The organism is Pseudarthrobacter sp. MDT1-22, assembly GCF_054511035.1.
Genome location: NZ_JBTNDK010000004.1, coordinates 111,941 through 169,611, shown reverse-complemented (window position 1 = coordinate 169,611; position 57,671 = coordinate 111,941). Strand labels below are relative to the sequence as shown.

45 protein-coding genes and 2 pseudogenes (1 of these 47 cut by a window edge) are annotated in these 57,671 nt (G+C 66.7%); 21 read left to right on the top strand and 26 right to left on the bottom strand.

From position 1 onward, the window contains the following. Window positions 1-271 precede the first annotated feature (271 nt). Both ACX80M_RS05425 and sufU read left to right on the top strand, forming a co-directional pair. The gene (locus ACX80M_RS05425) at window positions 272-1,597 is read left to right on the top strand and encodes a SufS family cysteine desulfurase (RefSeq protein ID WP_459309196.1); all 1,326 of its coding nucleotides are present in this window, start codon (window positions 272-274) and stop codon (window positions 1,595-1,597) included. 24 nt (window positions 1,598-1,621) lie between these two features. Continuing rightward, the gene (sufU, locus tag ACX80M_RS05420) at window positions 1,622-2,071 is read left to right on the top strand and encodes a Fe-S cluster assembly sulfur transfer protein SufU (protein WP_252566303.1); all 450 of its coding nucleotides are present in this window, start codon (window positions 1,622-1,624) and stop codon (window positions 2,069-2,071) included. A 44-nt stretch (window positions 2,072-2,115) separates the two neighbouring features. Here sufU and nhaA read toward each other — a convergent pair whose 3' ends face one another. The 4 genes from nhaA to ACX80M_RS05400 all read right to left on the bottom strand — a co-directional run bounded on the left by nhaA (window position 2,116) and on the right by ACX80M_RS05400 (window position 5,825). Further along, window positions 2,116-3,429: a Na+/H+ antiporter NhaA gene (nhaA, locus tag ACX80M_RS05415; protein WP_252607831.1), complete on the bottom strand. Its 1,314-nt coding sequence runs from the start codon at window positions 3,427-3,429 to the stop codon at window positions 2,116-2,118. Window positions 3,430-3,500: 71 nt separating this feature from the next. Then, window positions 3,501-3,722 carry an SCO4848 family membrane protein gene (locus ACX80M_RS05410; protein WP_459309193.1) on the bottom strand — a complete coding sequence of 74 codons (222 nt, stop codon included), beginning with the start codon at window positions 3,720-3,722 and terminating at the stop codon, window positions 3,501-3,503. Between the two features lie 3 nt (window positions 3,723-3,725). After that, window positions 3,726-4,223, bottom strand: coding sequence for a DUF2505 domain-containing protein (locus ACX80M_RS05405; RefSeq protein ID WP_056348089.1), 498 nt, complete (start codon window positions 4,221-4,223; stop codon window positions 3,726-3,728). Window positions 4,224-4,271: 48 nt separating this feature from the next. Further along, on the bottom strand, window positions 4,272-5,825 hold the full coding sequence (locus ACX80M_RS05400; protein ID WP_252613703.1) for an SDR family oxidoreductase: 1,554 nt from the start codon (window positions 5,823-5,825) through the stop codon (window positions 4,272-4,274). Between the two features lie 193 nt (window positions 5,826-6,018). Between ACX80M_RS05400 and mfd the strand changes: the two genes are divergently transcribed. Together mfd and ACX80M_RS05390 are read left to right on the top strand one after the other, a co-directional pair. Beyond that, the gene (gene mfd, locus ACX80M_RS05395; protein WP_459309190.1) at window positions 6,019-9,699 is read left to right on the top strand and encodes a transcription-repair coupling factor; all 3,681 of its coding nucleotides are present in this window, start codon (window positions 6,019-6,021) and stop codon (window positions 9,697-9,699) included. Between the two features lie 6 nt (window positions 9,700-9,705). After that, window positions 9,706-10,527 (top strand): metal-dependent hydrolase, encoded by an 822-nt coding sequence (locus ACX80M_RS05390; protein WP_252601077.1) that lies wholly within the window; start codon window positions 9,706-9,708, stop codon window positions 10,525-10,527. A gap of 103 nt (window positions 10,528-10,630) precedes the next feature. On the opposite strand, the gene ACX80M_RS05385 is transcribed toward ACX80M_RS05390, so the two are convergent. From ACX80M_RS05385 to nirB, 6 genes are all read right to left on the bottom strand, one after another. Continuing rightward, window positions 10,631-10,876 (bottom strand): SoxR reducing system RseC family protein, encoded by a 246-nt coding sequence (locus ACX80M_RS05385; protein WP_252601080.1) that lies wholly within the window; start codon window positions 10,874-10,876, stop codon window positions 10,631-10,633. A gap of 52 nt (window positions 10,877-10,928) precedes the next feature. Then, window positions 10,929-11,654 (bottom strand): deoxyribose-phosphate aldolase, encoded by a 726-nt coding sequence (gene deoC / locus ACX80M_RS05380; protein WP_252601082.1) that lies wholly within the window; start codon window positions 11,652-11,654, stop codon window positions 10,929-10,931. 101 nt (window positions 11,655-11,755) lie between these two features. Then, window positions 11,756-12,664: an FAD-dependent oxidoreductase gene (locus ACX80M_RS05375; RefSeq protein WP_252601085.1), complete on the bottom strand. Its 909-nt coding sequence runs from the start codon at window positions 12,662-12,664 to the stop codon at window positions 11,756-11,758. A 204-nt stretch (window positions 12,665-12,868) separates the two neighbouring features. Continuing rightward, entirely contained in the window at window positions 12,869-14,023 is a 1,155-nt protein-coding gene (locus tag ACX80M_RS05370) for a uroporphyrinogen-III synthase (protein ID WP_459309187.1), read from the bottom strand. A 14-nt stretch (window positions 14,024-14,037) separates the two neighbouring features. Next, on the bottom strand, window positions 14,038-15,072 hold the full coding sequence (gene cobA / locus ACX80M_RS05365) for a uroporphyrinogen-III C-methyltransferase (protein ID WP_252607836.1): 1,035 nt from the start codon (window positions 15,070-15,072) through the stop codon (window positions 14,038-14,040). A 2-nt stretch (window positions 15,073-15,074) separates the two neighbouring features. Beyond that, window positions 15,075-17,705: a nitrite reductase large subunit NirB gene (gene nirB / locus ACX80M_RS05360; RefSeq protein ID WP_252607837.1), complete on the bottom strand. Its 2,631-nt coding sequence runs from the start codon at window positions 17,703-17,705 to the stop codon at window positions 15,075-15,077. A gap of 263 nt (window positions 17,706-17,968) precedes the next feature. Here nirB and nirD point away from each other — a divergent pair, with 263 nt between their 5' ends. Next, on the top strand, window positions 17,969-18,331 hold the full coding sequence (nirD, locus tag ACX80M_RS05355; RefSeq protein WP_252601097.1) for a nitrite reductase small subunit NirD: 363 nt from the start codon (window positions 17,969-17,971) through the stop codon (window positions 18,329-18,331). Window positions 18,332-18,338: 7 nt separating this feature from the next. Here nirD and ACX80M_RS05350 read toward each other — a convergent pair whose 3' ends face one another. Beyond that, window positions 18,339-20,108, bottom strand: coding sequence for a phospho-sugar mutase (locus ACX80M_RS05350; RefSeq protein ID WP_252607838.1), 1,770 nt, complete (start codon window positions 20,106-20,108; stop codon window positions 18,339-18,341). 112 nt (window positions 20,109-20,220) lie between these two features. Between ACX80M_RS05350 and ACX80M_RS05345 the strand changes: the two genes are divergently transcribed. Continuing rightward, the gene (locus ACX80M_RS05345) at window positions 20,221-20,706 is read left to right on the top strand and encodes an RrF2 family transcriptional regulator (RefSeq protein WP_252601102.1); all 486 of its coding nucleotides are present in this window, start codon (window positions 20,221-20,223) and stop codon (window positions 20,704-20,706) included. A gap of 77 nt (window positions 20,707-20,783) precedes the next feature. Here the strand turns inward: ACX80M_RS05345 and ACX80M_RS05340 are convergent, their stop codons facing one another. Then, window positions 20,784-21,602 (bottom strand): purine-nucleoside phosphorylase, encoded by an 819-nt coding sequence (locus ACX80M_RS05340; RefSeq protein ID WP_252601105.1) that lies wholly within the window; start codon window positions 21,600-21,602, stop codon window positions 20,784-20,786. Window positions 21,603-21,730: 128 nt separating this feature from the next. Between ACX80M_RS05340 and ACX80M_RS05335 the strand changes: the two genes are divergently transcribed. Both ACX80M_RS05335 and ACX80M_RS05330 read left to right on the top strand, forming a co-directional pair. Beyond that, entirely contained in the window at window positions 21,731-23,146 is a 1,416-nt protein-coding gene (locus ACX80M_RS05335) for an NAD(P)H-quinone dehydrogenase (RefSeq protein ID WP_252601108.1), read from the top strand. A gap of 97 nt (window positions 23,147-23,243) precedes the next feature. Beyond that, entirely contained in the window at window positions 23,244-23,429 is a 186-nt protein-coding gene (locus ACX80M_RS05330; protein WP_056348113.1) for a PspC domain-containing protein, read from the top strand. Between the two features lie 28 nt (window positions 23,430-23,457). On the opposite strand, the gene ACX80M_RS05325 is transcribed toward ACX80M_RS05330, so the two are convergent. The 4 genes from ACX80M_RS05325 to ACX80M_RS05310 all read right to left on the bottom strand — a co-directional run bounded on the left by ACX80M_RS05325 (window position 23,458) and on the right by ACX80M_RS05310 (window position 29,492). After that, window positions 23,458-24,153 carry a hypothetical protein gene (locus ACX80M_RS05325; protein WP_459309182.1) on the bottom strand — a complete coding sequence of 232 codons (696 nt, stop codon included), beginning with the start codon at window positions 24,151-24,153 and terminating at the stop codon, window positions 23,458-23,460. 80 nt (window positions 24,154-24,233) lie between these two features. Continuing rightward, window positions 24,234-25,796: an FAD-dependent oxidoreductase gene (locus ACX80M_RS05320; RefSeq protein ID WP_459309180.1), complete on the bottom strand. Its 1,563-nt coding sequence runs from the start codon at window positions 25,794-25,796 to the stop codon at window positions 24,234-24,236. Continuing rightward, window positions 25,793-28,018: a molybdopterin oxidoreductase family protein gene (locus ACX80M_RS05315; protein WP_459309178.1), complete on the bottom strand. Its 2,226-nt coding sequence runs from the start codon at window positions 28,016-28,018 to the stop codon at window positions 25,793-25,795. Before ACX80M_RS05315 ends, ACX80M_RS05320 begins: the two co-directional genes overlap by 4 nt. A gap of 1 nt (window position 28,019) precedes the next feature. Next, window positions 28,020-29,492 carry an MFS transporter gene (locus ACX80M_RS05310; RefSeq protein ID WP_459309176.1) on the bottom strand — a complete coding sequence of 491 codons (1,473 nt, stop codon included), beginning with the start codon at window positions 29,490-29,492 and terminating at the stop codon, window positions 28,020-28,022. A 272-nt stretch (window positions 29,493-29,764) separates the two neighbouring features. On the opposite strand from ACX80M_RS05310, the gene ACX80M_RS05305 reads away from it, so the two are divergent. After that, complete coding sequence (locus tag ACX80M_RS05305) at window positions 29,765-31,177, top strand: MFS transporter (RefSeq protein WP_252601121.1); 1,413 nt, start codon at window positions 29,765-29,767, stop codon at window positions 31,175-31,177. Window positions 31,178-31,329: 152 nt separating this feature from the next. On the opposite strand, the gene ACX80M_RS05300 is transcribed toward ACX80M_RS05305, so the two are convergent. The 6 genes from ACX80M_RS05300 to ACX80M_RS05275 form a co-directional block, all read right to left on the bottom strand. Next, window positions 31,330-32,061: a glutamine amidotransferase gene (locus ACX80M_RS05300; RefSeq protein WP_252601124.1), complete on the bottom strand. Its 732-nt coding sequence runs from the start codon at window positions 32,059-32,061 to the stop codon at window positions 31,330-31,332. Window positions 32,062-32,162: 101 nt separating this feature from the next. Further along, window positions 32,163-32,603 (bottom strand): YybH family protein, encoded by a 441-nt coding sequence (locus tag ACX80M_RS05295; protein ID WP_058929593.1) that lies wholly within the window; start codon window positions 32,601-32,603, stop codon window positions 32,163-32,165. Between the two features lie 19 nt (window positions 32,604-32,622). Further along, a complete protein-coding gene (locus ACX80M_RS05290; protein ID WP_459309173.1) occupies window positions 32,623-34,437 on the bottom strand; it encodes an acetyl/propionyl/methylcrotonyl-CoA carboxylase subunit alpha in 1,815 nt (604 codons plus the stop codon). A gap of 129 nt (window positions 34,438-34,566) precedes the next feature. Continuing rightward, a complete protein-coding gene (locus tag ACX80M_RS05285; RefSeq protein WP_459309171.1) occupies window positions 34,567-35,253 on the bottom strand; it encodes a Maf family protein in 687 nt (228 codons plus the stop codon). Window positions 35,254-35,262: 9 nt separating this feature from the next. Then, entirely contained in the window at window positions 35,263-37,788 is a 2,526-nt protein-coding gene (locus ACX80M_RS05280; protein ID WP_459309169.1) for an MMPL family transporter, read from the bottom strand. 1 nt (window position 37,789) lies between these two features. After that, complete coding sequence (locus ACX80M_RS05275; RefSeq protein WP_252601132.1) at window positions 37,790-38,479, bottom strand: TetR/AcrR family transcriptional regulator; 690 nt, start codon at window positions 38,477-38,479, stop codon at window positions 37,790-37,792. A 160-nt stretch (window positions 38,480-38,639) separates the two neighbouring features. On the opposite strand from ACX80M_RS05275, the gene ACX80M_RS05270 reads away from it, so the two are divergent. Beyond that, a complete protein-coding gene (locus ACX80M_RS05270) occupies window positions 38,640-39,218 on the top strand; it encodes a hypothetical protein (protein ID WP_252601133.1) in 579 nt (192 codons plus the stop codon). Window positions 39,219-39,314: 96 nt separating this feature from the next. Here ACX80M_RS05270 and ACX80M_RS05265 read toward each other — a convergent pair whose 3' ends face one another. The 4 genes from ACX80M_RS05265 to ACX80M_RS05250 form a co-directional block, all read right to left on the bottom strand. Next, window positions 39,315-40,778, bottom strand: coding sequence for a dicarboxylate/amino acid:cation symporter (locus ACX80M_RS05265; RefSeq protein ID WP_252601135.1), 1,464 nt, complete (start codon window positions 40,776-40,778; stop codon window positions 39,315-39,317). Between the two features lie 274 nt (window positions 40,779-41,052). Beyond that, window positions 41,053-42,738, bottom strand: coding sequence for a DUF885 domain-containing protein (locus ACX80M_RS05260; protein WP_459309166.1), 1,686 nt, complete (start codon window positions 42,736-42,738; stop codon window positions 41,053-41,055). Between the two features lie 9 nt (window positions 42,739-42,747). Next, on the bottom strand, window positions 42,748-43,011 hold the full coding sequence (locus ACX80M_RS05255) for an acyl-CoA carboxylase subunit epsilon (RefSeq protein WP_252566216.1): 264 nt from the start codon (window positions 43,009-43,011) through the stop codon (window positions 42,748-42,750). Further along, window positions 43,008-44,591, bottom strand: a complete 1,584-nt coding sequence (locus ACX80M_RS05250; RefSeq protein ID WP_252601138.1) for an acyl-CoA carboxylase subunit beta — start codon at window positions 44,589-44,591, stop codon at window positions 43,008-43,010. The genes ACX80M_RS05255 and ACX80M_RS05250 overlap by 4 nt, the downstream gene beginning before the upstream one ends. A gap of 235 nt (window positions 44,592-44,826) precedes the next feature. On the opposite strand from ACX80M_RS05250, the gene ACX80M_RS05245 reads away from it, so the two are divergent. The 11 genes and pseudogenes from ACX80M_RS05245 to ligA form a co-directional block, all read left to right on the top strand. Beyond that, window positions 44,827-45,714 (top strand): SDR family oxidoreductase, encoded by an 888-nt coding sequence (locus tag ACX80M_RS05245; RefSeq protein WP_252601140.1) that lies wholly within the window; start codon window positions 44,827-44,829, stop codon window positions 45,712-45,714. 68 nt (window positions 45,715-45,782) lie between these two features. Then, a complete protein-coding gene (locus tag ACX80M_RS05240; protein WP_141139922.1) occupies window positions 45,783-46,691 on the top strand; it encodes a biotin--[acetyl-CoA-carboxylase] ligase in 909 nt (302 codons plus the stop codon). Beyond that, window positions 46,684-47,283 carry a PH domain-containing protein gene (locus ACX80M_RS05235; RefSeq protein ID WP_252601142.1) on the top strand — a complete coding sequence of 200 codons (600 nt, stop codon included), beginning with the start codon at window positions 46,684-46,686 and terminating at the stop codon, window positions 47,281-47,283. Before ACX80M_RS05240 ends, ACX80M_RS05235 begins: the two co-directional genes overlap by 8 nt. Continuing rightward, complete coding sequence (locus ACX80M_RS05230; RefSeq protein WP_252601144.1) at window positions 47,273-48,397, top strand: adenylate/guanylate cyclase domain-containing protein; 1,125 nt, start codon at window positions 47,273-47,275, stop codon at window positions 48,395-48,397. The genes ACX80M_RS05235 and ACX80M_RS05230 overlap by 11 nt, the downstream gene beginning before the upstream one ends. A 275-nt stretch (window positions 48,398-48,672) precedes the next feature. Further along, window positions 48,673-50,669: pseudogene (locus tag ACX80M_RS05225) on the top strand (transglutaminase-like domain-containing protein); the annotation flags it as partial. A 218-nt stretch (window positions 50,670-50,887) separates the two neighbouring features. Then, the gene (locus ACX80M_RS05220; protein WP_459309161.1) at window positions 50,888-52,141 is read left to right on the top strand and encodes an RDD family protein; all 1,254 of its coding nucleotides are present in this window, start codon (window positions 50,888-50,890) and stop codon (window positions 52,139-52,141) included. Next, window positions 52,138-53,040 (top strand): PP2C family protein-serine/threonine phosphatase, encoded by a 903-nt coding sequence (locus ACX80M_RS05215; RefSeq protein ID WP_252599952.1) that lies wholly within the window; start codon window positions 52,138-52,140, stop codon window positions 53,038-53,040. Before ACX80M_RS05220 ends, ACX80M_RS05215 begins: the two co-directional genes overlap by 4 nt. A 1-nt stretch (window position 53,041) precedes the next feature. Then, window positions 53,042-53,527 (top strand): hypothetical protein, encoded by a 486-nt coding sequence (locus tag ACX80M_RS05210; RefSeq protein WP_252599953.1) that lies wholly within the window; start codon window positions 53,042-53,044, stop codon window positions 53,525-53,527. A gap of 520 nt (window positions 53,528-54,047) precedes the next feature. After that, window positions 54,048-54,664, top strand: a pseudogene (locus ACX80M_RS05205) (FtsK/SpoIIIE domain-containing protein); the annotation flags it as partial. A gap of 122 nt (window positions 54,665-54,786) precedes the next feature. Further along, the gene (locus tag ACX80M_RS05200) at window positions 54,787-55,344 is read left to right on the top strand and encodes a hypothetical protein (protein ID WP_459309158.1); all 558 of its coding nucleotides are present in this window, start codon (window positions 54,787-54,789) and stop codon (window positions 55,342-55,344) included. A 146-nt stretch (window positions 55,345-55,490) separates the two neighbouring features. Continuing rightward, window positions 55,491-57,671: the 5' portion of an NAD-dependent DNA ligase LigA gene (gene ligA, locus ACX80M_RS05195; protein WP_459309156.1), read on the top strand. Its footprint extends 150 nt past the window's final position; 2,181 of the gene's 2,331 nt are visible here — the first part of the coding sequence; it begins with the start codon at window positions 55,491-55,493; its stop codon lies off the right edge, out of view.

Below are 57,671 nucleotides of genomic sequence, written 5' to 3'. Positions count from 1 at the left end.
CAGGAAAACACGGAGCCACCAAAACCGCGGACCGGCCAACAGACTTTCAGGCCTCATTTTGAAGCAAACTTCCGGCCCTGGGGCTGGATCGAAGCGGGGCCGGCGACGTCAGAGTCTTCTGAGACCGAGACTCTCCCCCCAGCCGTCGCCGGCCCTCACCTCCGCGGGCTGAAGCCCGGAGCTGCTGTGGCGGTTGCCCATCGGGCCGCCGCCATAGTGGTGTTGTGGGACAATTGAGTGTCAATCCATTGGCATCTCAAGGAGTTTAGCTTTGGCCCTAGTATCAACGCCTGCCACGCTGGAACGCGCAGTGCCGGCCATGGATAACGCCGAAGTCCTCAGGATTCGAAACGACTTCCCCGTACTTGGCCAGCTGGTGAACGGCCAGCCCCTGGTATACCTCGATTCGGGCGCCACCTCGCAAAACCCGCTCAGTGTCATCGAAGCTGAGCAGGAGTTTTACGAACAGCGCAACGCTGCCGTGCACCGCGGGGCCCACTACCTTGCCGTGGAAGCAACAGAGGTGTTCGAAGGTGCCCGCGAGACCATAGCGGAATTCATCGGTGCCGGCTACGCGGAAACGGTGTGGACCTCCAACGCCACCGAAGGCCTGAACCTGCTCAGCTACTCGCTCTCCAACGCCGCGCTGTGGGCGGCGCAGGGGCGCGGCGACGCCCGGCTGAAAGACCTCGCAGTGGGCCCGGGTGACCAGATCGTGGTGACCGAAATGGAGCACCACGCCAACCTGATCCCTTGGCAGGAACTGGCGTTCCGCACAGGCGCCACGCTTCGTTACATCCCCATCGACGACGCCGGTGCCCTGCGGCTGGATATTGCGGCCGAGATCCTGGGAAGCAAAACTAAGGTCCTCGCGTTCACCCACGCCTCCAACGTGTTGGGCACAATTAACCCCGTACAGGAACTGGTTGCGCTGGGGCGGCAGGCCGGAGCCCTGGTGGTCCTGGACGCCTGCCAGTCGGCACCGCACCTGCCGCTGAACGTCAAGGAGCTTGACGTCGACTTCGCCGTGTTCTCCGGCCACAAGATGCTGGCGCCTACCGGAATCGGGGTCCTCTACGGCAAGCAGGACCTCCTGGACGTGCTGCCACCGTTCCTCACAGGCGGTTCCATGATCACCACGGTGACCATGGAACGGGCCGAGTACCTGCCCGCGCCGCAGCGCTTCGAGGCCGGCACCCAGCGCATCTCGCAGGCCGTTGCCCTGGCCGCCGCAGCCAACTACCTCACGGAAACCGGCCTGGACCGGGTGCACCGCTGGGAAGCGGAGCTCGGCCAGCGGATGGTGGCGGGGCTGGAGTCCATTCCCGGCATCCGCGTGCTGGGGCCTGCCGCCGGACAGGAACGGATCGGCCTTGCCGCGTTCCACGTCGACGGCGTGCACGCGCACGACGTCGGGCAGTTCCTGGATTCCAGGGGCATCGCCGTCCGCGTGGGTCACCATTGCGCCCAGCCGCTGCACCGCCTCTTGGGCCTGACCGCAACCACCAGGGCAAGCGCCTACCTGTACAACACCACCGACGACGTCGATGCCTTCCTGGAAGCCGTCGCCGGAGTCCGCTCCTACTTCCGCGTCTAGCGCGATCACCGAAGGTACACCACCATGAGCCTTGACCAGCTGTATCAGCAGATCATCCTTGACCATTCCAAAGCCCGTCACGGCAGCGGACTGGCCGGCATCGCCGCGCCGGCGGGGGCGTCCACGGGCCAGTCCCACCAGCTCAACCCGGTCTGCGGCGACGAAGTCACGCTGCGGGTGGCCGTGGAAGACGGCAAGGTGGCGCAGATTTCCTGGGACGGCGAAGGGTGTTCCATCTCGATGGCATCGGCGTCGGTCCTCAGCGAACTCGCGGAGGGAATGACCGTGGACGAGCTCCACGCCGTCATTGGCAACTTCCGCGAAGTACTCCGCTCGCGCGGGAAGATCCACGCCGATCCCGAGATCCTGGGCGACGCCGCGGCTTTCGAGGGTGTGGCCCGCTACGCCGCGCGCGTTAAATGCGCCATGATTTCCTGGGTGGCCGCCGAGGACGCCCTGAACCAGGCAGCCTAGGCACGCACGGGCCGAAGCCGGGCCGAGGCCCGGCCGCGCCGCTGTCAGCCCCGGTGCTCGAAAACGTCCGGGATGCCGTCGCCGTCAGCATCATGCCGTTCCGCAAGTTCCACTGCGCGGTAATGCCGGTTCCGCAGCCGGAGCACCACGGTGGCGAGCAGGGCAGCAACCAGTGATCCGGTGAGGATGGCCACCTTCGCGTGGTCATCGTAGGCCGAGCCCGCACCGAAGCTCAGCTCGGCGATCAGCAGCGACACCGTGAAGCCCACTCCGGCCAACATCGCAAGGCCGGCAACATCGATCCAGGCCAGACCGTCGTCGAGCTTTGCCCTGGTGGTCTTAGTGATCAGGTAGGTAGTACCGAACACGCCAATCGTTTTGCCGGCCACCAAGGCAGCCACAATTCCCACCGCCACGGGATCCGCCAGGGCCGATCGGAAGCCGTCGAGGCCGCCCACGGCAACTCCGGCGGAAAAGAAGGCGAAGACCGGGACGGCGAAACCTGCCGAAAGCGGGCGGAGCCGGTGTTCCAGGGACTCAGCCATACCGGAACCCGCCTCACCGCGTTTCTGCGACGCCAGCACCGGCACGGCAAAAGCGAGCAGCACACCGGCCACCGTGGCGTGGATACCGGAAGCGTGCACGAGTCCCCAGGTGGCGGCGGCCAGCGGCAGCAACAGGTACCAGCTGCGGACCCTCCTCTGGACCAGCAGGGTAAACAGCCCCAGCGGAACCAGTGCCGCCAACAGGAAGAGCGGCTGCAGTCCGGACGAGTAGAAGAAGGCGATGATGCCGATGGCCAGCAGGTCATCCACTACGGCCAAGGTGAGCAGGAAGGTCCGGAGGGCCGCAGGCAGGTGGGTGTTTATGACGGCCAGCACGGCCAGGGCAAAGGCGATGTCGGTGGCTGTGGGAATGGCCCATCCCCGCAGGCTCTCGGCGTCCTGGCCCAGGTTCACCAGCGTGTAGATCAGGGCCGGAACTGCCACGCCGCCCACGGCCGCGGCCACCGGAACCACCGCCTTGGACACTTTGCGGAGTTCACCGGAGACAAACTCCCGCTTGAGTTCCAGGCCGGCCAGGAAGAAGAAGATGGCCAGGAGACCGTCCGACGCCCAAAGCCCCAGGGAGAGCCGGAGGTGCCAGGGCTCATAGCCGATTTTCAGGTCACGCAGCGCGAAGTAGCCCTCAGCCGCAGGCGAGTTGGCCCAGACGAGGGCCGCGGCTGTGGCCAGCAAAAGGAGGGCACCGCCGGCTGTTTCCAGCCTGAGGATCTCTGAGATCCGCAGGAATTCGGGGTAGCTTGAGCGGCTGAGGACTTTGGCAGCGAAGGCGGGGCGGGAAGGGCGCTTGGCCATGGGTGGCTCCTGGAATTAAGGGGTCGGCAAAACTGTTGCCGACCAGACTTCCCGGCGCACCTGTGTCCAGCCTACCCGAGCAGCCCCATAACCCCGATCACGGCAGTGGCGGCTCCCAGCACCATGGAGATGCTGACCAGCACCACGTGGACGGTGAGGAACTTTGTGGCCTTGCCGGCGGCGTCCCGCGCCCTGGGATCCTTCATCACGCGGCGCAGGAACTGCGGCCAGACCACCAGGGACCAGAGGCCGGCGATAATCAGGACCAAGCCCGCAAACAGGGGGAGCTGCATGGCCTAGTGGCTTTCGAGCCAGGCCTGGGCCTGCTGTGACTGGATGTTCAGGGCCTTGGCCACCATGGGCTCAGCTGCCTCGGCGATCTTGCCGCCCAGGAACGGGACGGAGGAGGTCACGTTGCCTTCGAGTTCAATGCGCGTGCTGCCGCCCTCCGCGACGAGCCGCTGGACCGCGGTCACATCAAGAGGGGCGCCGGCGATCTTCAGCGTGATGTTGCTCTGGCGGGAACCGTCGGCCGCCGGGGCGTCCCAGTTCTCCACCTGCGTCACCGTGAGCTTTTCGCCCACGAACTTACGGGCGATCTCCGGCAGCCGGGTGGTGGGCAGCGTGCGGACCGAGGTGGTGCTGAATACTCCGTCAACGTCTCCGGCCACCTCGAAGGATTCAAGTGTGCCGCCAACGAATTGGCTCGTGTGCCGCTGGAAGTCCTCGTTGATAAAGACGGCAGCGACGCTGTCGACGGCGTGCGGAAGGGTAGTGGTTGCACTCAGTGCCATGGGTCCTCCAGTGATGTGTAGGTCAGAACGCTTTTTGCTCCCCACATCCTACGGGGAGCCTTGCGTGTTGTTGGAACCGGCCTCCGCACTGTCGGCGCCGGCGATTTTCTGCGCCGCCGTGGTGATGTTCCGTGCCATCGCCGGAAAAATGAGGCTATGGAACGGCAGCACGGCAAGCCAGTAGAGCTTTCCGCTGAGGCCCTTGGGGAAGAAAATGGCCCGCTGCCGGTAGCGGCTGCCCGTCCCGTCAGGTTCTACGGACAGTTCAAGCCAAGCACGTCCGGGGGCGCGCATCTCCGCGCGGAGGCGCAACAGTTTTCCGCGCTCAATCCGTTCCACGCGCCACCAGTCCACCACTTCGCCCGAGGCCAGGGTGCCTGGGTGCCTTCGTCCCCGCAGCAGGCCCGCGCCGCCGGTGAGCTTGTCCAGCCAGCCACGTACCCACCATGCCAGCGGCAGGGAATACCAGCCGTTCCGGCCGCCGATTCCTTCGATGATGGTCCACACGTCGGCGGGATCAACTTCGCCGTGGAAGGTCCGTTCATCCACGTAGACCGTGTGGCCTGCCCAGTCCGGATCGCTGGGCAGCGGATCGGCGTCGGCCCCGGCATTTGACCATGTGGTTTCCACCTGGCCGTCACGCTCCTTGCCCAGGGCGAGGGCAACGGCCCGCCGGTACGGGGTCAGGCCGCCCGCCGGCACCGGGATATGGGCGTCGATGTCGTGTTCGCGGGACACGGCATCGTGCTGCAGCGACTCGACGAGCGGGAGCGACATGGACAGCGGGATGGGCGTGGTCAGGGCCACCCACACGCCGGCGAGCCTCGGGGCGGGAATGGGCAGAGCCAGCACCACCCGGTACGGCAGCCCGGCCTCGGCGGCGTATTCCTTCATCATGCCCGCGTAGCTCAGGACCTGCCGGCAGCCGATGTCGAAGGTGCGGTTGACGGGCCCGTCCAAGGATGCGGCGCCCACAAGGTAGTGCAGCACGTCCCGGACGGCGATTGCCTCGATCTTGTTGCGCACCCAGCTCGGGGCCGGCATCAGCGGAAGCGCTTCGGACAGGTGGCGGATCATTTCGAAGGACGCGGACCCGGAACCGATCACCACCCCGGCCTGGAAGACCACCGCGTCCACGGTGCTGTCCAGGAACACCTTTCCCACGGCTTCCCGGGACCGCATGTGAGTGGACAGTTCCACGTTGGCCGGGTGCAGGCCGCCCAGGTAGACGATCCGGCCTACGCCGGCGGCGGCAGCGGCTCTGGCCGCCGTTTCCGCCATGGCCTTTTCCTTGGACTCGAAGCCGGCGCCGGAGGCCATGGAGTGGACGAGGTAGTAGAGCACGTCGACGCCGGCCAGCGCCTGCTCCAGGGCTCCGCCGTCGTCGAGACTGCTCTCGATGACCTCAACCTTGCCCAGCCACGGCACGCCGGCGATCTTTGCCGGTGTCCTGACCAGGACCTTGACGGTGTGCCCGGCCTCCAGCAGCCGGGGGACCAGGCGGCCTCCGATGTAGCCGGTGGCGCCGGTCACCAGGACGGTTCGCGCCGTCCCCGCTGCCACCGTGGGTGGAGTGTCGCTCGGACTATTGCTATCGCTCACTGAAAGCTCCTCAGGCCAGGCGGGCGGAGGCGCGCAACAGGCGCGCTTCCTCAGCAAGCTTAGCAACGGGGTGCCCGGCGGGCCCCGGGGCAGGGGTAGGCTGGGATGACCCGGGATTCGAAGTGAATTTCGGGCTTTCGTGTTGCCTGCGATCCCATGAACCCACAGGCATGAACCCACAGGAGTTTCCGCCATGAGCCCCACTGGCCCGTCCCATCCTGGCCCGTCCAACGGTGGTCCCTCGCTGACCGGACTGCGCCGTGTCCTGGCAGAAGACCAGACGTTCGCGCGGGTCCAGGCGGAGGCGGCCAGGGGTTTTGACGTCCGGGGCCAGGACTACCAGATCAGCGCGCCGGCCGGACTCCGCGCCGTCCTGCTGGCGGAAATGGCAGATGGCCTGGACGCCGGCTCCGACGAAGGAACTCCCGACGGCGGGCTCCCTCCTGTGGTGCTGGCGGTCACCGCGACAGGACGCGAAGCAGAGGATCTGACAGCGGCCCTGCGCGCTTACCTGCCGGCCGATTCAGTGGCCGAGTTCCCCAGTTGGGAAACCCTGCCGCACGAACGGCTCTCGCCCCGCTCGGACACGGTGGGCCGCCGGCTGTCCGTCCTGCGCCGCCTGGCGCACCCGGAAAGTTCGACGGCGGGCCGGCTGCGTGTGGTGGTGGCACCGGTGCGCGCGGTGGTCCAGCCGATCGTCGCCGGGCTGGGTGACCTGGTTCCGGTCACCCTGAAGGTGGGACAGGACATGCCGTTCTCCAGCGTGGTGCGGAGCCTTGCCGATGCCGCCTACGCACGCGTGGACATGGTCACCCGCCGTGGCGAGTTTGCCGTCCGCGGCGGCATCATCGATGTCTTCCCGCCCACCGAGGACCATCCCATCCGTGTGGAGTTCTTCGGCGACGAGGTGGACCAGATGCGCTGGTTCGCGGTGGCCGACCAGCGCTCGCTGTCGGCGCCCGGGGTGCACCACCCCGCCGAGCTCCACGCCCCGCCCTGCCGCGAAATCCTCATCACGCCGTCGGTGATGTCGCGCGCAGCCACCCTGAAGGCGCAGCTTCCCGCGGCCGCGGACATGCTGGAGAAGATCGCCGGCGGCATCGCGGTGGAAGGGATGGAATCCCTGGCCCCGGTGCTGGTGGACGCCATGGTCCCGTTCGTGGAGCAGCTGCCCGCCGGGTCCATCTCGGTGATTATTGAACCGGAAAAGGTCCGCCGGCGCGCACATGATCTTGCGGCCACCAACGAGGAGTTCCTGGAAGCAGCCTGGTCCACGGCCTCGGATGGCGGCACGGCTCCGCTGGACCTCAGTTCGCAGGCGTCAGCAGCGTTGCACTCAGCCAGCTTCCGTTCCCTGGCCGAAACGCGGAGCTTCTCGCTGGAGCACGAGGTGTCCTGGTGGTCCATCACGTCGCTGGCCACTGACGAGGAGCTGCTGCCCGAGATTGACGTCCTGAACCTCCGCGCCCGGGAACCGCGCGGGTACCAGGGTGATGTGGCCGAGATGATGGACTTCATCGGCTCCCACGTCCGGGACCAGTGGCGGATCGTAGTGGCCACGGAGGGTCCCGGCCCGGCGCAGCGCCTGGCGGAACTTTTCCACGACGCCGACATCCCCTGTGCCCGGGTGGACACGCTTGAGAAGGAGCCGCAGGCGGGCATCATCGAGGTGACCACTGCCGCCGTCGGACGCGGTTTTGTCCTGGACAGCCTCAAGCTGGGGCTGCTCACCGAAGCGGACCTGTTGGGACGGACGTCCGCAGGCTCCACCAAGGACATGCGGCGCATGCCGTCCAAGCGGCGGAACGCCGTGGACCCGTTGCAGCTGGTCAACGGCGATTCCGTGGTGCACGAACAGCACGGCATTGGCCGCTTCATCGAACTTATCCAGCGCAAGGTGGCCGGCGGCGGAGACGGCGTCCGCGAGTACCTGGTCCTGGAATACGCCCCGTCCAAGCGCGGCGCCCCCGGGGACCGCCTGTTTGTCCCGACCGACCAGCTGGACCAGGTGACCCGCTACGTTGGCGGCGATACCCCTGTGCTCAGCAAGATGGGCGGCTCCGACTGGGCCAGCACCAAGTCCAATGCACGCAAGGCCGTCAAGGAGATCGCCGGCGAGCTCATCCGGCTGTACTCCGCGCGGATGGCCTCAAAGGGCCACGCGTTCGGACCGGACACCCCGTGGCAGCGTGAGCTGGAGGAGGCCTTCCCGTACGTGGAGACGCCGGACCAGCTGACCACCATCAATGAGGTCAAGGCGGACATGGAGCGCGAGATCCCCATGGACCGCCTGGTGTCCGGCGACGTGGGCTACGGCAAAACCGAGATCGCCGTCCGGGCCGCGTTCAAGGCGGTCCAGGACGGGAAGCAGGTGGCGATCCTGGTGCCCACCACCCTGCTCGCCCAGCAGCACTTCGAAACGTTCACCGAGCGCTTCTCCGGGTTCCCCCTGCGGGTCAAAGCCCTGTCGCGGTTCCAAGGGACCAAGGAAGCCAAAGAGACCGTTGAGGGCGTCAAGAGCGGCTCCGTTGACGTCGTCATCGGCACCCACCGGCTGCTGTCGAAGGACTTCGCGTTCAAGGACCTGGGCCTGGTGATCGTGGACGAGGAGCAGCGCTTCGGTGTGGAGCACAAGGAAGCGCTGAAGAAGATGCGGACCAACGTGGACGTGCTGGCCATGAGCGCCACCCCGATTCCGCGGACCCTGGAGATGTCGTTGACCGGCATCCGGGAAACCTCCACGCTGGCCACCCCGCCGGAGGAACGCCATCCCGTGCTGACATATGTGGGACCGTACACGGACAAGCAGACCTCGGCGGCCATCCGGCGTGAGCTGATGCGCGAAGGCCAGATGTTCTTTGTGCACAACCGCGTGTCCACCATCGACCGGACGGCCGCGAAGATCCGTGAACTGGTTCCGGAAGCACGTGTTGAGGTGGCGCACGGGCAGATGTCCGAGAGCCGGCTGGAGCAGATCATTGTGGACTTCTGGGAAAAGCGTTTCGATGTCCTGGTATGCACCACCATCATCGAGACCGGCCTGGACATCTCCAACGCCAACACCCTGATCGTGGACGGGGCGGACAAGTACGGCCTCTCCCAGCTGCACCAGCTCCGCGGGCGGGTGGGCCGCGGCCGTGAACGCGCCTATGCCTACTTCCTGTACCCGTCCGAGAAGCCCCTGGGCGAGGTGGCCCTGGAACGGCTCAAAGCCGTGGCCACCCACAACGAGCTTGGCGCCGGCATGCAGCTGGCCATGAAGGACCTCGAAATCCGCGGGGCGGGCAACCTGCTGGGCGGTGAGCAGTCCGGCCACATCCAGGGTGTTGGCTTCGACCTTTACATCCGCCTCGTGGGTGAGGCGGTGGCCGACTTCCGCGGGGATGCCGAGGAAAAGGCCGCCGAAATGAAGATCGAGCTGCCGGTCAACGCCCACCTCCCGCACGATTATGTGCCGGGGGAGCGGCTCCGCCTGGAGGCCTACCGGAAGCTGGCCTCCGCGGTGACGTACGAGGCCATCGAAGAGGTCCTGGCCGAGCTTGTGGACCGCTACGGCGAGCCGCCGCTGCCGGTCCAGAACCTCATCGCCGTGGCCCGCTTCCGGGTGGGGGCCCGCGAAGCCGGCCTGTCCGACGTCGCGCTGCAGGGAAACTTCATCAAGTTCTCGCCGGCGCAGCTGCCGGAGTCGAAACTGATGCGGCTGACCCGGATGTACCCGGGTTCCCAGTCCAAGCCGGCCTTGGACGCTGTGCTGATACCGAAGCCCAAGACGGCAAGGATCGGCGGCCGCGACCTGCAGGACGCCGAGATCCTGGAGTGGGCCAACGGGGTTATCCGCAACATCTTCTCCGACGCGCCACTGGTGGTGAGTTAGAGCTTGATGGGAGGACATCACGCCGCGTCGGGAGCCGCGGCGTGGGTAGCTATTGCCTCAACGGGTCCGTACACGCTGGGCTGGTATCCGCTGGACGCCACGGGAATCCTCATCGGCGGGATGGCGACGGCGGGGACAGCGCTCGTGTGCGACTGGGACCACCGCCACAGCACCGTGGCCAACTCGCTGCCGCCGCTGTCCAACCTGATCGCCGTGGGTATTGAGAACGCCAGCGGCGGACACCGGCAAGGCACCCACTCGGTGCTCGGTGCGGCGTTCTTCGTGCTGCTGGCCATGATGGCCGGGCAGTTCCAGCTGCAGACGGACTGGGGCCTGCTGTCCGTGGGTGCCGGCCTGCTGTGCATGTTCATGATCAACATTGCGGCCAAGGCGCTGAAGCTGTTTCCCAAGTCGGGATTTATCAGCAACTGGATCTTTGCCCTGGCCATGGCCGGACTGGTGACCTGGTTCGCGCCGGAGCAGTGGACCTGGCTGCCTGTGTCGATGCTGAGCGGGGTAGTGGTCCACATAGTGGGGGACATGATCACCACCGGGGGCGTGCCGCTGCTCTGGCCGATCGTCATCAAGCCACCAAAGTTCCTCCGGAAGCTGCCGGTGCTCAACGACGTCTGGAAAGCCAACGGCGCCTTTTCCCTGCCGCTGCTGGGCAGCGCAGGTTCCCGGCGCGAGTGGCTGGTGCTGATCCCGGTCAGCGCCTACGCGATGGTGGGCATGTGCGTCGCGGCCTGGTCGTTGGCGAAAACACATTTCCCAGCCGCCATGGCGATCGGAAATACCGCGGTCAGCCGGCTGCTTGGCGCGGGCTGACGCGGCCGGTCCTCGAGCGGCCAGTATCCAGGCGTATGTGACTTAAAAGGCTGGGGCCCCGGAAATGATCCGGGGCCCCAGCCTTTTGAGTAACAGAGGGTGCTTACTTGCCGCCGGCTGAATCGGAGCGACCGGTGATGGTCTGCGGGATCCAGAACGCCAGGAAAAACATGCCCAGGCAGGCGGCCATCGGCCACGGGTTGCCGAGCGTGAGGAAGGACAGGGAGTAGATGGAGCCCAGGAACAGCGCCATAATGGGTACAAACAGAAGGACGCTGCCCAGAAGGCTGTTCTCGTTCTGGGGGGTCTGTACCGTGGCGTTGCCGGACTCTGTGGTCTTGCTGGACATTCGTTCCTCCTCGGCCCCGCGGGGCTCAAACTGTGGCGGCTCCGGGCCGGCGTCAGTAGCCGGATGAACCCTGTTCACCCTTGACGATGGCGATGCCGGAACTGGCACCAATACGTGTTGCACCTGCAGCAATCATAGCCTGCGCATCGGCCAGGGAACGTACGCCGCCGGACGCCTTGACGCCGAGATCGGGGCCGACGGTGCGGCGCATCAGGGCGATGTCCTCGGCCGTGGCACCCCCGCCGTTGAACCCCGTGGACGTCTTGACGAAGTCCGCCCCGGCTTCAACGGACGCCTGGCAGGCAAGAACCTTCTGGTCATCGCTGAGCAATGCGGTTTCGATGATGACCTTCAGGATGGCCCCGCCCGCGTGAACCGCGTCCGCGACGGCGGAGATATCGTCCACCAGCGCACCCTTGTCACCGGCGCGGGCGGCCGCGATGTTGATGACCATGTCGATTTCGTCCGCACCGTCCAGCACTGCGCCGCGGGCTTCAAAAGCCTTCACGTCGCTGGGCGTGGCACCCATGGGAAAACCGATCACCGAGCACGTCAGTACACCGGACCCCTTGAGCGCGGTTTTGACCGTCTTGACCCAGACGGGATTCACACAGACCGACTTGAAGTGGTACTCGGCAGCCTCGGCACACACTTTGAGGATCTTCGCTTCGCTGGCCTCGGGCTTGAGGAGCGTGTGGTCGATATAGGAAGCGATGTTGCCCGACGCTGAGACCGTACCGGCTCCAGTCTGGTCGGCAGGAGTGGCTGCGTTGCTCATGATGGTCCTTTCCATGTGGCCTTGTGGGCCGCCGGAGCCACACGCTGCGTGGCTGTTCAGGTGACCATCTTGTCACAGCGGGTGTCGCGGCGGGCGGACGCTTACGCGGCCGCAGGCACGCGCTCCGCCACACCCGTGGTCACGCCTTCCACAACGCGGGCTGCCAGGCTTTCCGCCGCTGATGTAGCCGTCATCAGCTGCGCGGCGCAGGCTCCGGCGGCAGAAGCCGCGGCGACCAGCAGTCCCAGCCGGACGCCGTCGAACGCTGCGGCGTCACCAATCGCCCAGATGCCGGAGACCGATGTCCTGAAGTCCTTGCTGATGGCGATTCCGCCGTTGGGGGCAGTGGCGAGTCCGGCGCTGGCGGCGAGTCCGTCGCGGGCAACCCGCTCTTCGGCCAGGACAACCAGGTCGCCGTTCATGCTGCTGCCGTCCTCGAAGACAACCCCGGAGGCGGTCAGGCCTGAGCCGTGGATGGAGTGCACCACGGCGGCCGGCCGGACCGTTGTGCGGATGGGCCTGACGCCGCGGGACCGCAGCACTGCTTCGGCCTGGCCCGCTGCCGCGCCGGTTCCCACAAGGATTCCCAGTGGCCGCCGGCCCAGTTCCCGCGTCACTTCCTTGACGGCGTCGCCGATCCGGGCGGCGTCGTCGATCGTGGAGTAGCTCAGGCAGCGGCCGGCGCCCGCCACGGGGGACGCGACGGGCGCTGATCCGGTGGCGATGACCAGTTCGTCGTAGCCCAGTTCCATGCCGTCGGCGGTGGTGACGGAGCGGTTCTCCGCGTCGATGAAGCTCGCTGGCTGGCCGAAGCGGACGGATACCTGTGGCAGCTCTGCGAGCTCCAGGAGTTCGGCGGGAGCGTCGTCCCGGTTGCTGAGGACGGTGACGGTGCCGCGGAAGCGTGCACCGTCCAGCTGGCGGACCAGCGCCTGTGCGGCGGGCCCTGCCCCGGCGATGACGATGCGCGGAGCCGGGGAAACTGAGGTGGACGGTGCCGGAGCGGACATGTGCTGGCCCTTTCGCTGGCGGCCGCTGGAGCGGCCGGGACTTCGTGATGAATCCCAGCGTAGGCGGCGGGCTTTTCAGGCGTGTTTCCCCGCTGTTGCTGGGAGAACACCCTTTGTTCGCCAGCGTTTACCGGCCGGTAACAAAACCCGTGACGTACCTCTCCCTGCGCTCCGGACTGACACAAAGGCGGCCGGAGCGCGTCCCTAGACGCGGATCCGGTAACCCCTCTTGACCACCGTCTCCACCAGGCGGCCGTCCGGCAGTGATGACCGCAGGCGGCTGACAGTCATGTCCAGGGCGTGGACCGAGCCCTTCAGCTCGAGCAGCTCCGACAGCGATTCCCGGGAAAGCACGGCCCCACCGGCCCCCAGGAGGGCACGCAGCAGCAGCAGCGGCGCAGGGGCCAGCTCAACCTGCGCTCCGTCGACCCGCAGGCTGCGGCCGCGCAGCTCAAGGTTGCCGGACGCGGTGTCCAGCCGCCGGACGTGGTTCAGGGCGAGGTGCTCGCACACCAGCCGGATGAGGGCGCCCATCCGGAACCGTTCCGGAACGAGCGGCGAGATACCGGCGTCGAGCAGGGGCTGGGCCGTGACGGGCCCCACCACTGCCGTGGTGACGTTGATCTTGAGGCTTTCGATGAGTTGCTTGTAGACGCCCATTTCGTGGGCTGTACTCCACATGGCGTCGACGGCGGGGGCGCTGGTGAAGGTGAGCACGTCCAGGTTGCCGCTGCACACAGCCTCGATGAGGCGCGGAAGCCGGTCTTCGCCGTCGGGCTTTACCCAGCGGTAGGGGGTGACCGTCAGGACTGTGGCGCCGGACATCCGCAGGCGTTCCAGCTGCCGGACGTCCGTGTAGCCGTGCAGCTGCACGGCCACGGTCTTGCCGCGCACGCCTTCGGCGAGCAGCAAATCCACCAGCGTTGCGGTGGTTTCGTCGCTGCTGATTCCGACGTCGGCGAGTCCGGCCGCGCGGACGGCGCCGCGGGCTTTGGGGCCCCGGACGAACATCCGGCAGGCCCCGAGGGTTTCCAGCAGCTGCTCACCGATCCCAAAGGAATCAGCAGCTTCGCACCAGCGGCGCATGCCGTACGCCGTGGTGGCGATGCACAGGTCCGGGCGTGCGTCGATGATGGCCTTGGTGTCCTCGATGAGGCGGATGTCCTCCTGCACCGGGGCGATCTTGAGGGCCGGCGCGTGCAGTACTTCCGCGCCGCGGCGTTCCAGGGCCTCGATGAGGTCCCGGGAGCGACGGTGCGAGGTGACTCCGATGCGGAAGCCCTCCAGTGGGGAGTCCGCAGCCTCCGGCCCGGAGGTCTCTTCAAGCTGGGCAGGTTCAGCGGGTGCCAGTGCGGTCATGGGGGTCAATCCTTTCATGAACCGAGCAGCGAGGCCGCCAGCCGGTCGAGGTCGGCGGCGGCCTCAGCATGCCCGCGGTTGGCTTCCGCCACGCGAACCACCTCGCCGATGACCAGCACAGCGGGATTGCTGCACCCGGCAGCGGCGGAGGTGATGGTGCCCAGGTCCGCGATGGTGGTGCGCTGGCCGGGGCGGTAACCGCGTTCGACGACGGCCATGGGCATATCGGGGCGCATACCGGCTTTGCGGAGCCCGGCCGCGAGCTGGTGCAGGGTGCCGATGCCCATCAGGACCACAATGGTGCCGCCCAGTCCAACCAGGTGCGTGTGTTCCTTTTCGGTCAGTGGCGCGTGGCCGGAGACCACGGTGAACATGTGGCTGACCTCGCGGTGCGTGACGGGGATGCCGGCGGCCGCCGGCACGGAGATCGCGCTGGTGACGCCGGAGATGACACGGACTGGCACACCCGCCGCCACGCAGGAGGCAACTTCCTCGCCGCCACGGCCGAAGACGTAGGGGTCGCCGCCCTTGAGGCGGACCACGTTGTTGCCGGCGAGGGCACTTTCGACCATGAGCTTTTCGATGTCGGCCTGGCCCACCTTGTGGTGGCCGGGCTTCTTGCCCACATCCACCAGTTCGGCGGAGGTCAGGTCCGGCAGGTCCTGGCAGGGAGCCAGCCGGTCGAAGAACACCACGTCCGCATCGCGGAGGGCCTTCACGGCGGCGACGGTCAGCAGCTCGGTGGTGCCGGGTCCGCCGCCCACCAGGGTGACGTGGCCGACCGGTCCGGCGGCCGGCTCGGCCGCCACCGGGATGCCGGTGGCGGCGCAGCGCTCGAGCAGGGACTCCCAGCCGGGCTGGCCGTCGTCGACCGCCGCGACCAGGAACGGACGCTCGGGGAGCGGGCCGTCATGCGCTGCACCCGCAGGGGTGCTGAGGCGGTAGACGACGGCGCCCGCGGCCTCGTAGCGGCGGACCGCCTGGCGGGCGGCGTGGTCGGATCCGGTGACCAGGACTTCGCGGCCGGTGAGATCAATGCTGAGCTGCATGGCTATACCTCGTTCTCGGCGCGGGGCCGCATGGGGATGGAGGCGCCGATCAGGACCTTGCCTTTTTCCTCCGCAGTGGCAGGGCGCATCTGGCCACGCTCGTCGGAAACGAAGGTGATGGAGTCATCCTTCTGGTCAGGCGCGTTGACGAAGGAACGGAACCGGCGCAGACGCTCGGGGTCCTTCAGGGTGTCCGCCCATTCGTCCACGTAGGTGTCAACGTGCTTGGCCATGGCGGCTTCGAGCTCCTCGGCGATGCCCAGGGTGTCCTTGACCACCACGTCCTCGACGTGCTTGATGCCGCCGTCGAGCTCTTCCTGCCAGCGCGCGGTGCGCTGCAGGCGGTCCGCCGTGCGGATGTAGTACATGAAGTAGCGGTCGATGTACTTGAGCAGGGTTTCGTCGTCGAGGTCCTTGGCCAGCAGCTGGGCGTGGGCCGGGGTGGCGCCGCCGTTACCGCCGACGTACAGGTTCCAGCCGTCGGCCGTGGCGATAACGCCCACGTCCTTGCCGCGGGCCTCGGCGCATTCGCGGGCGCAGCCGGAGACGCCCATCTTGAGCTTGTGCGGGCTGCGGAGGCCGCGGTACCGGAGTTCGAGCTGGATGGCCATGGCCACCGAGTCCTGGACACCGAAGCGGCACCAGGTGGAACCAACACAGGACTTCACGGTGCGCAGGCTCTTGCCGTACGCCTGGCCGGATTCGAAGCCGGCGTCCACCAGTTCCTTCCAGATTTCCGGCAGCTCTTCCAGCCGGGCGCCGAACATGTCGATCCGCTGGCCGCCGGTGATCTTGGTGTACAGGTTGTACTTCTCGGCCACGGCAGCGATGACGCCGAGCTTCTTGGGGGTGATTTCGCCGCCGGCGATGCGGGGGACCACCGAGTAGGTGCCGTCCTTCTGCATGTTGGCGAGGGCGCGGTCGTTGGTGTCCTGCAGGGTGCCGCGGCCGGCGTCCAGGACGTAGGCGCTGTTCTGGCTGGCCAGGATGTTGGCGATGGTGGGCTTGCAGATGTCGCAGCCGGCGCCGGTGCCGTACTTGGCCATGATCTCCTCGAAGGAGGTCAGTTCCAGGACGCGGATGGCGTCGAAGAGTTCCTGGCGGGACAGTTCGATGTGCTCGCAGAGTGCCTTGGAGACCTCGACGCCGGACTTGGTGAGTTCGGTTTCCAGCAGCTTCTTGAGCATCGGGACGCAGGATCCGCAGCTGGTCCCGGCGCGGGTGCAGCCCTTGAGCTCGCCGAGCTCCTGGACGGGGGCGTTGCCGTCGCAGGCACCGCACCCGTTGACGGTGTCGCGGATGGTTCCGGCGGAGACGTTGTTGCAGGAGCACAGGATGGCGTCGTCCGGGAGCTCGGTGTCCGGGGCTTCACCGCCGCCCGCTGCCGTGAGGTACGCGCCGGGCTCGGCGCTGAGTTCGCGGCCCAGGAGCGGGCGGAGGCTGGTGTAGGGGCTGGCGTCGCCCACGAAGATGCCGCCCAGGAGGGTCTTGGCATCGTCGGTGGTGACGATCTTCTGGTAGACGCCGCGGGCGGGGTCGGCGTAAACGATTTCGAGCGAGTGCTCGGTCTTGGCGAATCCGTCACCGAAGCTGGCTACGTCCACGCCGGAGAGCTTGAGCTTGGTGGCGGTGTCGAAGCCGGGGAAGGTGGCCTCGCCTCCGTGCAGGCGGTCGGCCACGATCTCTGCCATGGTGTTGGCGGGGGCCACCAGGCCCAGGCACATGCCTCCGAAGTTGGCCACTTCACCGATGGCCCAGATGCCGGGTACCTCGGTGGCGCAGGAGTCGTCGATGACCACACCGCCACGCTGGCCCAGGCTGAACACCTGTTCGTCGCCCTCGGCGGCGCGGAAGAGTTCGTCGCGGGGCCGGACGCCGATGGCGACGATCACCATGTCTGCGTCGATGATGCGGCCGTCCGCCATGAGGACACCGGTGACCTGGCCCTCGTCGTCGGAGAGGACTTCGGAGGGGAAGACGCCGCCGTGGACTTCGAATCCCTTGGCCTTGATGAGCCGGCCCATTGCCTGGCCCGCTCCTTCATCCAGCTGCGTGGCCATCAGCCACTGCGAACCGTCGATGACGATCGGCGTGGCGCCGAGCTGCTCCGTGCCGGCGGCCGATTCGAGTCCGAGGAGCCCGCCACCGATGGTGACGGCATTGACCTTGCGGCCGAGCTTTTCCGTGAGCTCGGTGATGGACTTGTTAATGGCCCAGACGTCTTCGAGCGTGCGGTAGACGTGGGTGAGCTCGTTGCCGGGGATGGGCAGGCGGGCGGCATTCGAGCCGGTTGCGACCACCAGGTCGTCGTATTCGAAGGTGTTGCCGGCGGCGGTCTCCACCGTCTTGGCTTCGGCGTTGATCTTCACCACGCGCTCGCCGGTCTTCAGCTCCAGGGAAGCGTGGTCCCACATCGACGCGGATCCCAGCGTCAGGTCGACACCGGTGTCCGTGAGGGCCTTGGAGAGCGCTACCCGGTCATAGGGCAGGTGGGCTTCCTCCGTGAGGACCGTGACGTGCCAGCCTTCGAGGCCACGGGAATGCATGGCATCGGCGAAGCGGTGGGCGGCGGGGCCGCCACCGGCGACGACGATGCGGCGCGTGTTCTCTGTGCTTGAAGTCTGTTCGGTCACTGTGGGCCTTTCGCATGGGCCGCAGACGGAATTCCGCGACCTTCTCTGACGAGGTATGCATTCAGACTAGGTAGTCGCAGTTTCGCTTCAGTTTCCCTTTTGTTTCGTAGGCTTAACTTCTGCATCACGAACGCGTTTCCGATCGGGTGAGGTCTCTTTTACGCGCCGGACACATTCACTGCACGCCTTTGAAACACCCGTTGCCTAAATTGTTTGGTACGGCCATAAAGGTGGCCAATCAAGCACGGGGAGAGGAGCCGGACATGACGGCAACACTGGAACTTGGGGCGCTCGCCGCCGACACCGCGACGTGGCACCGGGTCTGCGCCGTAGACGAGCTTGAGCTTGCCTGGGGCGAAGCAGCCCTCATTGAAGGCCGCCAGGTGGCACTCTTCCGGACCGGCCCCAGTGAGGTTTTTGCCGTGGCCCACGAAGATCCAGCCACCGGCGCCCACGTGATGGCCCGCGGCATTCTGGGTTCACGCGGCACACGCCCCACCATCGCTTCGCCGCTGCACAAAGAGGTCTACGACCTGGAAACCGGCGAATGCTTCGGAACCGCCACCGTGCGCCTGGAAACGTTCAGCACCCGCATTTCCGACGGCTTCATCGAAGTCGCGGTCTAACGACCCGTCAGAGCCCGATGGCCTCGCGGACATCGTCGACCACATTGTCCAGGGCAGTCCGGGCTGCCTGCCGGGCCTCCGGCAGCTCGGCCGCTGACTCAACTGGAAGGATGACTTCCAGGTAGCACTTGAGTTTGGGCTCGGTGCCGCTGGGCCGGATGATGACCCGGGTCTCGTCCCGGGTCAGATACAGCAGGCCATCGGTGGGCGGCAAGTGCTCGCTCCCTTCGGCCAGGTCCACAAAAGTTTCAACAGCGGACGAACCGAACGAATCGGGCGGGCTCACCCGGAGCCGGTTCATCATGGCGTCCAGCAGGCCCAGATCCGCCACCCGGATGCTCAGCTGGTCGCTGGCGTGCAGCCCGTGCTGAAGGTAAAGCTCGTCCAGGGTGTCGAAGATGGTTTTCCCGACCGCCTTGGCGGCGGCAGCCATCTCCGCGATGAGGACAGCGGCGGAGATCCCGTCCTTGTCCCGGACCAGTCCAGGTGCCACGCAATAGCCCAGGGCTTCCTCGTAGCCGTAGACCAGCCCGGGCACCCGGGAAATCCACTTGAACCCGGTCAGCGTTTCCTCATGCGCGTAGCCTGCCGCGGCAGCGATGCGGGAGAGCAGGCGCGAGGACACAATCGAATTGGCGAAGACGCCGGCCCCGTCACCACCGCCTGCTTCAACCGTACTGCCGGACGCTTCGTCAGCGCCAGCCGCCAGCCGGGCCACAATGTGTGCCCCCAGCAGCGCGCCCACTTCGTCGCCGCGCAGCATGCGCCACGCGCCGGTGTCCGGATCTTTCGCCGCCACTGCAGCGCGGTCCGCATCCGGATCGTTGGCCAGGACAATATCGGCGTCGACGCGGGCGGCGGTCTCCAGGGCCAGGTCCAGGGCGCCTGGTTCCTCCGGATTGGGAAAGTTCACCGTGGGAAAGTCGGGATCCGGCTCCGCCTGTTCGGCCACCAGGGTCACATCGGCAAAGCCGGCAGCATTCAGCACCGCCACGGCAGTCTCGCCGCCGACACCGTGCATGGGCGTCAGGACAATCCGCAGATCACGGGACGGGAAGCGGGCCGCATCGGCGAGTGCCGCCGTCGCGCGTTCATAATCCGCAGCCACCGACGAGTCCAGGACAGTCCAGCCGTCCGCCGCAAGGGTGATGGATTCCAGTGCGCCCACGGCATCGATCCGCGCGGCGATCCTGGCGTCGTAGGGCGCCACGATCTGCGCACCGCGGCCGCTGTCCTCCACGGCATGGCGGCCCAGGTACACCTTGTAGCCGTTGTCCTGCGGGGGATTGTGGCTGGCCGTCACCATCGCACCGCCGTCGCAATCGAGGGCCCGCACAGCGAAAGCGAGCAGCGGGGTGGGCAGCGCAGACGGCATCAGAAACGTTTCGATCCCGGCGGCCGTAAAGATGGCCGCTGTTTCCTCGGCGAAGATGTCGGAGTTATAGCGGGCGTCATAGCCGACGACGGCGCGTGGCCGGGTCCCGGGGGCGGCTTCACCCACCGCCTCAACCAGGAAGTCGGCGAGGCCGGTGGCGGCACGGCGCACCACCACGCGGTTCATCCGGTTCGGCCCGGCGCCGAGGGCGGCGCGGAGGCCTGCGGTGCCGAACTGCAGGGTGCCGCTGAAGCTGTCGGCCAGCTCCTGTGACGCTGCGGGGGAGCCCTCCTCCGCGAGTTGCAGCAGCTCGGTGAGCTCTGCGGCTGTGGCGGGATCCGGATCTTTGGCCGCCCATTCGCGGGCTTGGCTGAACAAGGAAGCGGCATCGGAGGACGTCATGCGGTCAACGCTATCGTCATTGGTTCAGGAACTGTGCCTGAACACTCGCCTGTGACAGCGGAAAGCAGCGAAATCCTTGCAGGAAATTTTCTGGACAAGTAATGTCGCGAATATGAAACTGGGGCAGGGCGTTGAATGGGGGCTGCATAGCTGCGTCAACATGTCCTGGACCGCGCCGGGGGAGGCTGTCAGCAGTGCACGGCTGGCAGAGTTCTACAAGCTTCCCGCCGCGTACCTGAACAAACAGCTCCAAGCGCTGGTGCGGGCCGGGATCCTGACCTCGGTATCCGGCCCGCGGGGCGGATTCTCGCTGGCCAGGCGTCCGGAGCGGATTTCCGTCCTTGACGTGGTCCTGGCCATCGAAGGAAATGACCATGCCTTCCGGTGCGAAGGCATCGCCAAGGACGCCCCGGGCGGGAGCATGGACGCCGACTACGCGCGCACCTGCCTTATTTCGCAGACCATGCGCCACGCCGAAGTCACCTGGCGGACTGAGCTGTCCCGGCAGAGCATTGCCGGGATCGCCCAGTCCATCGAGCGCCGGTTTCCCGAGGCCCGGGAGTCCACCGTCCTGCAGCTCGTCGGTCCGCGAACCTGACCAGCCCTACAGCAACGGGGGGTCACTAGACGCCCATGGGAAAGCCTCCATTGGGCGCTTAGTGACCCCGCGTTGTCCTAAAGCTTGGCTATGATCCCAGCCAGCAGTTTGGAAATCCGCGGTCCGGCGGCCTGGCCGGACTCGATGACTTCCTGGTGGCTGAGAGGCATGGCACTGATGCCGGCTGCGAGGTTGGTGACCAGCGAAATTCCGAACACTTCCATGCCTGCGTGCCGGCCGGCGATCGCTTCCAATGCGGTGGACATGCCCACCAGGTCCGCGCCGATCCGCTTGGCGTACTGGACTTCGGCCGGCGTTTCGTAATGCGGTCCGCTGAACTGGGCATAGACGCCTTCCTCCAGCGAGGAGTCCACTTCACGGGCGAGGGCACGGATGCGCGAGCTGTACAGATCCGTCAGATCAACGAACGTTGCGCCTTCAAGCGGGGACGTGGCGGTGAGGTTGATGTGATCTTTGATGAGCACCGGGGTGCCGGGCGTCCAGCTTTCGTTCAGCCCTCCGCAGCCGTTGGTGAGGACCAGTGTCTTGCAGCCGGCAGCGGCCGCGGTGCGGATGCCGTGGACCACGGCGCGGACGCCTTTGCCCTCGTAGTAGTGCGTCCGTGCACCCAGGACCAGCGCGCGTTTGCCCTCTTTGGTAAGGACCGAGCGGATGGTGCCCACATGTCCTTCCACGGCCGGGGCGTGGAAGCCCGGGACAGTGTCGGCGGTCAGGGTGGCCGTGGTCTCGCCGATGAGGTCGGCGGCTTCAGCCCAGCCTGAGCCCAGGACGAGCGCGACGTCGTGATTGTCCACCCCGGTCTCCTGCGCGATGTACTCAGCGGCGGAGCGCGCGGCGGCGAAAGGGTCCGTGTTCTGGAAGTCTGTATTACTCACTGGTACAAGTTATCGTGCCGGTGCCGCTGTGCACAGTGGCAACAGCGTCGCGCCGGGCCGCAGACGGCACCGTGACGGGCCACTCTTTTATTGGTGGTCCCTGCGCAGATGCGCGAGAATGGTTGATTGTGACTACGCACCCTGATTTCAGCTCCCCCCGGATCGCAATCCTCGGAGGTGGCCCCGGCGGCTACGAAGCCGCTATGGTCGCTGCCTCGCTGGGAGCGCAGGTCACCATCATCGAACGCGCGGGCATGGGCGGCTCGGCCGTGCTGACCGACGTCGTGCCTTCCAAGACCCTGATCGCGACGGCGGATCTGATGACCCGCGTCGGTGAGGCGGGCGAGCTGGGAGTGAAGTTCGACGTCGACGGTGGCGACTTTGTGCCGGCGATGCGCGCCGACCTCAAACACATTAACGACCGCCTGCTGGGCCTTGCCCGCCAACAGTCCACCGACATCTCCACTGGGCTGGAGCACCAGAACGTACGCATCCTGCTGGGTTCGGGCAAGCTCCTGGACAACCACACCATCGAGGTCCTGACCGCCGACGGCACCGAAATCGTGGAAGCGGACACCATTCTGCTGGCCGTCGGCGCGCACCCCCGCGAGCTGCCCACCGCGCGGCCGGACGGGGAACGCATCCTGAACTGGGCGCAGATCTACAACCTTGACGAGCTTCCCGAGGAACTGATTGTGGTGGGTTCCGGTGTGACCGGTGCCGAGTTCGCCTCCGCCTACAACGGCCTGGGCTCCAAAGTCACCCTGATCTCCAGCCGCGACCGGGTGCTCCCCGGTTCGGACACCGACGCCGCGGAGGTGCTGGAGGAAGTCTTCGAGCGCCGCGGTGTGCGCGTCCTGTCCCGCGCCCGTGCCGAAACCGTCGAGCGGACCGACGACGGCGTGGTGGTCACCCTCGGTGACGGATCGAAAGTCACCGGCAGCCACTGCCTGGTCTGCGTGGGTTCCATCCCGAACACCGCCGGCATAGGCCTTGAAGAGGCCGGCGTGGCCCTCACCGAGAGCGGCCATATAAAGGTCGACGGCGTCTCCCGCACCACGGCGCCGAACATCTACGCCGCGGGCGACTGCACCGGCGTGCTGGCTTTGGCCTCGGTGGCCGCAATGCAGGGCCGGATCGCGATCGCCCATTTCCTGGGCGACAGCGTTATGCCGCTCAAGCTTCACCAGGTGGCGTCCAACATCTTCACCTCACCCGAGATCGCGAATGTGGGGGTCTCCGAGGCCGAGATCCAGTCCGGCAAATACCAGGGCGACATCGTCAAACTCTCGCTCAAGAGCAATGCCCGCGCCAAAATGCGCAACCACAAGGACGGCTTCGTCAAGATCTTCGCGCGTAAGGGCTCCGGCACCGTGATTGGCGGTGTTGTGGTGGGGCCGAACGCTTCCGAGCTGATCTTCGCCATTTCCCTTGCAGTCACCCAGAAGCTCCACGTCGACGACGTCGCCAACACCTTTACCGTCTACCCGTCGCTGAGCGGGTCCATCTCCGAAGCGGCCCGGCGCCTGCACGTCCACATGTAGCAGGTCCCGCTGGTGGTCGAGCCCCGGTGGTTGAGCTTGTCGAAACCCGAGGGACTCGGCAGTCTCTATCGCTGGCATTCTCCGGTAGCGTGGCCGCATGACTACAGCACTGGAGCGGCCACGCCGCGGAAAAATCATCGGCGGCGTATGCGCCGCCCTTTCAGCCCGATTCGGGATCCCTAAGTTCCTGGTCAGGCTCGGCTTTGTGATCTTTGGCTTGGTGGGGATAGGCGAGCTGGTCTACATCGCGCTGTGGATCATGATTCCGAAGGCTCCGGCCTAAAGACCGCCCGGATTCCCGGCCTCGACGCCTAGGCCAGGGCGTAGGGCGGCACGGTGCTGCCGGAAGTAAAGGGGGTGAACCAGCCCTCGATACGCTGCTTCCCGGCGTCTATTTCCGGGATGTCGGGGCTGTCCGAGTAGAGGGCTGGACTCTCCGCCTCCTCCAACAGGACTTCCTCGACCTGAGCACGCCAGTCTTTCGGGAGGTCGAGTTCATAGATGTCCTCGGTGATTTCCGCCTGATCGAGCAGGCAGTGGACGGCGAGCTCTGCTGCGAGGCATCCGGGGGCTGTCCAGCCGCGGACCAGCGATGCCGTCACATCGGAAGCGACCACGAGGAACTTCCGGGTAAACGTCGCGTCGTAGCTGGTGGCGAACTGAGGCGGCAGCGAGGACAGCACAGCGGAACCGGCGACGTCGGACGAAGTGACGGCATCCAGTGCGGTCATGGTCCCGAGATCGCGGAAGAGCTGGTCCACGAGCAGGCCCGACGAGTTCCACAGAAGGCCTGCCAGCAGGAGTGTCTGGCTCACAGCGGTTTTCCGGTCTTCCGGCGAGACAGCCGCCATTTCGTCCAGGTCTTCCGGCTCGAACTGCAGCCTCTGTTCCGGCGTCATGTCATCCGGGTGCGGATCAAGGCCCAAGAGTTCCAGGCTCAGTCCGGTCAGCTTCCCGGCGTCGGCCAGCAGTTCTTCGGTGATGTCGTCTTCTTCGTCGGCATTCATGGCCCCGATGCTACCTGCCATCCGTTCCGGGTCCGATTCCGTGACGCGCACACGTCCGGGCTTCCTGGCTTCAGGACAAGTCAGGCGGCGGGAGCCGCCTGGAAGTGTTTTTCGATGAGCCCCTTGATGTCCTCGTGGCAGCCGCCGCAGCCGGTGCCGGCGCGGGTCGCCTTGGACACCTCGGCCACGGTGGAGCAGCCATCCGCCACGGCACCCTGGATCTTGGTGCCGCTGACTCCGGCGCAGCGGCACACGGTTCCTTCCGGATCGGCGGGACCGGACGCGGCCAGCTGGTCCGGGCCATCGAGCCGGAGCAGCAGTGACCTGTCGGCCGGCAGTTCGGCACCGCGTTCGAACAGTCCCACGAGCTCGGCGGCGGTCCGCGGCATACCCACTGCCACCAGGCCTTCCAGCACTCCACCGCGGGTGGTCATCTTCACGTAGCGGCCGTGTTCGGGATCGGCCCACTGGGCGATCTGAAGGCGCTGCCGGCCGTTCACGGCGCCGGCGGTGAGAACGTCTTCATCCCACGGTTCGGCACCGTTGTCGCCGGCCACAGCCATGTTCATTCCACGTGCCTTCAGCACAATCACGCCGGCCTGTTCCTGGGGCAGCTCCTGCAGCGCGTCGGCCTCTTCCTGCGTGCCGTTAGCCAGCAGCGTCAGGTATTCGGCCAGCCATTCGGCCTGCCGCCATCCGGGTCCCACCAGACCAGACGGGCCTTTGGCGGTGCGGCACTCGTTGCAGGCCGGATCCGGGCAACGGACCTCGGCGCAGTCGCCGATCGCGAAGATGTGCGGCTCGTGGTGGGCACGGAGCCGGTGGTCCACCAGGATGCCAGCACCAACCGACAGGCCGCAGCCTTCGGCCAGCTCGGTCCGGGGACGGACGCCGCAGGAGAGGACCAGGAGGTCGCCGTCGATCGCCGAACCGTCATTGAGCAGCAGTGCCGAGAATCCGCCGTCGGGCGCGTTGTGCTCCACCCCGGTGGACCGGGCGTTGCCGGCCATCCGCACGCCGCACCGGCGCAGGCTGGCCGCGAGGACCGCGCCGCCGCCCCGGTCGATGTTGCGTCCCAGCGGGTGCGGCCCGTTGTGCACCACCGTAACCGTGGCGCCTTCCTCGGCAGCCGCGAGGGCTGTCTCGAGGCCCAGGACGCCGCCGCCCAGCACCACAACTCGCTTGCCGCCGTCGACCGCTGCGCGCAAAACCGAAGCGTCGCGGAGATCCCGGAGCGCGGTGACGCCCGCAGGGAGGACGGGGGAAGCCGGATCCGGGTTGATGCCGGTCAGGTTGGGGATGACGGGCCGGGAACCCGTGGCGAAGACCAACCGCTCATAGTGGGCGGAGGTCCCGTCTGTAAGGATCACCTGCTGTCGGGCCCGGTCCACGCGGCGGACCCGCACGCCGAGCCGGACGTCCACACCGTCGGCGGCCAGGGCTGCGGCGTCGGAGAGGGCCAGGGCATCGGCGGTGGTGCGTCCGACGCCGAGGTCGGCCACCAGGACACGGTTGTACGCGGCCTCGGCTTCTTCGCCCACGACTGTGAGGCTGACGTGCCCGTTGCGGACCGCGGGCAGCAGTTCATCGATCAGGCGGGCAGCCACGGGGCCGAAACCAACAATGACAATCTGCTCACTCATGAGGCCTCCGATGTCTGAAGAACACTGTTCTGAAGTCCGGTTGCGACCGCCCGGACCCACACCTTGTTGAACTTGAATTCGGGCATCCCGGAGATGGGATCCGTTGCCGCCTCGGTGAGGCGGTTGGCGCTTTCGAGTTCCGGGAAATGGAACGGCAGGAAGATTGTCTCGGGCCGGATCGCGGTGCTGAGTTCCGCCCTGCAGAACACCTCGCCGCGTTCATTGGCCACCGAGACAAAGGCGCCTTCGGTGATGCCCATGGCGGCCGCCGCGGCGGGGTGGATCTGCATTTTCGCTTCGGGCTGGGTGGCCAGCAGCTCGGACACCCGCCGGGTCTGCGTCCCGGACTGGTAGTGCTCCAGGAGGCGGCCGGTGATGAGGGTCATGGTTTTCGCGCCCGGGTCCGGGTTGGGGGCCGGCGTACGACGACGCCGGGGCGTCACCGGGGTCATGACCGCCTTGCCGCCGGAGTGGGCAAACGTGTCCAGGAACAGCCGGGGCGTGCCGGTGCTCCCCACGGGGTACGGCCAGTAGGCGGCTTCGCCGCGGTCCAGCATCGCGTAGTCGATGCCGGAGTAGTCGGCGTGCCCGCCGGCGGAGGCCAGCCGCAGTTCCTCAAAGACTGTTTCCGGATCTTCGCTGTACGTGGACGGGGCCTCGAGCGCTTCTGCCAGCCGGGCCATGATCCACAGTTCGCTGCGTGCGCCGGCCGGCGGCTGCAGGGCCTGGCGGCGGCGGAGGACGCGCCCCTCGAGGTTGGTGAGCGTGCCCTCCTCCTCGGCCCACTGCAGGACCGGGAGGATGAGGTCGGCTTCGGCGGCGGTCTCGGACATAAAGAAGTCGCAGACCACCAGGAAGTCCAGGCTGCGGAGCCCGGCGATGACGGCGTTTGCATCGGGGGAGGCCACCGCGATGTTGGAGGCGTGCACAAAAAGGCACCGGACGCCGTCGGGCTGTCCCAGCGACTTCAGCAACTGGACGGCGGGCAATCCCGGCCCGGGAATGGTTTTCTCCGGGACGCCCCAGACGCCGGCCATGTGGGCGCGGGCGGCGGGGTCGGTGATCTTCCGGTAGCCGGGGAGCTGGTCGGCCTTCTGGCCGTGCTCGCGGCCGCCCTGGCCGTTGCCCTGGCCGGTGAGGGTGCCGTAGCCGCTGCGCCGTGAGCCGGGCAGGCCCAGGAGGAGGCTGAGGTTGATCGCGGCGGTGGCGGTGTCCGTGCCGTCCACGTGCTGCTCCACGCCGCGTCCGGTAAGGATGTAGCTGCCGCCCTTGCCCGCACCGTCGGCGAGCCTGCGGGCGGTTTCCCGGATGAGCTCCGCCGGGACGCCGGTGAGGGACTGGACGCGTTCGGGCCAGAACGAGTTGACGCTGCGGACCACGGCCTCGTAGCCGGTGGTGCGTGCCGCGATGAAGTCGTCATCTGCCAGGCCTTCGTGGATGATCACGTGCGAGAGGCCCAGCAGGAGGGTGAGGTCGGTGCCCGGCAGGGGCTGGAGGTGAAGGCCGCCGCCGTCGGATGTGAACTTTGCCGTGGCTGAACGGCGCGGATCCACCACGATCAGCCCGCCGGCGTCGCGGGCTCCCTGGAGGTGCTGCACAAACGGCGGCATGGTTTCTGCCACGTTGGAGCCGAGCATCATGATGGTGCTGGCCGAGTCCAGGTCTGCCAGCGGAAACGGGAGGCCGCGGTCCAGGCCGAAGGCGCGCATCCCGGCGGCCGCGGCGGAGGACATACAGAAGCGGCCGTTGTAGTCGATGCGTGAGGTGCCCAGGGCCAGGCGGGCGAACTTGCCCAGCATGTAGGCCTTCTCGTTGGTGAGGCCACCGCCGCCGAAAACCCCGACGGCGTCCTTCCCGTAGCGTGCCTGTGTGTCCTTCACGGCGGTGGTGACCAGCGCCAGGGCCTGGTCCCAGCCGATGGGGCGATGGACGCCGTCGGCGCCCTTGAGCAGGGGTTCGGTGACCCGTCCGGGGTGGTTGAGGAGCGTGGCTGAGGTCCAGCCCTTGCGGCAGAGGCCGCCCCGGTTGGTGGGGAAGTCCCGGCCGCTCACTTCGAGGAGGGGGGCCTTCAGGGTGGCGTCCGCAGCGGCCAGCGCTGCGGATTCAGCCGGCACGGGGACTGACCCCGGCTTGGAAGCCGGGGTCAGTACCGCTGGTGACGTGAGCGTCATGGCGCACTGCAGGGCGCAGTAAGGGCAGTGCGTGTCGGCGCTTTTGGTCATGTTAGACGTGTCCCATCGCATTTCGGTTGGCCTTGCGGATGTAGCAGAACCAGCAGACCGCCAGCATTACTGCATAGGCTCCGACGAATCCGTAGAAGGCCGGGGTGTAGGAACCGCTGGCCGTGTTGGAGGCGTTCAGGACCTGCGGGATGACGAAGCCGCCGTAGGCGCCGATGGCCGAGATCAGTCCGAGGGCCGATGACGCCAGCCGCTGGGTTTCAACAGTGCTGGCACCGGACTTCGCAGCCCGGCTGGACGTTGCGAAGATGATGGGGATCATCCGGTAGGTTGCGCCGTTGCCGAAGCCGCTGGCCGTGAAGAGCAGCAGGAAGAGGACCAGGAACAGCCAGAAGTTCTTCAGCGGCAGGGTCCAGATCATGGTCAGGGTGATGACGGCCATGGCGGCGAATGCTGCCACGGTCATCCGGGCCCCGCCCATGCGGTCAGCCATGCGTCCGCCGTAGGGGCGGGCGAGTGAACCGACCAGCGGGCCGAGGAAGGCCAGCGAGAGTGCCACGGTGCCGACTCCGATGGAGGAGAACGCCGGGAAGTAGTCCTTGATGAGCTTGGGGAACACGCCGGCGAAGCCGATGAACGAACCGAAGGTGCCGATGTACAGCAGTGCCATGATCCACAGGTGCGGTTCCTTCAGTGCCGCGACCGAGCCGGCCACGTCACCCTTGGCACTGGTGAGGTTGTCCATGTACTTCCAGGCACCGAAGGCGGCGATCAGGATGAAGGGGATCCACATCCAGCCGGCCATCGGCAGGTTGACGCTGCCGACGGCGAGCAGGGTGATCGCAATCGGGACGGCGAGCTGCGCGACGGCAGCGCCCATGTTGCCGCCGGCGGCGTTCAGGCCAAGGGCCCAGCCCTTCTCCCGTGCCGGGTAGAAGAACGTGATGTTGGCCATGGAGCTGGCGAAGTTGCCGCCGCCGAAGCCAGCAAGTGCTGCCACGAGCAGCATGACACCGAACGGGGTTTCCGGATTGGAGACGCAAAGTCCCAGTCCGACGGCGGGAATCAGGAGCAGGAGCGCGGACACGATGGTCCAGTTCCGGCCGCCGAAGCGGGGAACCATAAAGGTGTAGGGGATCCGGAGGGTGGCGCCTACCAGGCTCGGCATGGAGATCAGCCAGAAGATTTCCGAGGTGGTGAACGTGAAGCCGGCTGCCGGCAGCTGGACCACCACGATGGACCAGAGCTGCCAGACCACAAAGCCGAGGAACTCGGCGAAGATGGACCAGTTCAGGTTGCGGCGGGCGATGGCCCGGCCGGCGGACTCCCACTGCTCTTTGTTCTCGGCGTTCCAGTTGGCGATCCAGCGGCCAGGGCGGAATTCAAGGGCGGGGGCGTCGGTTGTGCGGGTGGAGGGCTGCGCGCTGGCGGATGAGGACACGCCTCCGTGCAGCGGGTCGGTGTCTATATCTACGGAATTGCCGGTGCCGGCATCTGCGTTGCGGTCAACAGTCACGGTGGACCTCCTCATGGGGGATGTTGTTCTTCCACGGTAGAGAACGCGCGTTTCGTGGACAGTCGCGGTATGTTAACGCGCTGTGACATTTGCCTATCGGCAGCCGGCCCGCAGCGTGAGGGAGTGTTAACGGACCGAAGGATGAGACATGTGCCACCAGTCCACATGATGGACCTTTTGTCCATTGACTGGACGGCTGGAACTAGTATCGAACTCTAACTACTGTGCGCCGGGTCTCACCAGGCCCGGCCGGTTCTCAGGAAAGTGTTCATATGTCATCTACGCAAACCACCGCGGAGCAAGGATCCCCCAAGGCGGTGAACTCACGCGGCCGCGTGATTGTGGCCAGCCTGATCGGCACCACCGTTGAGTTCTACGATTTCTACGTCTACGCCACCGCCGCCGTGCTGGTCTTCCCGGCGCTGTTCTTCCCCAACCAGAACGAGACCACCCAGCTGCTCAGCTCCTTCGCTGTCTTCGGGGTGGCCTTCGTGGCCCGCCCGCTGGGATCCATCGTCTTTGGCCACTTCGGCGACAAGTTCGGCCGCAAGGGCACCCTGGTGGCCTCGCTGCTGACCATGGGCATTGCCACCTTCCTGATCGGCTGCCTGCCCACTGCGCTGGTCCCGGGCTGGCAATTCTGGGCTCCGGCACTGCTCGTTGTTATGCGCTTCGCCCAGGGCCTCGCCCTCGGCGGCGAATGGAGCGGCGCGGCCCTGCTGGCCACCGAAAACGCCCCGGCCAACAAGCGCGCCATCTACGGCACGTTCCCGCAGCTCGGTGCACCCATCGGCTTCATCATCGCCAACGTGATCTTCCTGGTGGCCAGCTATACACTGACACCGGCCGACTTCCTGGCCTGGGGCTGGCGCGTGCCGTTCCTGCTCAGCGCCGTCATGGTGATCATCGGCCTGTACGTCCGCCTCAAGCTGATCGAAACGCCTGCCTTCACCAAGGTGCTCGAATCCAATGAGGTGGCCAAGCTGCCGCTGGCCCGGGTCTTCAAGACCAGCTGGCGTCCGCTCATCCTGGGCACGTTCATCATGCTCGCCACGTACGTGCTCTTCTACCTGATGACCACGTTCACGCTGACCTACGGCACCCGTGCCTCCAACGTGGATGCCGCCAGGGCTGCGGCCGAGAAGGCCGGCAAGCCGATGTCCGAGGCCGCCGCGGCAGCATTTGTTCCCGGCCTGGGCTTCACCCGCAACGACTTCCTCTGGATGCTGATTGCCGGCGTTGTCTTCTTCGGCATCTTCACCCTGGTTTCCGGACCGCTGGCGGAGAAATACGGCCGCCGCAAGATGCTGCTGTCCGTCACCGGCGGCATCTTCGTTTTCGGCCTCCTGTTCGTCCCGCTGTTCAGCGGCGGCTTCGTGGGCACCATGGCCCTGTTGGTCATCGGCTTCTCCCTGATGGGCCTCACGTTCGGCCCCATGGGTGCGCTGCTGCCGGAACTGTTCCCCACCAATGTGCGCTACACGGGATCCGCCGTCAGTTACAACGTGTCCAGCATCCTGGGTGCTGCCGTGGCTCCGTTCATCGCCGTCGCGCTCTGGGAGCTGGCCGACGGCAGCCCGGTCCTGGTGGGTGTCTACCTGACCGCGATGTCGGTGCTGACGCTGATTGCGCTGTTCGTGAGCAAGGAAACCCGCGACCTGGACTACGAGAACAACGTAGCCTGAGGCCCCGCCGTCGGGCGTTCCAGCCCGGTTGCTGACAGAAATGCCCGGCGTGTTCCCCGTTATTGCGGGGAGCGTGCCGGGCCTTGCTGTGTCCGGACGGGACCAACCGCGGAGGAACGCACGGCGGCGGCGCTCGCCACCCGTCCGCAGGCTCAGTTGGCGTAGCGGTCCACGAAGTTGCGGAGGATCTTCATGGGCTCGGTGGCGGTGTACGTCCGCGCGTCCGCCATGAGTTCCTCGGCGGACTCCGGCGGGAAGTAGCCGGCGTGGCGGTAGATGTCGATCCGGGTCACCAGGCCCTCCGCGTCCAGCTCAGGGTGGAACTGCGTGGCGTACAGGTTCTGCTTGATGCGGAACATGTGGACGGGGCAGGCCTGGGAGGATGCCAGCAGCACCGCGTGGGAGGGCAATCTGGTGCAAGCCTCCTTGTGCCCGGTGAAGGCGGTGAAACGCCGTGGCATCCCGTACAGGAGCGGATCCGTGAGCCCCGCCTCCGTCAGCTCGATTTCCACCCCGCCCAGCTGTTCGCCGAAGGTCCTGTCGATCAGGGCGCCCTGGTGCCTGCCCAGAGTCCCCACCCCGTAGCATGCGCCCAGGAATGGAAAGTCCTGGGCCACGATCCGGTCCAGCAGCCCGGCCAGTTCCCGCTCCACCCGGTGCTGGGTTTCGCTCTTGTGGTCTGCCGGATCGCTGGACGTGAAGGGACTGCCGCCCACAATCACCGCCGAGTAATCGTTCAGGTCCAGTTGCGGCAGGGGAGCGGCCTCAAGCCGGACACGCCTCAGCTGCGAAGGGGTCAGCCCGCCATACGTCAGGTACGCCTCATACTCTTCCTCGGCGGCGGCGTCTTCAGCCCGGGTGGCAAGGAGGAGGAAAGGCTTCACACGCTAAGTGTGCCTTTCGCCCCAGCTCAACGCCAGAGGACGCAGCGCCAGCCTGCGGTTGGCGCCGGAGCACAGCCCCGGCGCCGTAGGCACGACTGCTGTCAGTGGCTGGCAGGCTGCGCGAAGGATCGCCGGGACTGCGGCTGCGCGGCCGGGTCTGCGTGGCGGTGGACCAGCTTCCAGTAGCCTTCTTCGCGCCGGAAGATGCTGGTCACACGGAGCGCGAATTCCTCTGGCGCTGCAGCGCTCTCCAGCCGGGCACGGAAGTGTTCCGTTTCCACCAGGTAGGCCGTGTCGCGTGCGGTGTAGGACGTGATGGTGTCGAACCCGAGCATCTCGCCGTCCTGGAACTGCCGGGATGCCTGGTCCAGCCGGGCCTCCACCTGGGCCCAGCCACGTGCGATGCCGCCGAACGGGTTGGCCAGCGTGACGTCGTCGAGCCTGGAATACAGGTCCTTGACGGCACCGGGATTCCCGCGGGTGATTTCCGGAACCGCCAGGTGGTAGCGGTCTACTTCTTCTTCAAAACTGGGTGCGAGCATGGGGTGCCTCCGGCAGGGTCTAGTCTTCGATCGTGGCGATGACGGCGCCGGCCGAAACCGTCTCACCGGCCACTGCGCTGAGTCCGGTGATGATGCCGGAACGGTGCGCGGTCAGGGGCTGTTCCATCTTCATCGCTTCGAGAACCACCACAAGGTCACCCTCGGACACAACGTCGCCGTTGGCCACGGCAACCTTGACGATGGTGCCCTGCATCGGGGAGGTCAGCGCGTCGCCGCCGGCGGCCGCAGCCGCTCCGCCTGAACGGAGGCGTTTCTTGGATTTGTTGGACTTCGCGCCGGCGGCGGAACCCACCCCGATCGAACCAAGGGAGGCCGGCAGGACAACCTCGAGGCGCTTGCCCCCCACTTCAACCACCACGCGCTGGCGTTCACCGGCGTCGCCACTGGCTTCAGCGGTTCCGTCCGGCGTCCAGGCGGGAATGTTGTTGACGAATTCGGTTTCAATCCAGCGGGTGTGGATGCTGAAAGGCCCTTCCGCGGGCGCAAAAGCCGGGTCCGAAACAACGGCGAGGTCGAACGGGATAACAGTGGGGATGCCCCCCACCACCATTTCCTCCAAGGCGCGCCGCGAACGCTGCAGGGCCTGGGCGCGGGTGGCGCCGGTGACGATCAGCTTGGAGAGCATCGAGTCGAAGTTGCCGCTGATGACATCGCCCTCCTCCACGCCGGAGTCGATCCGGATGCCGGGGCCTGTGGGGTTCTTCAGGGTGGTGATGGTGCCGGGGGCGGGCATGAAGTTGCGGCCCGGGTCCTCGCCGGTGATGCGGAATTCGAACGAGTGGCCGCGGACCTCGGGGTCGCCGTAGCCGATCTCCTCGCCGCGCGCCAGCCGGAACTGTTCGCGGACCAGGTCGATCCCCGTGACCTCTTCGGAGACGCAGTGCTCCACCTGGAGGCGGGTGTTGACCTCGAGGAAGGATATGGTGCCGTCCTGGCCCACCAGGAACTCGCAGGTTCCGGCGCCGAGGTAACCGGCTTCCTTCAGGATCGCCTTGGAGGATTCGTAGAGGCGGCGGTTCTGCTCTTCGGTGAGGAACGGGGCAGGTGCTTCTTCAACGAGCTTCTGGTTGCGGCGCTGCAGCGAGCAGTCACGCGTGGAGATGACCACGACGTTGCCGTGGGCGTCCGCGAGGCACTGCGTTTCGACGTGGCGAGGGGCGTCCAGGAAGCGTTCGATGAAGCACTCGCCGCGGCCGAAGGCTGCAGTGGCCTCACGGACGGCAGACTCGAAGAGCTCCGGGATTTCTTCGCGGGTGCGGGCCACCTTGATGCCGCGGCCGCCGCCGCCGAAGGCTGCCTTAATGGCCACGGGCAGGCCGAACTTGTCCACGAACTCGAGGATTTCCTCGGCGGACTGCACAGGATCGGCGGTGCCGGGGACCTGGGGTGCGCCCACTTTCTCCGCGATGTGGCGGGCCTGCACCTTGTCGCCGAGGGCCGAGATGGCCTCGGGGGACGGGCCGATCCAGGTGATGCCGGCCGCGATGACCTTGGTGGCGAACTCGGCGTTTTCGGCGAGGAAGCCATAACCGGGATGGATGCCGTCGGCACCGGACTGGCGGGCAACGTCAATGATCTTGTCCATCACCAGGTAGGACTCCGCGGCGGTGTTGCCACCGAGGGAGTAGGCCTCGTCGGCCAGCCTGACATGGAGCGCGTCGCGGTCCGGATCGGCGTAGACAGCCACGGAGGCAATGCCCTCGTCGCGAGCCGCGCGGATGATGCGCACTGCGATTTCGCCTCGGTTTGCGATCAGCACCTTGGTGAGGTTCGATTGCACGGGACTAGCGGACTGCTCCAAATTTGCTGACAAGGCGTCTCCTTCTTTCCTTCAGGGAGCCTAGCGCGATTTTGTGGGTTCCGCCGATATTACTTGCGGTTTCCGCGTGTAAACGGGCGCAGCTTTGTAGGGAACCTACAATTGGTCGGAAAATCGCCGCAATTATTCGGCGGACCACAGGTCCGTGATGCGTACGTTTGCGTGCCCGAGGAGACCGCGCAGCGTGGAGACTGACAGCCCGACGACGGCGTGCGGGTCCCCGTCCACCTTCCGGATGAACGCCCCGCCCAGGCCGTCTATGGTGAAAGAGCCGGCGCAGTGCAGCGGTTCGCCCGTGGCGATGTACGCGTCGATCTCTTCCGGATCCATCTCCGTGAAGTGGACCTCGGCGGAGGCGACCGCCCCGAGCGTGGCGCCGGATCCCGGTGCCGGGCTGCCGCCGTCGGCCGCTGCGTCGGTGCCTATCTCGGCGGGCTCGTCATCGGCTGCCGTCGCGCGGCAGTCCACCAGCCAGTGCCCGGTGTGCAGGACACCGCTGTTGCCGCTCATCCGCAGCATCCGTTCGCGGGCGACGGCGGCCGTGTACGGTTTGCCGTGCGCCTCGCCGTCGAACTCGAAGACGGAGTCGCAGCCAATGACCAGCGCGCCCTCCGCTTCCGGCAACGCGGCTACCGCCTCGGCCTTGGCGCGGGCCAGCAGCAGCGCGGTATCGTGCGGATCCGTGACGCCGTAGCGCGCCTGGACCGCTTCCTCGTCCACGTCGGAGACCAGCACGGAGTGCCGGATACCGGCGTCGGCCAGGAGCTTGGTGCGGGCGGGGGACTGGGAGGCGAGGATGAGGCGGGTCACCGCTTTAGCCTAGTGGACGGGCTCGGTCAGCTTCTGCGGCTCGTTTTCGCGGCGTTCCAGCCGGGCGCCCTCCACGTCCACATCCGGGAGGATCCGGTCCAGCCATTTCGGCAGCCACCAGGTCTTCTCGCCGAGCAGGTACATCACAGCAGGGACGATGGTCATGCGGACCACAAACGCGTCCAGCAGCACACCGAACGCCATGGCGAAGCCCAGCGGCCGGACCATGGTCAGGTGGCTGAAGATGAAGCCGGCGAACACACTGACCATGATGATCGCCGCGGCGGTCACCACGGCGCCGGCATGGCTGAAGCCGATGCGTACGGCCTTCTTGGCCGGCGCGCCATGCATATAGGACTCACGCATGCCGGACGCGATGAACACCTGGTAGTCCATCGCCAGGCCGAACAGCACACCGATCAGGATGATCGGCAGGAAGCTCAGCACCGCGCCGGGATTGGCGACGTCGAACAAGCCGCCCAGCCAGCCCCACTGGTAGACGGCCACCACCAGGCCGAACGCGGCGGCCAGGGACAGCAGGAAACCGCCGGTTGCCAGGAAGGGAACCACGATGGAGCGGAATACCAGCAGCAGCAGGATGAGGGAAAGCCCGACGACGATCGCCAGGTACGGCGGCAGGGCGTCACCGAGTTTTGTGGAGACGTCGATGTTGCCGGCGGTCTGCCCGGTCAGGCCGATGGTGACCCCCGTTTCGGCCTGGATCTGGGTGCCGCGTTCGCGGAGTTCGCTCACCACCTGCACTGTGCCGGCCTTGGCGGGCCCCTCTGCCGGGATGACCTGGAACACGGCGGTGCGGCCGTCTTCACTCAGTGCCACGGGCACTGTTGCCACCACGTTGTCCACGCCCCGGATCAGGTCCGCGACGTCATACTGCAGTTCCTGGGCCTGGGCTTCGTCCAGGCCGGCCGGGAATTCACCCACCACCACAATGGGTCCGGTGACGCCTTCGCCGAAGCTGCGGGCGGTGACGTCATAGGCCTGGTAGGCCTCGGAGTCCACCGGTTCGGAGCCGCCGTCGGGCAGTGCCAACTGGAGCTGCGCGGCGGGCAGGGCCAGCGTTCCCAGCACGAGTACGCCGGCGACGAGCGCCACGACGGGGTGCCTGGTAACCAGGCCGCCCCAGCCCCGGGTGCTGTTTTCCTCATCCTTGGCCTCGTCGGCAACCTCGTGGCCGGCCTCGGCGTTGTGGGCCTCGGCCTTGGCCCAGGCCCGCCGGGAAATGATGCGCCGGCCGATCAGGGACAGCAGGGCCGGGGTCAGGGTGAGCGCCACCAGGACGGCCACCGCGACGGTGCCGGCAGCTGCCAGGCCCATCACGCTCAGGAACGGCAACCCGGGCACCACCAGGGCGGCCAGGGCGATGATGACCGTCAGGCCGGCAAAAAGCACGGCGTTGCCCGAGGTTCCGGTGGCGCGTGCCACGGATTCCTCGGGGTCCATGCCTGCCAGCAGCTGGGTCCGGTGCCGGTTGACGATGAACAGGGAGTAGTCAATGCCCACGGCGAGGCCAAGCATCAGCGCGAGCATGGGGGAGATGGAGCTCATCTCGAAGGCGCCGGACAGGGCGAACGTGATGCCCACGCCGACACCGACGCCGATGACGGCCATCAGCAGCGGCAGGCCCGCGGCAATGAGCGTCCCCAGCATCAGGATCAGGACCAGGGCCGCCACACCGATGCCGATGATTTCGGCCGTGCCGAAGAGTTCTGAAATGTCTTCGGTGATTTCCTTGCTGGCCAGCGCCGTCACGCCCACGGACGAAGTCTCATGCGCGATGTCCTGGACCTGCTGGCGCACCGCCGGGGTGAGGGCGTTGATGGAGGTGTTGAACTGCACCTGTGCCACGGCAGCCTGGCCGTCCGCCGAGACAAACCGGATCCCGCCGGATGCCTCCGCCTGCCGCTTGCCCAGATCGAGCTTGGCCTTGGCGTCCTCCCACTCCTGTGTGCCGGCGTCGAGCTGCGCCTGGCCCTGTGCCAGGGCGGCCATCTGCGCTCCGAGCTTGGCCTCGACCATGGCTGGGGTTGCGCCGCCGGCGGCGAGCTGCTGTTCCGCGTCGTTCAGCTGCGCGGTGCCGGCGTCGAGCTCGGCACGTGAGGCATCGAGGCGGGCCTTGCCCGCGGTGAGCTGCTGCTCGCCGTCGGCGATTTCATGCCCGGCCTGGTCCAGCTGGGCCTGCGTGTCGAACGGATCCACCGTGGCCTTGACGTCAGGCAGTTCCCCAAGCTTGGTGAGGGAGGCAGTGACGGCGGCGCGGCTTCCGTCAGTAAAGCCGCCTTCCGGGGCTTCAAAGACGATCGTGGCAGAGCCGCCCGACGCTGCCGGCAGTTCCTGCTTCAGCTTGTCCGCGATCCGCTGCGTCTCAGTGCCCGGAATCTGGAAGTTGTTGGACAGCGTGCCGTGGAAGGCCGCTGCTGAGCCGCCGACGGCCACGAGCGCCGCGAGCCAGAGCGAAATAACCAGCCAGCGGTGGCGGTAGGCGAACTTGCCGAGGCGGTAGAGCAGCAGGGCCATGTCAGAGCCGTTCTTTGTTGAGGTGGGTAGTGGCGGTTGTGGACGTCGCGGAGGGGCTGGCTGCCGGAACGGGGCTGCCGAAGCCGGAGCCGAGGTGGCCCATGGCGTCAATGAGCAGTTGCCGCAGCACAGCGAGTGATGCGGGGGAGAGATCGGCGCCGCATCGGGCGAACCACACGTCCATGGCCGCCTTCCCGCAGGAGATGACGGAGCCTGCGAGGGCGCGCAGGTACAGTTCGTCGACGACGGCGCCCGGGGTTCCGGCGAAGCGCTCCCGGGCCGCGGTGATGATCTCTTCGGTGCAGTGGTCCCACGCCTCAAGTTCGGACCGGGACAGGACCGCGTTGTCCTGGGTGAAGGTGAAGAGTTCAGCCAGCGGCGCCACCGTCATGGGGTCGGCCAGCTGCATCAGGGCAGCGCGCGCCGATTCGAGGATGGGCTCGTCGGTGGGCCGCTGCCGGAACTGCTGAAGGGCGTTGTCCAGGAACCCGTGCGTCATGGAGGCCAGCGCGGCCTCGGTGCTGCTGAAGTAGTTGAAGAAGGTGCGGCGCGAGACCCCGGCAGATTCGGCGATGTCTTCCACCGTGAAATTCCCGGGTCCCCGGGCGCGCAGCAGGGTCAAAGCGGCATCGGTGATGGCCTGGCGGGTGGCGGCTTTGTTCAGCTCACGGCGCGAGAGAAGTTCGGGCATTAAATTACACTACGTGCAAGTTTGCACGCCGCGCAAGTTGATTCACAGGAAGATGAAAGGTTCCCGACAGCTGAGCCTGAACCTGCCGCCGAAGACTGGAAGAGTCCCGTCTGGGACATCTTCACCAGCCGTCACCGGACGGCAGATCCAGGAGACAAGAATGGTACGCACAAAGAGAATTGCCCTTGGCCTCACGGGCACCGCGCTGGCCCTTGGCGCCGGGATCGGCGTCGCCGGCATGGCGTCCGCAACCACGACGCCGACGCCCACCCCCAGCGCCAGCTCAAGCGCCTCCGTCGACGGGAGCACCGGCACTGCCCCAGCTGAAGGGAAGGGCTTGCGGGGCGGCCATGGCCACGGCGGCTTCCGCGGCGTGGACGCAGCGGAACTTGCCACCAAGCTGGGCGTGGACGAGGCCAAGGTGACGGAGGCCCTGAAGGCCTACCGCGAGGCCAACAAGCCCACCACCCCGCCGGCCGACGGAACTGAAGGAACCCGGCCGGACCCGGCCGCGAAGCAGGCCGAGCTCGCGAAGTCCCTCGCGGCGACGCTCGGCATCGACGAGGCCAAGGTCACGGCGGCGCTTGAAGAGCTGCGCACCGCCGAGCAGGCAGATCGCGCCGCGGCCCTGAAGACGCGCCTGGACCAGGCCGTCACCGACGGCAAGCTGACCCAGGCCGAGGCCGACGCCGTGACCAAGGCGGTCCAGAACGGAGTCATCGGAGGTGGCGGCCGCTAACAAGAGGCCGGGCTGAGCGAATCCCGGCACAGAATAAGGAGAAGTCCCCGGGAGCACTTCCCGGGGACTTCTCCTGTTTGCTGTTCGAGCTGTGGGTCAGGCCTTCGCGTCGGCCAGTTCGCGTCCGGCTTCCGGAGAGTCAGTACCTCCGGCGATGGCGGAAGGATCCGCGGCGGAGGAGTCGGCGTCGTCGTCCACAAACGGAGTGCCGTTGCGGGGTGCGTTGTAGAGCGCCTCGTCGAGCATGCCCTGCCGTTTGGCCACGATGGTGGGGACCAGTGCCTGGCCCGCGACGTTGACCGCGGTGCGGCCCATGTCCAGGACGGGATCGATCGCCAGCAGGAGTCCCACGCCGGCCAGAGGCAGCCCCAGCGTGGAGAGCGTCAGGGTGAGCATTACGACTGCGCCGGTGGTGCCGGCCGTTGCGGCGGAACCGAGAACCGAGACGAGCGCGATGAGGAGGTAGTGGCTGGCTTCCAGCTGGACGCCGAAGAACTGGGCCACAAAGATGGCGGAGATCGCGGGGTAGATCGCGGCGCAGCCGTCCATCTTGGTGGTGGCCCCCAGGGGTACGGCGAAGGAAGCGTAGGCGCGGGGAACACCCAGGCTGCGCTCGGTGACGCGCTGGGTCAGCGGCAGGGTTCCGATCGAGGAGCGGGACACAAACGCGAGCTGCACGGCGGGCCATACCCCGGAGAAGTACTGCTTCACGGACAGGCCGTGCGAGCGGATCAGCGTCGGGTAAACCACAAACAGCACCAGGGCCAGGCCAACGTAGATGGCGAAGGTGAACTTGCCGAGCGCGCCGATGGTGTCCCAGCCGTATACGGCCGCGGCGTTGCCGATCAGTCCCACCGTGCCGAGCGGGGCGATGCGGATGATCCACCAGAGGACCTTCTGGATGACGGCCAGCGCCGAAGCGTTGAGGTTCAGGAACGGCTCGGCAGCCTTGCCGACCTTGAGGGCGGCGACGCCGACGGCGATGGCAATCACCAGGATCTGGAGCACGTTGAAGCTGATGGAGGTGCTGACTGTGGTGGCCGCGGTGGCGCTTTCAGTCACGGTGGAGCTGGCACCGAGGCCGAGGAAGTTCTTGGGGAACAGCCCGATCAGGAAGGACCACCAGTCACCGGACTTGCCGGCGTACTTGGCCTCCTGGGTGATGCCGGTGTTGGCGCCGGGCTGCAGGAGCACGCCGAGGCCGATGCCGATCACGACGGCGATCAGGGACGTGATGGCGAACCACAGCAGGGTGTTCCAGGCCAGCTTGGCGGCGTTGGAGACTTGGCGCAGGTTCGAGATCGAGCTCACCACGGCGGTGAAGATCAGCGGAACCACCGCGGTCTGCAGCAGTGAAACGTAGCTGGAGCCGATGGTCTGCAGCGTGGCGCCGAGACCGTTGGGCTCTGCCTTGGTGCTGCCCGTGTACTTGGCCAGCAGGCCGAGGCCAAGGCCCACAATGAGGGCGGCGATGATCTGGAAACCGAACGAGCCGGCCCACGTGGGCAGCTGGAAGCCGGTCTTTCCTGCGGATTCGGGGGTGCGGGTTTGAGTGCTCACCAGAACACGCTAGGCCCGGGTTTCTTATCACCGCGAACAGATGTTGAGAAATGTTACGCTGCCCAATCGCGTTCAAAGCCCGGGAATCCCTCTAAATCCGCCGCCCTACAAGGCAATTGTGAAGTTATTCCCAGCCCGGATGTGGCAAGAGTCTCACCGAGGAGGGGATTTCGACAGGCTCAATCACCGGTGGGGGCCGCATCCGGCAGCGTGCGTCAGAGCGACGAAGGAGCAGCACGCCGAGGATGCGGGCCCCGCCGGGGCCACGAGAGACCTAAGAGAGCAGCGCCCGGCGGAGGGTATCGAGGCCTACGGAGCCGATGTTCAGCGCTCGCGTGTGGAAGGCCTTGAGGTCGAAGCCGGGCCGGGTTTCGAGGTCGGCCCGGATCTGTTCCCAGAGGCGCTGTCCCACTTTGTAGGACGGGGCCTGGCCGGGCCAGCCGAGGTAGCGGGTGAATTCGAATTTGAGCTGGCCTTCGCTGATGGGCAGGTTTTCCTTGAGGAACTCGTAGCCCGCCTCCGGGGTCCATGTTCCGCTACCCCAGCGTTCGGGGATCTCCAGTTCCAGGTGGACGCCGATGTCGAACACCACGCGGGCCGCCCGCATCCGCTGCATATCCAGCATGCCCATGTGGTCGCCAGGATCGGCCAGGTACCCGAGCTCCTGCATAAGCTTTTCGGCGTATAGGGCCCAGCCCTCGCCGTGGCCGGAGGTCCAGCAGATGTTGCGCCGCCACTTGTTCAGCAGTTCCCGCCGGTAGGTGGCGGTGGCCACCTGCATGTGGTGGCCGGGGACGCCTTCATGGAAGACCGTGGTGGTTTCGGCCCAGGTGGTAAAAGTGTCTTCGCCGGCAGGAACTGACCACCACATCCGGCCGGGACGGCTGAAGTCATCCGAGGGGCCCGTGTAGTAAATGCCACCCTCGTCGGTCGGGGCGATAAGGCATTCAAGCTTCTTCATCACGTCCGGGATCTCGAAGTGCACGCCGGCAAGCTCAGCAACTGCCTTGTCCGAGAGTTCCTGCATCCACGCCTTGAGGGCCTCCGTTCCCTTGAGTTGGCGGGCAGGGTCGTTGTTGAGGACGTCCTTGGCCTCCTCGACGCTGGCCCCTTGCTTGATGATGGACGCAGCATTTTCCTGCTCGGCGATGAGCCGGTCGAGTTCCTGGACTCCCCACGCGTAGGTCTCTTCGAGGTCGACGGCGGCGCCCAGGAAGGAGCGCGAGGCCAGGGCGTAGCGTTCCCGGCCAACTGCGTCCTGCTGCGGCGCGGCAGGGAGCAGTTCCGTGCGGAGGAACTCCGCGAGCTCCCGGTAGGCACGCCGGGCAGCGGCAGCGCCGGCGTCGAGCGTTTCCTGCGTTTCGCCCGGCAGGGGACCGTCCGCAGTCCGGGCCTCGGTGGTGAGCTTGGCGAAGAAGCCGTCTTCGGCGGCGTATTTGGTGGTCTGCTCGATGACGATTGAAACCTGGCGTTCGGCCGCGACCTTGCCCGCGTCCCGGGCCTGGCGCAGTGATTCGGTGTAGCCGCGGAGGGCGCCCCCGACGTTCAGCGCGCGGCCGGCGATGTGTTCCCAGTGCTCAGCGGTGTCTGTGGGCATCAGGTCGAAAATGGCCCGGATGTCCTGTGCGGGGGAGGCGATGTTGTTCAGCTCCGCCACGTCCCAGCCGGACTCGTGGATTTCCAGCTGGAGGCCCAGCCGTTCCCGCATGGCGTCCAGGGTGACGGTATCGACGTCGTCCTGGGGCGTGAGGCCCTCCAGGGCAGCAAGGGCCTTGCGGGCTTCCGCTGCGAAACCAGCGATGCCGGCGGGGGAGTAATCCGGGTACTCGGTCTCATGCCCCGGCAGCCCCAACTCGGTGGCAAGCGACGGGTTCAGGCGGATAAGCGTGTCGGTATAGTCATCCGCCACGGCATCGATGGCGGAGTGCGGACGGGCGGCGGGGGCGGCTTCGGTAGTCACCCCACGAGCCTAACCCCGGCTCCGCCTCCAGGCGCCGGGACCCGGCGTCGGGGCGAGCCGCAGCTGCTGGCGGCGCACCCAGTCACGGGCGGTGGGCTTCCCGTCGGCCACGGCGTCCGCGCTGCCCAGGGAAAGCACGACGGCGGTCAGCGCCGCGAGTTCCTCGGCCGAGGGTTGCCCTTTGACCACAGAGAGCACGGGGGCATCGGCGGGCGCATTGGTTTCGACAGGCTCAACCAACGGGGCTCCGACCAGCGGATCTTTCGCGATCACAGCGGGATGTTCCCGTGCTTCTTGGTGGGCAGGCTCGCCCGCTTGTCGCGGAGGGCGCGGAGGCCCCTGATGATCTGGCCCCGGGTATCGGACGGTGCGATGACCGCGTCCACGTAGCCCAGCTGGGCGGCCTGGTAGGGGTTCAGCAACTCTTCTTCGTACTGGCGGATGACCTCGGCGCGCCGGGCCTCAACGTCCCCGCCGGCCTCCGCAACGGCGGCCAGGTCGCGGCGGTACAGGATGTTGACGGCGCCCTGGGCACCCATCACGCCGATCTGCGCCGTGGGCCACGCCAGGTTCAGGTCCGCGCCGAGCTTCTTGGAGCCCATCACGATGTACGCGCCGCCGTAAGCCTTGCGGGTGATGACCGTCAGCTTGGGGACGGTGGCTTCGGCGTAGGCGTACAGCAGCTTGGCGCCGCGGCGGATGATGCCCTGGAACTCCTGGTCCTTGCCGGGCAGGAAGCCGGGCACATCCACCAGGGTGATGATGGGGACGTTGAAGGCGTCGCAGTTCCGGACGAAGCGGGCGGCCTTCTCCGAGGCTGCAATGTCCAGCGTGCCGGCGAACTGCAGCGGCTGGTTGGCCACGATCCCCACGGTGTGTCCCTCAACCCTGCCGTAGCCGATGATGACGTTGGGGGCATACAGGGACTGCATCTCCAGGAAGTGTGCGTCGTCAACGATCTGTTCGATGACTGTGCGCATGTCGTACGGCTGGTTGGCAGAGTCGGGGACGAGCGTGTCCAGGGCGAGGTCGTCGTCGTTGATCTCCAGCTCCTGCTGGTGCTCCAGCACCGGGGCCTCGGCGAGGTTGTTGGACGGCAGGAAGTCCAGCAGCTCGCGGACGAAATCGATGGCATCGGCTTCGTCGGAGGCGAGGTACGTGGAGGTGCCTGTGTTGGCATTGTGCTGGCGGGCGCCGCCGAGGGTTTCCATGTCCACGTCTTCGCCCGTGACGGTCTTGATGACGTCCGGCCCCGTGATGAACATGTGCGAGGTCTTGTCCACCATCACCACGTAGTCCGTGAGGGCGGGGGAGTAGGCCGCGCCGCCGGCTGACGGTCCCATGATGAGCGAGATCTGCGGGACGACGCCGGAAGCGTGGACGTTATTGCGGAAGATGTCGGCAAACATGGCAAGGGAGGCCACACCTTCCTGGATGCGGGCACCGCCGCCGTCGAGGATGCCCACTACGGGGCAGCCGTTGCGCAGGGCGAATTCCTGGACCTTGACGATCTTCTCGCCGTTGACCTGGCTCAACGATCCGCCGTAGACCGAGAAGTCCTGGCTGTAGACGGCAACGGGACGCCCGTCCACGGTGCCGTAGCCCGAGACCAGCCCGTCGCCGAGCGGCTTCTTCTTTTCCATGCCGAAGGCGGTGGAGCGGTGCACCGCCAGCGCGTCAAGCTCCACAAACGAGCCTTCGTCCAGCAGCAGGTCCACGCGCTCGCGGGCAGTGTTCTTGCCGCGTGCGTGCTGCTTCTCGATGGCTTCGGGGCCGGAGGGTTGTTCTGCACGGGCCTGGCGGTCGCGGAAATCGGCGATCTTTCCCGCTGTCGTTGTCAGATCGTGGCTCATCAAGTGTCTCCGGCTCTGTAGCAGATTGGTGCTGTAACAATGTGGTGCTGCGTGCGGTGGTAACTGGCAGGTCAGGTGCGGGATTTAAGTAGATTCCACACAAAAGACGAACCCTGCTGGCTAGTCTAATGACGCATCTGTGTGGGACGACTGTAGAAAACCTACAATTTTCCGCACTTTCCAGCGGTCAGCCCTATGTTACTCACCAGTAACATACCTCGGCTACAGTGGAGCCATGACTTCCAGCAACGACGCACGGTCCACTGCCGCAACGCCGTACCAGGCCGCCGGGTCCCTTCGGGGCCGCACCATTCTGATGTCCGGCGGCAGCCGCGGCATCGGGCTGGCCATTGCCACCCGGGCGGCACAGGACGGTGCCAATATTGTCCTGATGGCCAAGACCGGCCAGCCCCACGCCAAGCTGGCAGGCACCGTCTTCAGCGCCGCCGAGCAGGTGGAGGCCGCCGGGGGCCACGCCCTGGCAATCGTCGGTGATGTGCGCAGCGACGAAGACGTCGCAGGAGCCGTGGCGGCCGCCGTCGAACGCTTCGGCGGGATCGATATCGTGCTCAACAATGCATCCGCGATCGATCTCTCCACCACCGACGACGTGGACATGAAACGCTACGACCTGATGCAGGACATCAATGTCCGCGGCACGTTCCTGCTGTCCAAGCTGTCACTGCCCGCCCTGCGCAAATCGGCCCACGCACACATCCTGACGCTGTCGCCGCCCCTGAACCTTGACCCCCACTGGGCAGGCAGGCACCTGGCCTACACCATGGCCAAATACGGGATGAGCCTCACCACGCTGGGCCTTGCCGAAGAACTCAAGGCCGACGGAATCAACGTCAACTCGCTCTGGCCGTGCACCCTTATCGATACCGCGGCCATCCGGAACATGCCCGGCGGCCAGGAGATCGTCCAGGCCGCGCGCGGACCACAGATCATGGCCGACGCAGCCCACGCCGTCCTGACCGGCGGCAATCTGGCCGGCGCCGGTGCACCCAGCGGCAACTTCTACACGGACGAACAGGTGCTCCGCGCGGCGGGTGTCACCGACTTCCGTCCGTACAGCCTCGGGGCCGCGGAGGATCGCCTGGTTCCGGACATATTCCTCTGAGCTGCGGGTTCCAGTCATGTGGCTGTGGGAACAGCCAGCGGCGGCGCCTGAGTCGATAGGATTCAACCATGGATGACTCACACACCCCAGGAAATCCGTTGGATCGTGGAGCCTTGGCGGACCAGGATTTCCTGGCGGCCACCGGCATCGCCAAGGTGGTGGTGGTGGACTCCACCGGTTCCACCAACGCGGACCTCCTGCGCTCGGTGACGGTTGAGCCAAAGGAGTGGCCGGACCTGTCGGTGTTGACAGCCGAGTACCAGACCGCTGCCCGCGGACGCCTGGACCGGCGGTGGGAAGCGCCGCCGCTGAGCTCCGTGTCGGTGTCCCTGGTCCTGCGGCCCGCCAATGCCGAGGGCAGGCCCCTGCCCACGCACACGTATTCGTGGCTATCACTGCTGGGCGCGCTGGCGCTGCGGCAGACGCTTCTTGAGACCGCGGGCCTTCCGGCCGAGCTCAAGTGGCCCAATGATGTCCTGGTCCGTGGCCGCAAGATCGCGGGGATCCTGGCCCAGCTGGGGCCCATGGGGGACGGTTCTGTTCCTCCGGTCATTTTGGGGACCGGCCTGAACGTGACTTTGACCGCGTCGGAACTCCCGGTGCCCACAGCGACGTCGGTTGCCCTGGAAGAACCGCTGACTGTTGATCGGACCGTGCTGCTCAAGAGCTACCTCGCCCATTTCGCCGTGCTCTACCGCAGCTTCTGCAATGCCGACGGCGACCCCGCCGCCGGGATTGCCGGCGGCCCTTCGCTCCACAAACGGGTGGAGTCCGCCATGGCGACGCTGGGCAAGCAAGTGCGCGCGCAGCTGCCCGGTGACCACGAGATCATCGGGCACGCTTCGAGGCTGGACGAGTACGGCTCACTGCTGGTGGTGGACAAGGATCGCCGCGAGCATGTGGTCACCGCCGGCGATGTTGTCCACCTGCGCCCGTGGACCCCGCCAGGCCAGGGCGCTGAAAGCGGCTATGCGTAAAGGCCTCGTGCCGGGCGAGCAGGTCATTACGATCACCCGCCCGCAGCCGAGGAAGCTGGTCGGCCCGGCCGCAGCCTTTATTGCCGCACCGGCCGCTGCAGCTTTTGCCAGTGCCTGGACCGTGCGGGGCGAGGCTACCCGGCTGGTGCCGGTGGCTTCCGCTGACTGGACACCCTGGATCGTCCTTGCATGCGTCTTGGCCGCTGCGTGGATATGGTTGGCATATTGCCTGCCTCGGCTCCTGCGGTGGCAGGCAACCCGGTACATCCTCACGAGCCGGCGGATTATTGCCCGCTATGGCATGGTGCGGCGCCGGGACGAGCAGGTCAACCTCGCGTCGATCCGCAACGTGACGGTCCACCAGTCGGTGCTGCAGCGCATATTGCGCTCCGGGAATATATCCTTGGAAACCGGGTACCAAGGTGTGGTGAACATCCAGGACGTCCCGGAAGCAGTGCGGTTCCGGGACTTCGTGCTGGATGCGATTGACGAACTGCCTGTGGGCGGGGACCCGGGGACTGATGAGATATCGGATTACACAGACGAAGTGCTGCCGTGGGAGTTGAGAGAAGGTGGAGACGATGAACGATGAGGACCAGCGGGACGAAGCGGACCTGCCGGCTCCCGCCGTGCCCGAAGCCGCCCACCCGGCGACAGGCACACTCTCTCCGGAACGAGTGGCTGCCAAGGCTCTCGAGGCCCGGCTGTTGGGCGGCGAACGGAAGCTGCGGCGCCGTGAGGTGGCCGCCGGCGCAGGGCTGTCCCTCCTTTCTGCCCGTAAGCTGTGGCGTGCCCTCGGCTTCCCGAACTTCGGCGACGAAGACGTCGCCTTCACCGAACGGGATCAGGCTGCGCTGTCCACCGTGGTTGATCTGGTCCGCACCGGGGTGCTGACCGAAGAGGCCGCCATCTCCGTGACCCGGTCCATCGGACAGATGACAGACCGCATGGTGGTCTGGCAGATCGAGGCCCTGGTGGAGGACATGGTCCACGAGCAGGGCGTCACCGACGCTGTGGCCCGCAAGCGCCTGGTGAAGGAACTGCCCTCCCTGCTGGACGCGCTGGAGGAGATGCTGGTCTATTCGTGGCGGCGGCAGCTCAATGCCGGCGTGCAACGCCTGGCCGTGCGCGCCGAGGCCGGCCTGCAGGCCAGCGAAGAAGGCCGCGACGGGGACGAAGACGACGCCCCGCTGCCGCTGGCCCGCGCTGTCGGCTTTGCTGACCTGGTTTCGTATACGAGTCTCTCCCGCCGGATGAATGAAAAGACCCTCGCCCGGCTGGTCCAGCGCTTTGAGAACAAATGCGCCGAGATCATTTCCGTTGGCGGCGGGCGGCTGGTCAAGACCGTAGGCGACGAAGTCCTGTATATCGCGGAAACGCCGGCTGCCGGTGCCGAGATCTCGCTGGCCCTGGCACAGGCGTTCACCGAAGACGAGATCCTGCCGGAAGCGCGGGTGGCGATGGTCTGGGGCAGGATCCTGTCCCGGCTCGGGGACATCTACGGCCCCACAGTCAACCTCGCCGCCCGGCTTACCACGTTGGCGGATCCGGGAACGGTCCTGATCGACTCCATGACTGCTTCCGCGCTGGACCAGGACAAGCGCTTCATTCTCGTTCCGCAGCCTGCTGAAAATGTCCGCGGGTTCGGCGAAATCCATCCCGTGCTTCTGGCACGCGGTCAAGGAAAAGGCCTGGTCCTCGACTAGCCGTTTACCGTCCCCGGCCGCGACCTGCGGGTTTATCCAGTTGTTGGCGTATCACGCTATAGTCGACCGTGGCGGCGGCCTGTCCCGCAGCGCTAGGGGGGCGCTCCCCATCGCGGCCGCAGCCATGCTTCGGTAGGCTGACGCGGGGAACAGAGAGCCCGGTATCGGGTCTTTGGGGGGCCGCACTGGGGGCCGCGACACAATTGAGGGATTAGTAACGCTGTGACATCACTGCTGGGGAAATTCGGTCTCAAGAAGCGCCACAACAAGATCGTTACTGGCCACTGCTTCCCGTGCTGGGGCTTTTCGTCACGGGCATAGCTTTCAGCACCAACGCTGCCTTCCTCACCGTGGAGCGCGGCATCGATCTCACCGTCATTGCGATTGCCTGGGCCACCTTCCGCCGTGACGCGCTGCGGCGCAGCGACACGCGAAAAGTCTCAGTCAACCGTCCGCAGACCGATGCGGCCACAGCCCAGCGGGCCAAGCTCCGCCGGCTGGGCACGGCCGCTGCCGTGATCGCCGCAAACGTCGCCATTACCGCGGTGGCGGCGCCCCTGGTCACCGCCAGCGGTGACCGCAAGGTCCTGCGCAACGTGGTGGTTCCGCCGTTCGATCCCAAGGACTACGTCACGCCCCTGGCAAGCTTCCGGACGTTCGTCAAGGACAAGAAGGACGACACCCTGTTCGTGGTCAAAGGACTGCCCCGGGACGGCCGTGTCCGGCTGGGGGCTTTGGATGCCTTCAACGGCGCCAACTACAACATGGATCCCAACGGCTCCGGCAGCTTCAGCAAGGTGGGCGACACCGAATCCATCAACACCCTGGCCGACACCTCCGGCATCGTCCCCTCGAATGACTACTCCATCGACATCACCATCGAGGATTACCAGGGCTACTCCCGGGAGGCCGGAAGACCACCGGCCTGAGCTTTGACCAGAGCGCCTCCGCCGCGGCGTCGGGCCTGTACTTCAACGCAGGCACAGACACGGCCGTGACCACGCAGGGCCTGTCCAAGGGCGATTCCTACAGCGTCCAGGTGTCCGATCCCGTAAAGCTCGAACACGGTCAGTTGACACAGTACGACTTCGCGAAGATTACGCTGCCGGACGCCGTCGAGGTCCCGCCGGTGGTGGGGTCACAGGCCAACGACCTCTCGGCCGATGCGCCCACCGCGATTGACCGGGTCCGCCAGATCGAGGCGCATTTCCAAAAGACGGGCGCCTTCAGCAACGGCCTGGTGGCTGACGGCCAGCTGCCCAGCGTTTCCGGACACAGCTCGTCGCGGATCAGGAACCTGCTGACCGCCAAGCAGATGCTCGGCGACGACGAGCAGTATGCCGTGTCCATGTCGCTGATGCTCCGCCACCTGGGCATCCCGTCACGCGTCGTCATGGGCTTCTACCTCGAGCCGACCAGCCCCGAGAACGGCGCCGGCGAGGTAAAGGTCACGGGCAAGGACGTCCACGCCTGGGTTGAGGTGGCCTTCGACCGGGTGGGCTGGGTCAGCTTCGACCCCACACCGCCCAAGGACAACGTCCCCATCCCGCCGGACGCCGACGAGAAGAAAAACAATCCGTGGCTCTTCTGGGGTGCCCTGCTCGGGGCCCTGGGCATTGCCCTGATCCCGCTGTCCATCCTTGCCCTGCCGCTGCTGCTGATCGCGCTCCTTAAATCACGACGCCGGAAGGCCCGCCTCACGGAGGGGCACCCGGCCCAGCGTGTGGGCGGCGGTTGGAACGAGGTGGTGAGCCTCGCCTCGGATTTGGGCGCCGGCATCGACACCCGTGCAACCCGGCGCGAAAGCGCAGTGGTGCTTGCTGACTCGTTCCCGGCCACCGGGCAGACCCCCACCATGCTGGCGCACCGTGCGGATGCCTCCATCTTCGGCGCCGGCCAGCCCAGCGAGGAGGAGGTCCGGGAATACTGGACCATCGTGGACGGCTCGCTGAAGGAGATGGCCGGGACTTTGGGGTTCTGGCGCCGCCAGCAGGCCCGCTTCTCGCCCCGGTCGCTGCTGGCTGATGGCCGCAACGCCCTTAAGCTGCGCGGTACCAGGCTCGGGCTGGGCCCGCTGGTGCGTCCGTCCGGCCAGGGTTCCCCCGGATGGCGGTCCGCCACCGGTAGGGTGGGGACCGGCCCGGACGGTGCCGGAACCCCGAATCCGGCAGTTCAGGACAGCGGATCCGGGACGGCGGCGGCGGCGGCTTCCGAGCCTGATGAGTCCACCGTTATGCGGAACCCTGGCAGGAAGAACCCCACTGACTCATGATGAACGAGGCCGAGCGCTGCCAGCAGTGCCAGCAACTGATCCGGGGCGGCGCCACGTTCTGTCCGGCGTGCGGTGCTCCGCTGCCCAACAGGGCGGCACGCAGCGGACGCAACGTGGACCATGCACAGCGGGCCATGAAGGAGCGTGCGGCGGCGCACGCCAGCCAGAATCCCGGTACTATCCCGGTAGTACAAACGGCTCCAGGGGGAGGAACGGGAATGGCAGCCAATCTTGAGCTTGTTCCGGCCACGGCGGGGAAAGGGCTCGGCGCAGCAGTGCTCGACTGGCTGGCCCCCATCGCGGTCCTGGTGGTGACTTTCGCCATCGGATTCGCGGGAATCACCCGCACCCAAAGCGGCGGCTTCATCATCTATGACACCGGTTCGCTGGTGCTGTTCGGCAGCATCGGCCTGGGACTGACGCTGGTCTACCTGGCGGTCCTGGTGGGCATGGAAGGCCGGTCCGGGAAGACCCTCGGCAACCACGTCATGGGCATCCGCAGCGCTGACAAGGATGGTTACGCCCCCGGCGCCGGGGGAGTGTTCCTGCGCGGCCTCGTCACCGGCGCGGGCATCATCCTGGCGCTCCTGGCCGCCGTGGCCATCGTCATTTTCAAATGGTTCGATGTGGCTGTCTTCATCCTCGGACCGCTGCTTTTGGTCGGCGCGGTGTGGGCCGTGCTGGTGGTGGTTTCCAACACCTGGGACCGCAACGGCGGGCTCCGCGGCTGGCATGACACCGTGGCCAAAACGCTGGTGTTCGACGTCAAGGACGGCCGGAACCCCATCACGTCCGGCGGCATCCAGAGCCCGTACAGTTTCGCGCCCCTGGACCTCCCGCCTGTCCAGCAGGTCGCGTCGCCTGTGGCCGGGGCCGCAAAGCCGCCCCAGGTTGTGTCCGCCCAACAGCCGCCGGTCCAACAACCCGTGCAGCCGTACGCCCCGCAGCCGTACACGGCTCAACCGTCAGCCGCGCCGCCGTCGTTCGCACCCCAGCCGGACGCGCCGCCGTCGTCCACTCCTTTCCAGCCGCATGTCCCGTACGCGGCCCCTGCCGTTCCCGCGCCGGGCGCCCAGTTCCATCCCGATGACGACCTCGACCGCACGCAGATGCGCGGCGGCGCAACGAATGCGGCGCCCGTCGCCGTGCTGCGGTTAAAGCTCGACGACGGCCGGGACTTCCGTCTCGACCGCAACGTCCTGTTGGGCAGGAACCCCCTTGGCCAGGCGGGGGAGCAGCAGGCCCAGCTCCTGGCGGTCAGTGATCCCGGCCGCTCGATCTCCAAGACGCACCTCCACCTGCTGACCGACGGTGCCGGCATTTGGGTGACGGACCGGAACTCCACCAACGGCAGCGCCGTCACAACACCGGACGGACGGCGCACCCCACTGCAGCCGGGCGTGCCCGCTTTTGTCAGCCCGGGATCCACTGTCCACTTTGGTGACCGTTCCTTCCACCTAGGACAAGCATGAACTCACAGCCCGCCAGTGACCCAGCTGACGCAGACCACGGAACCGGCCTCAGCCTGAGTTACGGCTACGGAACGGACCGCGGGCTGCGCCGGGAATTGAACGAGGATTCCTTCATCGCCTCCGACCCCGTCTTCGCCGTGGCAGACGGCATGGGCGGACACGAAGCCGGCGAGATTGCCAGCGGCATGTGTGTGCGCGCCCTGGCTGCCATGCCGCAGCTCGCTACCGGGGAGCGCAGCATCACGGCGGCAGTGCTCCAGCAATATCTGCTCCGCGCCGACAGTTCCATCCGGGAGGTGACAGGTGCCCGCGCCGGGACCACGCTCACCGGAGCCGTTGTGGTGGAACAGATGGGCATGCCGTACTGGCTGGTCATGAACATCGGGGATTCCCGCACGTACCGGCTGAGCCAGGGGCACTTCGAGCAGGTCAGCGTGGACCATTCGGAGGTCCAGGAACTCGTGGATGCCGGTGAAATCACGCCTGAGCAGGCCACCGTCCATCCCCGCCGCCACGTTGTCACGAGGGCGCTGGGCACGGGGGACGAGACCGAGGCTGATTACTGGCTCCTGCCCGTGGAGGAAGGCGACCGGATCATGGTCTGCTCGGACGGGCTCAACGCAGAGCTGACGGATGAGCACATGTTCCGGATCCTTAGCACCGTGGGCCATCCGCAGGACGCGGTGGATGCCCTGATCCAGGCCGCGCTCCGCAACGGCGGAAGGGATAACGTCACCGTCATTGTGGTGGACGCCAGGAACGTGATGAACGACGGCGGCATCGCCACCACGGCGCCCCGCCCCTCCGCTGATGCCGCGGAAGAGGTCACCCTGCCCCGGGGGCGGATTGTTGACGCCAGCCGGCCGGCCGGCCGGGACGACGGAAGAGGGGAACACTGACATGGCCACCGCAACATACGCCGCGGGCACTTGGCTCGGTGTTGTCCGGGCCAACACTGTGGTCCTCCTGGGTCCCGGGACCCCCGCCTGCCCTGGTCCAGTCCCTGTGGGAACTGCTGGCGCACGCCCCGGAAGCCACGAAGTGCTCCACGCCGTCACCAGCAGTTTCGGCGTTTCCCTGGCGCAGATACCGTCGTTCGGGATAGTGGATTCCGGTGACGCGCTCCGGATCTTCCTCCGCGGCGACCTGGACCTGACCGTGCAGCTGCCCGGCGGCCCGGTGGACCTGAACGGGAGGGACGTCACCACCTGGACGGAGCGCCGCCTGGACACACCCGAGTGGTACCGCCTCACTGTGGCCGGAAACGGCCAGCCCGGGCCCGCGTTGCCGCTCAGCGATGGCGTGGTCCTGCTGGAGTCGCTGACAGTGTCGCTCACCGGAACTCCGGCGGACGAGGTGGCGGCTCCGGCTGGCCACACCCGCTGAGGTCGAGGCACCCACCGCTGTCGGCGGCGTCGTCCTCGTAGCGGACGACGAACCGGTCACTGAAACGGTAGCGGAGCCTGACTCTGAACCCGCGCCGGAAACTGCACCTGAGGCGGAAGCTGAGCCGGAACCTGAACTTGCACCTGAACCTGCGTCTGAACCAGCGCCGGAGCATGACCGGGAGGTCTAGGCAGAAACGGTGATGGGGCTCCTGGACGACGACTCCAATTTTGCTGCCGAAGCCCCGGAAGCCGAGCCGGACATGGAGCCCGCCCCGGAACCCACATATCCTGATCAGGTCCCGGCCCACGAAATGACCGGCAGCTACGACCACCTCTGGGAACGGACTGTTGTCCGCAGCATCGAGGACGCAGCCGTCCGGGACGAACCAGAGGAAGATCACGCCGTCCCCGCGGCACCTGTTGGCGCGTCTCCGGCACCGGTCGATGCGGCACAGGCGAACGCTCCAGGACAGCCGGAGGCAGCGGCCAGCCTGGCTCCTGCACACCCCGCCCACGAACCCGCAGGTCCACCTGCCACACCGCCTGCGGCCGCAGCGGCCGCCCGGACGATCGGCGGTCTCATCGACTCGATCCCGTGGCGGACCGGCGGGACGGTGGCGCTGGTGACCCTGGCGTACGCGCTGCGCCGATCCAATCCGGACACGGAGTTGGTGTACATCGGCTCGCGCCGCTCCGCAGTAGCGTCGCTGCCGCTCTGGAACCGTTCGGTGGTGGGTGTGCCGATGACCTGGCTGAGATCATCGAGGACCTCACCGAACACTCCTCCGGGAACCCCGGGAAACTGAAGATCTTCATCGAAGGCCTGACCGAGTTCACGGATACCGTTGCGGAATCGGGCGTTTCGCAGCTCGTGTCGGCCTCCATCAAGGCCGACCAGTGGGTCATCGGGGAATCGGAAACGTCAACCTGGTCCTCCGCCTGGTCCCTGGCCCAGCCCTTCAAATCCGGACGCCGGGGCCTGCTCATCAACCCGGGGGACATCGAAGGGGACAGCCTGCTCAACACGTCGCTGGGCCGGGTCAGTCCGGAGTTCATACCTGGCCGCGGCTACATCGTGGGACGCGGCAAGGCACGGAAACTGCAGATTGCCCTGCCGCCGGAAAACAGGGGCTGAGCCGTTGCCTTCCACCGGGCCGTAAATCCAACGGATTTGCAGGCCCGTGGCGCGTTGTAGGAGACTACCGGAAACACTGTTTCGCCGCGGAAGGGGTGCCGCGCGCTGTCGAAAAGGTAACCATGATCCGATCCTCATCCGTGCTCCGCGACGTTTCAGCTGCTGCGGTGGCTGCGGTGCTGGCGCTCCTGGTTGGCCTTTCTGCGGCGGCCCCGGCGCAGGCCGACGACGGCGAACCGGCACCGGGTTTGTGCATCATTAATTGTGAGCCGGGCAATCAGAAGCCCGGGCCGACGGACACCTCAACTCCATCCCCGACGCAGACGTCGGCGGCCCCCGTGATCGAGCCCCCGCCGCCGCCCGTGGCGCCAGCACCGGTACCGGTTGCCACCCTCGCCCCGGAACCGAGCGTTTCGCCGACTGAGGAATCGCCGTCGGCCGCGCCCAGCACCACCATCCCCAGCCCGCCGTCGTCCGTACCCCCGTCCACGGAATCGAACTGGAACAAGCCAGTCACCAAGTCGGCCAAGCCCACACAGGCTGCCGCCGTTTCCCGGAACGACGGCTCCGGCCTCTTCGGCGGCCCCGGCCTGCTGGCCATCATGGCGGGCGTGCTGCTGGTGGGAGTCGCCGGCCTCGCCTTCGCCTGGTGGAGCCGGAACCGCCTCGCCTCACACTGACCCTGCCAGCCCCGCCCTTCCCAACTAGGTAGCAGTAACTGTCGTTATGAGCGCTCATAACGACAGTTACTGCTACCTACATGGGGGCGTTCCATGCCCACCGGGCGTTTGGGCGCAATGTCGGGGCGGTAAGGCAAGATAGGTCTGTGAGCACAGCACCGGTCCCCGCAGAGGAAACAGCAAACAGCACTGAGGAACTAACCGAGCCGGACGCCGTCCCCGCCGGGTCAGTGCGCGAAGAATATGAGAACCTGACGGACCTGGTCAGGAAGTACCGGTTTGCGTATTACCAGGAGGACGAACCCCTGGTCTCCGACGCTGAATTCGACGAACTGTTCCGGCGCCTGGAGGAGATCGAGGCCCTGCATCCGGAGCTGGTAGCCAATGATTCGCCTACGCAGGAGGTTGGCGGGGAAGTCTCAGCCGCGTTCGCCGCCGTCGAACATCTGCAGCGGATGTATAGCCTCGAGGACGTCTTTTCCCTGGAGGAGCTGGAGGCCTGGATCACCAAAGCCGAGGCCGGCGTCAGCAAGCTGGGGGACACGGCTCAGCTCGCGTGGCTCACGGAACTGAAGATTGACGGCCTCGCAGTCAACCTGTTGTACCGCGACGGGAAACTGGTCCGGGCGGCCACCAGGGGTGACGGAACCACGGGTGAAGACATCACCCACAACGTCCTGACGATCAAGGAAATCCCGACGGAACTGACGGGCACCGGCTTTCCCCCGGAGGTGGAAATCCGGGGCGAGGTCTTTATCCCTTCCAAGGCTTTTGCGGAATTCAATGAGGCACTGATCGAAGCCGGCAAGGCGCCGCTGGCCAACCCCAGGAATGCCGCCGCCGGTTCGATCAGGCAAAAGGATCCGGCGGAAACCGCCAAGCGTCCGTTGCGGATGTTTGTCCATGGCATTGGTGCGCGCGAAGGGCTGGAAACCCTGAGCCAGTCCCAGACCTACGCCGTGCTGGAACAATGGGGCCTTCCCGTCAGTCCGTACTTCGAGGTTCTCGGGGGCCTGCCGGAGATCCTTGCCTTCATCAAGCGCTATGGCGAACAACGGCACAACCTTATGCATGAAATCGACGGCATTGTGGTCAAGGTTGACGATCTCGCCACCCAGCGTGCCTTGGGCTACACCACCCGGGTGCCGCGGTGGGCCGTGGCCTATAAATACCCGCCGGAGGAAGTCCACACCAAACTGCTGGACATTGCAGTCAACGTCGGACGCACCGGACGCGTCACCCCGTACGGCATCATGACGCCCGTCAAGGTGGCCGGGTCCACCGTGGAGATGGCCACGCTCCACAACCAGGATGTGGTCAAGGCCAAGGGTGTGAAGATCGGCGACATCGTTGTCCTGCGGAAGGCCGGGGACGTCATTCCGGAAATTGTGGGGCCGGTGCTCGCCCTGCGCGGCCAGCAGAAACCGCCGGTGCGGGACTTCGTGATGCCCACCGAATGCCCTGCCTGCGGCACACCGCTGGCACCGGCCAAGGAAGGGGACGTGGACATCCGCTGCCCCAACGCCCGCTCCTGCCCGGCGCAGCTTCGGGAGCGCGTCTTCCATCTGGCCGGGCGCGGCGGCTTCGATATCGAGGCCCTGGGCTGGGAGGCAGCCATCGCGCTGACCTCCGGACCGGGTGCGGATCCAGCCACCAACGGCGGAAGGGTGGAACCGGCCGGCGACGGCATCCTGACCAGTGAGTCCGCACTGTTTGAACTGGCTGCGGATTCCGGACTGGACGAGCTGCGGAACAAACTGGCAGGCGTGTTGGTCTGGCGGGAGAAGCGCGACAAGGGCGTGGGCACGGGTACGTGGGACCTGGTCCCGTACTTCTGGACAAAGGCAACGGCCAAGACGCCATCCAAGCCCACGGCAACCACGAACAAGCTGTTCGACGAACTGACCAAAGCCAAGACGCAGCCGCTGTGGCGGGTGCTCGTTGCCCTGTCCATCCGGCACGTTGGCCCCCGCGCCTCACGCGCCCTGGCCACCGCGTTCGGCACCATGGACGGCATCCGGAACGCCTCCGAGGAGGACCTGGCCCATGTGGACGGCGTGGGGCCCACCATCGCGGCCGCGCTGAAGGAATGGTTCGCCGAGGACTGGCACGTGGAAATCGTTGACCGCTGGGCCGCGGCCGGGGTCCGCATGGCGGATGAGCGCGACGAATCCACGCCGCGCACGCTGGAAGGTCTGACCATTGTGGTTACCGGCTCCCTGCCGAACTTCAGCCGGGACGAGGCCAAGGAAGCCATCCTCATCAGGGGCGGCAAAGCGGCCGGTTCGGTCTCCAAAAACACCAGCTACGTCGTCGCCGGCGAAAGC

What these genes read in the sequence shown, in the direction of transcription:
- ACX80M_RS05345 (WP_252601102.1), top strand. Translation starts at nt 20,221, where the DNA reads ATGAAACTGGGGCAGGGCGTTGAATGGGGGCTGCATAGCTGCGTCAAC.
- ACX80M_RS05315 (WP_459309178.1), bottom strand. Translation starts at nt 28,018, where the DNA reads ATGACCAAAAGCGCCGACACGCACTGCCCTTACTGCGCCCTGCAGTGC.
- ACX80M_RS05230 (WP_252601144.1), top strand. Translation starts at nt 47,273, where the DNA reads ATGAACGATGAGGACCAGCGGGACGAAGCGGACCTGCCGGCTCCCGCC.
- ACX80M_RS05240 (WP_141139922.1), top strand. Translation starts at nt 45,783, where the DNA reads ATGGATGACTCACACACCCCAGGAAATCCGTTGGATCGTGGAGCCTTG.
- ACX80M_RS05270 (WP_252601133.1), top strand. Translation starts at nt 38,640, where the DNA reads ATGGTACGCACAAAGAGAATTGCCCTTGGCCTCACGGGCACCGCGCTG.
- ACX80M_RS05390 (WP_252601077.1), top strand. Translation starts at nt 9,706, where the DNA reads ATGGGAGGACATCACGCCGCGTCGGGAGCCGCGGCGTGGGTAGCTATT.
- ACX80M_RS05200 (WP_459309158.1), top strand. Translation starts at nt 54,787, where the DNA reads ATGATCCGATCCTCATCCGTGCTCCGCGACGTTTCAGCTGCTGCGGTG.
- ACX80M_RS05410 (WP_459309193.1), bottom strand. Translation starts at nt 3,722, where the DNA reads ATGCAGCTCCCCCTGTTTGCGGGCTTGGTCCTGATTATCGCCGGCCTC.
- ACX80M_RS05375 (WP_252601085.1), bottom strand. Translation starts at nt 12,664, where the DNA reads ATGTCCGCTCCGGCACCGTCCACCTCAGTTTCCCCGGCTCCGCGCATC.
- ACX80M_RS05325 (WP_459309182.1), bottom strand. Translation starts at nt 24,153, where the DNA reads ATGAATGCCGACGAAGAAGACGACATCACCGAAGAACTGCTGGCCGAC.
- ACX80M_RS05250 (WP_252601138.1), bottom strand. Translation starts at nt 44,591, where the DNA reads ATGAGCCACGATCTGACAACGACAGCGGGAAAGATCGCCGATTTCCGC.
- ACX80M_RS05330 (WP_056348113.1), top strand. Translation starts at nt 23,244, where the DNA reads ATGACTACAGCACTGGAGCGGCCACGCCGCGGAAAAATCATCGGCGGC.
- ACX80M_RS05305 (WP_252601121.1), top strand. Translation starts at nt 29,765, where the DNA reads ATGTCATCTACGCAAACCACCGCGGAGCAAGGATCCCCCAAGGCGGTG.
- ACX80M_RS05235 (WP_252601142.1), top strand. Translation starts at nt 46,684, where the DNA reads ATGCGTAAAGGCCTCGTGCCGGGCGAGCAGGTCATTACGATCACCCGC.
- ACX80M_RS05280 (WP_459309169.1), bottom strand. Translation starts at nt 37,788, where the DNA reads ATGGCCCTGCTGCTCTACCGCCTCGGCAAGTTCGCCTACCGCCACCGC.
- ACX80M_RS05215 (WP_252599952.1), top strand. Translation starts at nt 52,138, where the DNA reads ATGAACTCACAGCCCGCCAGTGACCCAGCTGACGCAGACCACGGAACC.
- ACX80M_RS05245 (WP_252601140.1), top strand. Translation starts at nt 44,827, where the DNA reads ATGACTTCCAGCAACGACGCACGGTCCACTGCCGCAACGCCGTACCAG.
- ACX80M_RS05350 (WP_252607838.1), bottom strand. Translation starts at nt 20,108, where the DNA reads ATGACGTCCTCCGATGCCGCTTCCTTGTTCAGCCAAGCCCGCGAATGG.
- ACX80M_RS05320 (WP_459309180.1), bottom strand. Translation starts at nt 25,796, where the DNA reads ATGAGTGAGCAGATTGTCATTGTTGGTTTCGGCCCCGTGGCTGCCCGC.
- nirD (WP_252601097.1), top strand. Translation starts at nt 17,969, where the DNA reads ATGACGGCAACACTGGAACTTGGGGCGCTCGCCGCCGACACCGCGACG.
- nhaA (WP_252607831.1), bottom strand. Translation starts at nt 3,429, where the DNA reads ATGGCCAAGCGCCCTTCCCGCCCCGCCTTCGCTGCCAAAGTCCTCAGC.
- mfd (WP_459309190.1), top strand. Translation starts at nt 6,019, where the DNA reads ATGAGCCCCACTGGCCCGTCCCATCCTGGCCCGTCCAACGGTGGTCCC.
- ACX80M_RS05220 (WP_459309161.1), top strand. Translation starts at nt 50,888, where the DNA reads ATGGCAGCCAATCTTGAGCTTGTTCCGGCCACGGCGGGGAAAGGGCTC.
- cobA (WP_252607836.1), bottom strand. Translation starts at nt 15,072, where the DNA reads ATGCAGCTCAGCATTGATCTCACCGGCCGCGAAGTCCTGGTCACCGGA.
- ACX80M_RS05405 (WP_056348089.1), bottom strand. Translation starts at nt 4,223, where the DNA reads ATGGCACTGAGTGCAACCACTACCCTTCCGCACGCCGTCGACAGCGTC.
- ACX80M_RS05385 (WP_252601080.1), bottom strand. Translation starts at nt 10,876, where the DNA reads ATGTCCAGCAAGACCACAGAGTCCGGCAACGCCACGGTACAGACCCCC.
- ACX80M_RS05295 (WP_058929593.1), bottom strand. Translation starts at nt 32,603, where the DNA reads ATGCTCGCACCCAGTTTTGAAGAAGAAGTAGACCGCTACCACCTGGCG.
- deoC (WP_252601082.1), bottom strand. Translation starts at nt 11,654, where the DNA reads ATGAGCAACGCAGCCACTCCTGCCGACCAGACTGGAGCCGGTACGGTC.
- sufU (WP_252566303.1), top strand. Translation starts at nt 1,622, where the DNA reads ATGAGCCTTGACCAGCTGTATCAGCAGATCATCCTTGACCATTCCAAA.
- ACX80M_RS05210 (WP_252599953.1), top strand. Translation starts at nt 53,042, where the DNA reads ATGGCCACCGCAACATACGCCGCGGGCACTTGGCTCGGTGTTGTCCGG.
- ACX80M_RS05370 (WP_459309187.1), bottom strand. Translation starts at nt 14,023, where the DNA reads ATGACCGCACTGGCACCCGCTGAACCTGCCCAGCTTGAAGAGACCTCC.
- ACX80M_RS05275 (WP_252601132.1), bottom strand. Translation starts at nt 38,479, where the DNA reads ATGCCCGAACTTCTCTCGCGCCGTGAGCTGAACAAAGCCGCCACCCGC.